The sequence below is a fragment of the Pseudomonas californiensis genome (genome assembly GCF_021147775.1).
Classification (GTDB): Bacteria; Pseudomonadota; Gammaproteobacteria; order Pseudomonadales; family Pseudomonadaceae; genus Aquipseudomonas; species Aquipseudomonas californiensis.
The window spans coordinates 1-55,955 of the sequence record NZ_JAGTPK010000025.1 but is presented as its reverse complement, the minus strand read 5'-3'; the positions used below and the strand labels follow the sequence as shown (position 1 = coordinate 55,955).

At 60.2% G+C, this 55,955-nt stretch carries 55 protein-coding genes, 1 pseudogene and 1 riboswitch (1 of these 57 running past the window's edge); of the genes and pseudogenes, 32 read left to right on the top strand and 24 right to left on the bottom strand.

All coding sequences use genetic code 11. The features are described from left to right. Positions 1-3,232, top strand: the 3' portion of a protein-coding gene (locus KDX37_RS21005) for an ATP-binding protein (protein WP_231654854.1). 176 nt of this gene lie to the left of the window's left edge; the window shows 3,232 of its 3,408 coding nt (coding positions 177-3,408); its start codon lies beyond the left edge, outside the window; its stop codon occupies positions 3,230-3,232. After that, a complete protein-coding gene (locus tag KDX37_RS21000) occupies positions 3,207-3,878 on the top strand; it encodes a response regulator (protein WP_231654845.1) in 672 nt (223 codons plus the stop codon). Before KDX37_RS21005 ends, KDX37_RS21000 begins: the two co-directional genes overlap by 26 nt. 15 nt (positions 3,879-3,893) lie before the next feature. Here the strand turns inward: KDX37_RS21000 and KDX37_RS20995 are convergent, their stop codons facing one another. Next, a complete protein-coding gene (locus KDX37_RS20995) occupies positions 3,894-4,682 on the bottom strand; it encodes a dienelactone hydrolase family protein (RefSeq protein WP_231654844.1) in 789 nt (262 codons plus the stop codon). A 175-nt stretch (positions 4,683-4,857) separates the two neighbouring features. Here KDX37_RS20995 and KDX37_RS20990 point away from each other — a divergent pair, with 175 nt between their 5' ends. The 3 genes from KDX37_RS20990 to KDX37_RS20980 are packed head-to-tail and all read left to right on the top strand — an operon-like array spanning position 4,858 to position 7,268. Beyond that, complete coding sequence (locus KDX37_RS20990) at positions 4,858-5,217, top strand: hypothetical protein (protein WP_231654842.1); 360 nt, start codon at positions 4,858-4,860, stop codon at positions 5,215-5,217. 27 nt (positions 5,218-5,244) lie between these two features. Continuing rightward, positions 5,245-5,922, top strand: a complete 678-nt coding sequence (locus tag KDX37_RS20985) for a response regulator transcription factor (protein ID WP_231654840.1) — start codon at positions 5,245-5,247, stop codon at positions 5,920-5,922. Next, complete coding sequence (locus KDX37_RS20980; protein ID WP_231654837.1) at positions 5,919-7,268, top strand: ATP-binding protein; 1,350 nt, start codon at positions 5,919-5,921, stop codon at positions 7,266-7,268. The genes KDX37_RS20985 and KDX37_RS20980 overlap by 4 nt, the downstream gene beginning before the upstream one ends. Positions 7,269-7,334: 66 nt before the next feature. Here KDX37_RS20980 and KDX37_RS20975 read toward each other — a convergent pair whose 3' ends face one another. From KDX37_RS20975 to KDX37_RS20945, 7 genes and pseudogenes are all read right to left on the bottom strand, one after another. Further along, a complete protein-coding gene (locus KDX37_RS20975) occupies positions 7,335-8,465 on the bottom strand; it encodes a M20 family metallopeptidase (protein ID WP_231654828.1) in 1,131 nt (376 codons plus the stop codon). Between the two features lie 13 nt (positions 8,466-8,478). After that, on the bottom strand, positions 8,479-9,234 hold the full coding sequence (locus KDX37_RS20970; protein WP_231654826.1) for a glutamine amidotransferase: 756 nt from the start codon (positions 9,232-9,234) through the stop codon (positions 8,479-8,481). Then, a pseudogene (locus KDX37_RS20965) lies at positions 9,231-10,345 on the bottom strand (phosphotriesterase family protein). Before KDX37_RS20965 ends, KDX37_RS20970 begins: the two are co-directional and overlap by 4 nt. Beyond that, positions 10,342-11,361 (bottom strand): ABC transporter permease, encoded by a 1,020-nt coding sequence (locus tag KDX37_RS20960; protein ID WP_231654816.1) that lies wholly within the window; start codon positions 11,359-11,361, stop codon positions 10,342-10,344. The pseudogene KDX37_RS20965 and the gene KDX37_RS20960 overlap by 4 nt, the downstream one beginning before the upstream one ends. Positions 11,362-11,375: 14 nt before the next feature. Further along, positions 11,376-12,152, bottom strand: coding sequence for an ATP-binding cassette domain-containing protein (locus tag KDX37_RS20955; RefSeq protein ID WP_231654814.1), 777 nt, complete (start codon positions 12,150-12,152; stop codon positions 11,376-11,378). 10 nt (positions 12,153-12,162) lie between these two features. After that, positions 12,163-13,107 carry a substrate-binding domain-containing protein gene (locus KDX37_RS20950; RefSeq protein WP_231654802.1) on the bottom strand — a complete coding sequence of 315 codons (945 nt, stop codon included), beginning with the start codon at positions 13,105-13,107 and terminating at the stop codon, positions 12,163-12,165. Between the two features lie 259 nt (positions 13,108-13,366). Continuing rightward, positions 13,367-14,380: a LacI family DNA-binding transcriptional regulator gene (locus tag KDX37_RS20945; protein ID WP_231654790.1), complete on the bottom strand. Its 1,014-nt coding sequence runs from the start codon at positions 14,378-14,380 to the stop codon at positions 13,367-13,369. 626 nt (positions 14,381-15,006) lie between these two features. Here KDX37_RS20945 and KDX37_RS20940 point away from each other — a divergent pair. Further along, positions 15,007-16,350: a dicarboxylate/amino acid:cation symporter gene (locus KDX37_RS20940; protein ID WP_231654788.1), complete on the top strand. Its 1,344-nt coding sequence runs from the start codon at positions 15,007-15,009 to the stop codon at positions 16,348-16,350. 88 nt (positions 16,351-16,438) lie between these two features. Here KDX37_RS20940 and KDX37_RS20935 read toward each other — a convergent pair whose 3' ends face one another. Next, positions 16,439-16,933 carry a SprT family zinc-dependent metalloprotease gene (locus tag KDX37_RS20935; RefSeq protein ID WP_231654786.1) on the bottom strand — a complete coding sequence of 165 codons (495 nt, stop codon included), beginning with the start codon at positions 16,931-16,933 and terminating at the stop codon, positions 16,439-16,441. A 153-nt stretch (positions 16,934-17,086) separates the two neighbouring features. Then, complete coding sequence (locus KDX37_RS20930) at positions 17,087-17,686, bottom strand: Yip1 family protein (protein WP_231654784.1); 600 nt, start codon at positions 17,684-17,686, stop codon at positions 17,087-17,089. Between the two features lie 253 nt (positions 17,687-17,939). Here KDX37_RS20930 and ttcA point away from each other — a divergent pair, with 253 nt between their 5' ends. Then, the gene (gene ttcA / locus KDX37_RS20925) at positions 17,940-18,764 is read left to right on the top strand and encodes a tRNA 2-thiocytidine(32) synthetase TtcA (protein WP_231654776.1); all 825 of its coding nucleotides are present in this window, start codon (positions 17,940-17,942) and stop codon (positions 18,762-18,764) included. 6 nt (positions 18,765-18,770) lie between these two features. Here ttcA and KDX37_RS20920 read toward each other — a convergent pair whose 3' ends face one another. The 3 genes from KDX37_RS20920 to arsC form a co-directional block, all read right to left on the bottom strand. After that, positions 18,771-19,442, bottom strand: coding sequence for a DNA-3-methyladenine glycosylase I (locus tag KDX37_RS20920; protein WP_231654774.1), 672 nt, complete (start codon positions 19,440-19,442; stop codon positions 18,771-18,773). Between the two features lie 176 nt (positions 19,443-19,618). Further along, the gene (gene wrbA / locus KDX37_RS20915) at positions 19,619-20,224 is read right to left on the bottom strand and encodes an NAD(P)H:quinone oxidoreductase (RefSeq protein ID WP_231654772.1); all 606 of its coding nucleotides are present in this window, start codon (positions 20,222-20,224) and stop codon (positions 19,619-19,621) included. Continuing rightward, positions 20,221-20,574 (bottom strand): arsenate reductase (glutaredoxin), encoded by a 354-nt coding sequence (gene arsC / locus KDX37_RS20910; protein ID WP_231654770.1) that lies wholly within the window; start codon positions 20,572-20,574, stop codon positions 20,221-20,223. The genes wrbA and arsC overlap by 4 nt, the downstream gene beginning before the upstream one ends. A gap of 132 nt (positions 20,575-20,706) precedes the next feature. Between arsC and KDX37_RS20905 the strand changes: the two genes are divergently transcribed. Continuing rightward, on the top strand, positions 20,707-21,174 hold the full coding sequence (locus tag KDX37_RS20905; protein WP_231654756.1) for a TlpA family protein disulfide reductase: 468 nt from the start codon (positions 20,707-20,709) through the stop codon (positions 21,172-21,174). A 77-nt stretch (positions 21,175-21,251) separates the two neighbouring features. Here the strand turns inward: KDX37_RS20905 and KDX37_RS20900 are convergent, their stop codons facing one another. The 4 genes from KDX37_RS20900 to KDX37_RS20885 are packed head-to-tail and all read right to left on the bottom strand — an operon-like array spanning position 21,252 to position 25,129. Then, the gene (locus KDX37_RS20900; protein ID WP_231654754.1) at positions 21,252-21,659 is read right to left on the bottom strand and encodes an META domain-containing protein; all 408 of its coding nucleotides are present in this window, start codon (positions 21,657-21,659) and stop codon (positions 21,252-21,254) included. Continuing rightward, complete coding sequence (locus KDX37_RS20895; protein WP_231654752.1) at positions 21,656-22,093, bottom strand: hypothetical protein; 438 nt, start codon at positions 22,091-22,093, stop codon at positions 21,656-21,658. The genes KDX37_RS20900 and KDX37_RS20895 overlap by 4 nt, the downstream gene beginning before the upstream one ends. 45 nt (positions 22,094-22,138) lie before the next feature. Beyond that, positions 22,139-22,321, bottom strand: a complete 183-nt coding sequence (locus KDX37_RS20890) for a hypothetical protein (RefSeq protein ID WP_231654750.1) — start codon at positions 22,319-22,321, stop codon at positions 22,139-22,141. Positions 22,322-22,375: 54 nt separating this feature from the next. Continuing rightward, complete coding sequence (locus KDX37_RS20885) at positions 22,376-25,129, bottom strand: response regulator (RefSeq protein ID WP_231654748.1); 2,754 nt, start codon at positions 25,127-25,129, stop codon at positions 22,376-22,378. A 303-nt stretch (positions 25,130-25,432) separates the two neighbouring features. Here KDX37_RS20885 and cysM point away from each other — a divergent pair, with 303 nt between their 5' ends. The 5 genes from cysM (at position 25,433) to KDX37_RS20860 (ending at position 31,579) form a co-directional block, all read left to right on the top strand. After that, the gene (gene cysM, locus KDX37_RS20880) at positions 25,433-26,335 is read left to right on the top strand and encodes a cysteine synthase CysM (protein ID WP_231654738.1); all 903 of its coding nucleotides are present in this window, start codon (positions 25,433-25,435) and stop codon (positions 26,333-26,335) included. Further along, positions 26,335-27,690 carry a 23S rRNA (uracil(1939)-C(5))-methyltransferase RlmD gene (gene rlmD, locus KDX37_RS20875; protein ID WP_231654736.1) on the top strand — a complete coding sequence of 452 codons (1,356 nt, stop codon included), beginning with the start codon at positions 26,335-26,337 and terminating at the stop codon, positions 27,688-27,690. The genes cysM and rlmD overlap by 1 nt, the downstream gene beginning before the upstream one ends. Positions 27,691-27,847: 157 nt before the next feature. After that, positions 27,848-30,091, top strand: a complete 2,244-nt coding sequence (gene relA, locus KDX37_RS20870; RefSeq protein WP_231654728.1) for a GTP diphosphokinase — start codon at positions 27,848-27,850, stop codon at positions 30,089-30,091. Between the two features lie 84 nt (positions 30,092-30,175). Then, complete coding sequence (mazG, locus tag KDX37_RS20865) at positions 30,176-31,009, top strand: nucleoside triphosphate pyrophosphohydrolase (protein ID WP_231654727.1); 834 nt, start codon at positions 30,176-30,178, stop codon at positions 31,007-31,009. A gap of 30 nt (positions 31,010-31,039) precedes the next feature. Continuing rightward, entirely contained in the window at positions 31,040-31,579 is a 540-nt protein-coding gene (locus tag KDX37_RS20860) for a DUF2058 domain-containing protein (protein ID WP_231654717.1), read from the top strand. 69 nt (positions 31,580-31,648) lie between these two features. On the opposite strand, the gene KDX37_RS20855 is transcribed toward KDX37_RS20860, so the two are convergent. From KDX37_RS20855 to purM, 4 genes are all read right to left on the bottom strand, one after another. Then, positions 31,649-31,828, bottom strand: coding sequence for a hypothetical protein (locus KDX37_RS20855; protein ID WP_231654715.1), 180 nt, complete (start codon positions 31,826-31,828; stop codon positions 31,649-31,651). A 328-nt stretch (positions 31,829-32,156) separates the two neighbouring features. Next, positions 32,157-32,870, bottom strand: coding sequence for a DUF3108 domain-containing protein (locus KDX37_RS20850; RefSeq protein ID WP_231654713.1), 714 nt, complete (start codon positions 32,868-32,870; stop codon positions 32,157-32,159). An 8-nt stretch (positions 32,871-32,878) separates the two neighbouring features. Continuing rightward, a complete protein-coding gene (gene purN / locus KDX37_RS20845) occupies positions 32,879-33,529 on the bottom strand; it encodes a phosphoribosylglycinamide formyltransferase (RefSeq protein WP_231654711.1) in 651 nt (216 codons plus the stop codon). Beyond that, positions 33,529-34,587, bottom strand: coding sequence for a phosphoribosylformylglycinamidine cyclo-ligase (gene purM / locus KDX37_RS20840; protein WP_231654709.1), 1,059 nt, complete (start codon positions 34,585-34,587; stop codon positions 33,529-33,531). Before purM ends, purN begins: the two co-directional genes overlap by 1 nt. Before the next feature lie 341 nt (positions 34,588-34,928). Between purM and KDX37_RS20835 the strand changes: the two genes are divergently transcribed. The 6 genes from KDX37_RS20835 (at position 34,929) to KDX37_RS20810 (ending at position 40,234) form a co-directional block, all read left to right on the top strand. Next, a complete protein-coding gene (locus KDX37_RS20835; protein ID WP_231654707.1) occupies positions 34,929-36,032 on the top strand; it encodes a DUF2066 domain-containing protein in 1,104 nt (367 codons plus the stop codon). A 37-nt stretch (positions 36,033-36,069) separates the two neighbouring features. Beyond that, positions 36,070-37,143 carry an AI-2E family transporter gene (locus tag KDX37_RS20830; protein ID WP_231654705.1) on the top strand — a complete coding sequence of 358 codons (1,074 nt, stop codon included), beginning with the start codon at positions 36,070-36,072 and terminating at the stop codon, positions 37,141-37,143. 191 nt (positions 37,144-37,334) lie between these two features. Continuing rightward, on the top strand, positions 37,335-38,039 hold the full coding sequence (gene hda / locus KDX37_RS20825) for a DnaA regulatory inactivator Hda (protein WP_231654939.1): 705 nt from the start codon (positions 37,335-37,337) through the stop codon (positions 38,037-38,039). Further along, positions 38,033-38,797: an NAD-dependent deacylase gene (locus KDX37_RS20820; protein ID WP_231654703.1), complete on the top strand. Its 765-nt coding sequence runs from the start codon at positions 38,033-38,035 to the stop codon at positions 38,795-38,797. The genes hda and KDX37_RS20820 overlap by 7 nt, the downstream gene beginning before the upstream one ends. Positions 38,798-38,872: 75 nt before the next feature. Further along, positions 38,873-39,595, top strand: a complete 723-nt coding sequence (locus KDX37_RS20815; protein ID WP_231654701.1) for a C40 family peptidase — start codon at positions 38,873-38,875, stop codon at positions 39,593-39,595. Positions 39,596-39,691: 96 nt separating this feature from the next. Continuing rightward, positions 39,692-40,234, top strand: a complete 543-nt coding sequence (locus tag KDX37_RS20810; protein ID WP_231654689.1) for a C40 family peptidase — start codon at positions 39,692-39,694, stop codon at positions 40,232-40,234. A 721-nt stretch (positions 40,235-40,955) separates the two neighbouring features. On the opposite strand, the gene KDX37_RS20805 is transcribed toward KDX37_RS20810, so the two are convergent. Next, positions 40,956-42,275: a PQQ-dependent sugar dehydrogenase gene (locus KDX37_RS20805; protein ID WP_231654688.1), complete on the bottom strand. Its 1,320-nt coding sequence runs from the start codon at positions 42,273-42,275 to the stop codon at positions 40,956-40,958. 168 nt (positions 42,276-42,443) lie between these two features. Next, positions 42,444-42,656: riboswitch (cobalamin riboswitch) on the top strand. Between the two features lie 92 nt (positions 42,657-42,748). Here KDX37_RS20805 and cobO point away from each other — a divergent pair. The 13 genes from cobO to KDX37_RS20745 all read left to right on the top strand — a co-directional run bounded on the left by cobO (position 42,749) and on the right by KDX37_RS20745 (position 53,590). Then, positions 42,749-43,360 (top strand): cob(I)yrinic acid a,c-diamide adenosyltransferase, encoded by a 612-nt coding sequence (gene cobO, locus KDX37_RS20800; protein WP_231654687.1) that lies wholly within the window; start codon positions 42,749-42,751, stop codon positions 43,358-43,360. Positions 43,361-43,370: 10 nt separating this feature from the next. After that, the gene (locus KDX37_RS20795; protein WP_231654686.1) at positions 43,371-44,666 is read left to right on the top strand and encodes a cobyrinate a,c-diamide synthase; all 1,296 of its coding nucleotides are present in this window, start codon (positions 43,371-43,373) and stop codon (positions 44,664-44,666) included. Further along, entirely contained in the window at positions 44,663-45,313 is a 651-nt protein-coding gene (bluB, locus tag KDX37_RS20790) for a 5,6-dimethylbenzimidazole synthase (protein WP_231654684.1), read from the top strand. The genes KDX37_RS20795 and bluB overlap by 4 nt, the downstream gene beginning before the upstream one ends. Then, entirely contained in the window at positions 45,310-46,218 is a 909-nt protein-coding gene (gene cbiB / locus KDX37_RS20785) for an adenosylcobinamide-phosphate synthase CbiB (RefSeq protein ID WP_231654676.1), read from the top strand. The genes bluB and cbiB overlap by 4 nt, the downstream gene beginning before the upstream one ends. After that, positions 46,211-47,224, top strand: coding sequence for a threonine-phosphate decarboxylase CobD (gene cobD, locus KDX37_RS20780; RefSeq protein WP_231654667.1), 1,014 nt, complete (start codon positions 46,211-46,213; stop codon positions 47,222-47,224). Before cbiB ends, cobD begins: the two co-directional genes overlap by 8 nt. Further along, positions 47,212-48,672, top strand: coding sequence for a cobyric acid synthase (locus KDX37_RS20775; protein WP_231654651.1), 1,461 nt, complete (start codon positions 47,212-47,214; stop codon positions 48,670-48,672). The genes cobD and KDX37_RS20775 overlap by 13 nt, the downstream gene beginning before the upstream one ends. After that, complete coding sequence (cobU, locus tag KDX37_RS20770) at positions 48,673-49,194, top strand: bifunctional adenosylcobinamide kinase/adenosylcobinamide-phosphate guanylyltransferase (protein ID WP_231654649.1); 522 nt, start codon at positions 48,673-48,675, stop codon at positions 49,192-49,194. Then, complete coding sequence (gene cobT, locus KDX37_RS20765) at positions 49,191-50,243, top strand: nicotinate-nucleotide--dimethylbenzimidazole phosphoribosyltransferase (RefSeq protein ID WP_231654647.1); 1,053 nt, start codon at positions 49,191-49,193, stop codon at positions 50,241-50,243. Before cobU ends, cobT begins: the two co-directional genes overlap by 4 nt. Continuing rightward, positions 50,240-50,812 carry an alpha-ribazole phosphatase family protein gene (gene cobC, locus KDX37_RS20760; RefSeq protein ID WP_231654646.1) on the top strand — a complete coding sequence of 191 codons (573 nt, stop codon included), beginning with the start codon at positions 50,240-50,242 and terminating at the stop codon, positions 50,810-50,812. Before cobT ends, cobC begins: the two co-directional genes overlap by 4 nt. 1 nt (position 50,813) lies before the next feature. Then, a complete protein-coding gene (locus KDX37_RS20755; RefSeq protein ID WP_231654639.1) occupies positions 50,814-51,545 on the top strand; it encodes an adenosylcobinamide-GDP ribazoletransferase in 732 nt (243 codons plus the stop codon). Between the two features lie 104 nt (positions 51,546-51,649). After that, on the top strand, positions 51,650-52,858 hold the full coding sequence (locus tag KDX37_RS20750) for an MFS transporter (protein ID WP_231654637.1): 1,209 nt from the start codon (positions 51,650-51,652) through the stop codon (positions 52,856-52,858). Next, complete coding sequence (locus KDX37_RS29450; protein ID WP_264759336.1) at positions 52,855-52,977, top strand: hypothetical protein; 123 nt, start codon at positions 52,855-52,857, stop codon at positions 52,975-52,977. Before KDX37_RS20750 ends, KDX37_RS29450 begins: the two co-directional genes overlap by 4 nt. A 61-nt stretch (positions 52,978-53,038) precedes the next feature. Then, positions 53,039-53,590, top strand: coding sequence for a glutathione peroxidase (locus tag KDX37_RS20745; RefSeq protein WP_231654630.1), 552 nt, complete (start codon positions 53,039-53,041; stop codon positions 53,588-53,590). A gap of 110 nt (positions 53,591-53,700) precedes the next feature. Here KDX37_RS20745 and KDX37_RS20740 read toward each other — a convergent pair whose 3' ends face one another. Together KDX37_RS20740 and KDX37_RS20735 are read right to left on the bottom strand one after the other, a co-directional pair. Beyond that, positions 53,701-54,975 (bottom strand): OmpP1/FadL family transporter, encoded by a 1,275-nt coding sequence (locus KDX37_RS20740; RefSeq protein WP_231654937.1) that lies wholly within the window; start codon positions 54,973-54,975, stop codon positions 53,701-53,703. A 160-nt stretch (positions 54,976-55,135) separates the two neighbouring features. Continuing rightward, entirely contained in the window at positions 55,136-55,615 is a 480-nt protein-coding gene (locus KDX37_RS20735) for a hypothetical protein (protein WP_231654628.1), read from the bottom strand. Positions 55,616-55,955 lie beyond the last annotated feature (340 nt).

The window sequence follows — 55,955 nt, the reverse complement described above, 5'->3', positions numbered from 1 at the left end:
GGCAATCGGTGGCGCGCTGGTAATGAGCTACGGCTTCACCAACACCTTGTGGGCAATCATTGCCATGGCGGTGGTGATCTTTTTCACCGGCCTGCCCATCAGCTATTACGCCGCCCGCTATGGCGTGGACATGGACCTGCTTACCCGGGGCGCGGGCTTCGGCTACATCGGCTCGACCATCACATCGTTGATCTACGCCAGCTTCACCTTCCTGTTCTTTGCGCTTGAAGCAGCGATCATGGCGCTGGCGCTGGAGCTGTACTTCCACATTCCGCTGGCCTTGGCGTACGTGATCTGCTCGATCATCGTGATCCCGCTGGTGGCCTACGGCATAACCCTGATCAGCCGGTTGCAGATGTGGTCGCAGCCTCTCTGGCTGACTTTGCTGTTTGTGCCTTACGTCTTCGTCATCTGGAAAAACCCCGGCGCGCTGTCAGACCTCACCACCTTTGCGGGCCGTGAAGGCGAGGGCGGGACCTTTGACCTGTTGCTGTTCGGCGCCGCGTTCAGCGTGGCCCTGTCGCTGGTGACACAGATCGGCGAGCAGGTCGATTACCTGCGCTTTCTGCCGGAAAAGACCCGCCGCAACCGTAAACGCTGGTGGGCGGCGTTGCTGATGGCCGGGCCGGGCTGGGTGATTCCCGGTGGTATCAAGATCATGGCGGGCGCCTTTCTGGCGTTCCTGGCCCTGCAACATCAGGTGCCCATCGAGCGCGCCGCAGAGCCGACGCAGATGTACCTGATCGCTTTCCAGTACGTATTTCTATCACCGGAGTGGGCGCTGGCGGCCATGGTGCTGTTCGTGATCATTTCGCAGATCAAGATCAACATGACCAACGCTTATGCAGGCTCGCTGGCCTGGTCGAACTTCTTTGCGCGGGTCACGCACAGCCATCCGGGTCGGGTGATCTGGCTGGTGTTCAACGTTGCCATCGCGCTGGTGTTGATGGAACTGGGGGTGTTCGACGCCATCGAGGAAGTACTCGGGCTCTATGCCAACGTTGCCATTGCCTGGATTGGCGCACTGGTCGCAGACCTGGTGATCAACAAGCCGCTGGGTCTGTCGCCCAAGCACATCGAGTTCAAACGGGCGCACCTGTACGACATCAATCCGGTGGGCGTTGGCGCGATGTTCATTGCGTCGCTGCTGTCGATCTGCGCCCATTTCGGCGCGCTGGGCGAACTGGCCAAGGCTGCGCCGCCGCTGATTTCACTGACCACCGCGCTGATTGCCGCGCCCCTGATCGCCTGGCTGACCCAAGGCCGTTATTACCTGGCGCGCAACAGCGATAGCGGGCTTTTATTTCCGCTGGGCCAGCAACACACCACCCTGAAATGCGGGGTGTGCAGCAATGCGTTCGAGACCCCGGACATGGCCTGGTGCCCCGCCTACGGTTCGCCCATCTGTTCACTGTGCTGTTCGCTGGACGCGCGATGCGGGGACCAATGCAAAACCCGCTCGCGGCTGTCGATGCAGTTCGAGGACCTGATGGGACGACTGTTGCCGCGCCTGCCACGCCACTACCTGCACACGCGCCTGGCGCAATACCTCGGACTGTTGACGGTGCTGGTGCTGACCCTTTCCGGCGCGCTGGCGATGGTCTATAGCCAGGTGTCTCATGGCTTGGTCGAGCAGTCGGCCCAGGTGCATCACACCTTGATGCTCGCCTTTCTCAAGGCGTTTCTGACCTTCTGTGTACTCGCCAGCGTGCTGGCGTGGTGGGTGGTGCTGACCCGTGAAAGCCGACGAGTGGCGCAGGAAGAGTCGGAGCGCCAGACCGCGCTGCTGATGCAGGAAATCGAGGCTCACCACAAAACGGATCAGGCCTTGCAGCAGGCCAAGGAGGCGTCGGAAGCTGCCAATGCAGCGAAGAGCCGTTACGTCACCGGGTTGTCGCACGAGCTGCGCACACCGCTGAACAGCATCCTCGGCTTCACCCAGATTCTGCAACGTGATGCGAACATGCCGGCCAAACATCTGGACTCGCTGGCGACCATCATGCGCAGCAGCTCTCATCTGTTGTCGCTGATCGATGGCCTGCTCGACGTGGCCAAGATCGAGGCGGGCAAACTGCGCCTGGAGCCGTCGGAGATTCTGTTTCAGGAATTCATCAGCGACCTGCAGAAAATGTTCGTCAGCATCGCCCAGGAAAAAGGCCTGCAGTTTCGCCTGGACCTGGTCGGCCGGATGCCGGAGGTGGTGCGCGGCGACGAGAAACGCGTGCGTCAGATCCTGATCAACCTGCTCGGCAACGCGATCAACTTCACTGACAGCGGCGAGGTATGCCTGAGGGTCAGTTATCGCCATGAAACCGCGATCTTCGACATTATCGACATCGGCATCGGTATCGCACCGGAACAGATAGAACGGATTTTTCAGCCCTTCGAGCGGGGCGGTCTGGTGCGTCAGGACAACGGCGTCGGTCTGGGTTTGACCATTACCCGGATGCTCACGGCGTTGATGGGCGGCGCGTTGTCGGTCACCAGCCAGCCGGGTGAGGGCACGCGGTTTCAGGTGCGGCTGTTTTTGTCCGAGGTCCGCGTGCCCAAGGCGATCATTGACGTCAACCATGATGTGATCGGATACGACGGCGACAGGCGCCTGGTGCTGGTGGTGGACGACCATATCGAGCACCGCAAGGTCATCAGTGGCATGCTGATGCCGCTGGGCTTTGACGTGGCGCAGGCGGCCAACGGGCAGGAGGCGGTGCGTCAGGTGTCGTTGCTGCACCCGGACCTGATTCTGATGGACCTGTCCATGCCCGATATGGACGGCTGGGCCGCCAGCCGCATGATCCGCCACAACACCTCGTCGCAGGTGCCAATCATCGTGCTGTCGGCCAATGCCAACGCGTTCGCCGACGACAAGGAGCGCAGCCTGAACGTATGCAATGACTACCTGGCCAAGCCCATTCACCTGCAGGAGTTGCTCAACCGTATTCAGCACCATCTGCAACTGACCTGGCAGCGTCGTTTGCGCACGCCACCGCCCGTGGCCAAAACGGCCCCGGCAGTGTTGCCGTCACGCCTGGACCTGGAAGAGCTGTATGAGTTGTGTGGCCTGGGCTATGTGCGCGGCATCCAGCAGAAGCTCGACGCCATCGAGCGCGAGAGCGCTGACAGTGCAGGGTTCGTGGCAGACCTGCGCACGCTGGCGTCGGCTTTTCGCCTGGACGAACTCAACCTTCAATTGAAAGAGGCGCTCAATGGACGCTATGACCCGAGCCGCTGAGAACGGGGTAATCCTGATTGTCGACGATGTGCCCGACAACCTGGCGATGCTCTCCGATGCGCTGGACGAAGCCGGCTACATGGTACTGGTGGCGCTGGACGGTGAAAGTGCCTTGAACCGCATTCGACGGCGGCGTCCCGACCTGATCCTGCTCGACGCCATGATGCCGGGTCTGAACGGCTTCGACACCTGTCGGCAGATCAAGGCGCAACCCGATACCGCAAGCATTCCGGTGCTGTTCATGACCGCGCTGACCGACAGCGAGCACGTAGTGCAGGGCTTCGATGCGGGCGCCATCGACTATGTCACCAAGCCTATTCAGTGCGCTGAAGTGCTGGCGCGGGTCGCTTCACACCTGCGCACCGCCCGCATTCTTCAGTCGGCACGCAGTGCCTCGCAGCCGGTGAGCTTCGACGACAAACCGGCCTACGGCAAACTGTCCAGCCGCTTTCATCTGACTGAGCGGGAAATCGAAGTGCTGCGCTGGGTGTCGTGCGGCAAGACCAACAAGGACATCGCCGACATCCTGCAGATGAGCCCGCGCACGGTGAATAAACACCTGGAGCACATCTACATCAAGCTGGGTGTCGAGACCCGCACCGCCGCCACCTCAGTGGCGCTGGCAGCGATGACGGAGCGGGCCTGATTTGGCGGAGGTCTGTCAGCCGAAGATCTTCTTCAGAAACACCTGCATGTCCGACCACGAGCTCTGATCAGCGGCCTTGTCGTAACCGATGTCCGGGCCGCCGTGTTCGCCATGGCTCAGACGGTCGGCGTCAGGGTTGGTGAAGCCGTGTTTGGCGCCCTCGATGCTGACGAATTTGTAGTCAGCTTTGGCGTCGTCCATTTCCTTCTTGAACGCAGCCACGTTTTCCGGGGTGACCATGCTGTCTTTGGCGCCATGCTCGACCAGCATCGGTACCTTGATGCCCGGTTTGGCAGGGCTGGCGGTGGCCAGTGCGCCGTGGAAGCTCACCACGCCCAGCAGCGGTTCGTCACGGCGCGCTGCGTCCAGGACGATCTTGCCGCCAAAGCAATAGCCGATGGCGGCGATTTTCTCGGGGTTGGTCTGTGGCTGCTTTTTCAGCTGCTCAAGGCCTGCATCGAAACGCTGGTTGGCGGCATCGCTGTCTTTCAAAGCTGCCTGCATGAACGCCATGGCGTCCTTGGGATGCTCGGTGTTCTTGCCTTCGCCGTACATGTCGATCGCCATGGCGCTGTAACCCAGGGCGGCCAGGTCACGGGCGCGGCGCTTGGCGTAATCGTTCAGGCCCCACCATTCATGCACCACCAGAATACCGGGACGCGGACCTTTGATGGCGTCGTCGTACGCGTAGTAGCCCACCAGTTTGGTGCCGTCGGCACTTTTGTAGTCGACCTGCTCGGTCTTGATCGCCGCCTGGGCCAGGCCAGTGAGGCCCATCATGATCATTGCCATCCACACACGCATGTTCAGCTCCTTATAAATGGGTGCCGCAGTGAGCGCCAACCATAGCCGATTCTGCGCCGAGTGGCGTCGGTGATTGTTCAGGACCGGTTCATGGCGTGTTCAGTCAGGGTTCAGGCCGGCACGCATACTGTTGACACGTACCTTGACGGCGTCCCCGAACGCAAAAGGAGTCCTTATGTTGAGCCTCAACAAGTTTTTTCTGGCGTTGGCTTTTCTGGGTGGTAGTGCAGCGGCGCAAGCGAGTGACGGCAGGCTTGAGCCGGCCCGTATCGAGTTTGGTAAAACCAGCGAACGGCTCGATGAGGCCAACGGCTGGAGCCACGGCCTGGGTCAGCATGACCGCTTGAGTGTGACAACGGGGACGCTTTACTCGCCAGCGGTTTACGGCAGTGTGACGGCCAAGCACAATGGCATGCCCGTCAGTTCCGAGATCCTGCTTGGCAGCTATGATGTCAGGCAGCACGCACCTGTCGATGCCCGGCTGTTGAGTAACGACGCGACCATCGCGACGATGTCATTTCATTCTATGTCTTGAGGCTGGGACTGTATTGGGGAGAGCTGCATGAAGTTGCTGGTGGTTGAAGATGAAGCACTGTTGCGACATCACTTGCGGACACGTCTGACCGAGGCGGGGCATGTGGTGGAATCGGTGGCGAACGCCGAAGAAGCGCTGTATCAGGCGGGACAGTTCAACCACGATCTGGCGGTGATCGATCTTGGCCTGCCGGGTATGGGCGGGCTGGATCTGATCCGCCAGTTGCGCACCCTGGGCAAGGCGTTCCCGATCCTGATCCTGACCGCGCGCGGCAATTGGCAGGACAAGGTCGAAGGGCTGGCTGCCGGGGCTGACGACTATGTGGTCAAGCCGTTCCAGTTCGAGGAGCTGGAGGCGCGACTCAATGCGTTGCTGCGGCGCTCCAGCGGCTTCATCCAGTCGACCATCACGGCAGGCCCATTGCTGCTGGACCTCAACCGCAAGCAGGCGGCACTGTCCGAGCAGCCGCTCGCGCTCACGGCCTATGAATACCGGATTCTGGAATACCTCATGCTCCATCACCAGCAGGTGGTGCCCAAGGAGCGTTTGATGGAGCAGTTGTACCCGGATGACGACGAGCGCGATCCGAACGTGATCGAAGTGCTGGTCGGCCGTCTGCGCCGCAAGCTGGACAGCAATGTGACGTTCAAACCGATCGAAACCGTACGCGGCATGGGCTATCTGTTCACTGAGCGCTGTACGTGATTCGTTCGCTGCGCCTGCGCCTGATGCTGGGCGCTGCAACCCTTGCTGTGATCTTCATGCTGCTGATGCTGCCTGCATTGCAAGGCGCCTTCAGCCTGGCGTTGCGTGGCGCCATCGAACAGCGTCTGGCCTCTGATGTTACAACGATGATTTCAGCGGCGCGGGTCGAGGACGAGCATCTGCTGATGCCGTCGCTGCTGCCGGGCGAGCAGTTCAATCTGCCGGGCAACCGCCTGCTGGGCTACATCTATAACCGTCAGGGACGGATGGTCTGGCGCTCCCTGGCCACTGAAGACAAGGACATCGACTACCACCCGAGCTACGACGGGCAGGGCAGTCAGTTCACCAAGATCAAGGACGTCAACGGCGAAGAATACTTTGTCTACGATGTCGAGATCCGCTTGCTGGGCGGGCGCAACGCAGCGTTCAGCATAGTCGCCGTGCAGCCCGTGCGCGGTTATCAGGAGACCGTCAATGGCCTGCGGCAGAAGCTTTACGTGGGCTTTGGCGCGGCCTTGCTGGTGCTGCTGGGTCTGTTGTGGATGGGCTTGACCTGGGGATTACGTGCGTTGCGTGGCCTCAGTCAGGAGCTGGATCAGGTTGAAACCGGCGCGCGGGACAGTCTCAGCGAAGAATACCCCAGCGAACTGTTGCGTCTGACCGACTCGCTCAACCGGCTGCTGCGCAGTGAGCGTGAACAGCGCATCCGCTATCGCGACTCGCTGGATGACCTTGCGCATAGTCTGAAAACCCCTCTGGCCGTATTGCAGGGCGTCAGTGAGAACATCGCCAAACGCCCGGAAGACCTCGAACAGGCGCGGGTGCTGCAGTCGCAGATCGAACGCATGAGTCAGCAGATCGGCTACCAGTTGCAGCGCGCCAGCCTGCGCAAAAGCGGACTGGTGCGTCATCATGTGATGCTGCGCCCAGTGGTCGAGAGCCTGTGCAATACGCTGGAAAAGGTTTATCGCGACAAGCGGGTCAAGGTTACGCTGGACTTGCCGCAGCAGTGTCAGGTGCCGATGGAGGAGGGCGCGTTGCTGGAGATGCTCGGCAATCTGCTGGAAAACGCCTACCGGCTTTGCCTGAGCGAAGTGCGCGTCACGTTCAGCCAGACCCCGACTGGCGACGAGCTGTGCGTTGAAGATGACGGCCCCGGCGTGCCGGAAAGCCAGCGCGCCCGGATTCTCGAACGCGGTGAACGTCTTGACCGGCAAAATCCGGGGCAGGGCATTGGGCTGGCGGTGGTCAAGGACATCATCGAAAGCTACAGCGCCAGCCTGACGCTGGGGGATTCGCCACTGGGTGGCGCGGCGTTCAGGATTCATTTTCTGGCGCAAGGCTGATCATCCGCGTGCGTTCAGCCTCAAATAGAAAGGCGTCCTTCGGGACGCCTTTCTATCAATAACAGCTCACGCCGGTCTCCCGGACCAGTCCTCTATCAAGGTGGCGTACAGATCGACGCACTCGTGAAGTTTCTGCACTTCGCAATATTCATCGACTTTGTGCGCCATGCTCGGCTCTCCGGGGCCTAGCATCAGCGTCGGTGGGTAACCCGTGGCGGGCAGCAGCACCGCTGCATCGGTAAAGTAAGGCACTGTCTGCGCCTGCAACGGCGCTTTGTGCAACGCCTGGCAGCGCGCAAAGACCTGCTGTACCCAAGGGTCGTCGAGGTCGGCGCAGACGCCAGGCAAGTCAATCAACGTGCTCAGTTGGGCCTCGCTACCCAAGTGCTCGGCCAGCCGTCCGCGAATGTCCTCGTGGTTCAGATTGGGCGCGGTGCGCAGGTCAAGGGTGAACTCCGCGTAGTCCGGAACTGAGTTGATATTCAGGCCACCACTGATGGTGCCGACGTTCAGCGTCGGTTTGCGCATCAGTGGATGCGCAGGCCCGACCTCGAATGTCTGTGCACGGTCAATATTGCGGGCGGCCATGTAAATGGCGTTCACGCCTTTCTCCGGCATGGCCCCATGGGCAGTTCGGCCATGGCTGGCACAGCGCAGCCAGAGCGCACCCTTGTGTCCGAGCACCGGGTAGTTGGCGGTCGGTTCACCGACCAGCAGTGCGCCCAGTTCACCCAACAAGTGAGGCGCGTCCTTGCACATTGCCTTGGCACCGTCACAGCCGGTTTCTTCGCCGCCGGTCAGCAGCAGGCGCACGCCAGGACCGCGCTGGATGGCAGCGCGGCTGCGCTGGCAGGCGACGATGAATGCGGCGATGCCGGCTTTCATGTCACTGGCGCCGCGACCGTACAGCCGACCGTCGACGATGTCACCGGCAAACGGCGAGTAACGCCAGCTGGCATTGCCCAGCGGCACGGTGTCAAGGTGCCCGGTAAAGCCCAGCGGCTTGCCGGGGCCGTCACCGTCCAGCCAGGCCACAAGGTTGAAACGGCGCTCGCCAAAACGCTGCAATTCGCAGTTGAAGCCATGGTTGGTCAGTTGTTCTGCCAGGAACGCGGCACACGCTTCCTCGTCACCTGGCGGGTTAAGTGTCTGGAACGCCAGCAAGGCGCGTGTCAGGGCAATCGGGTCATCAAGCATGTGGGTTGCTCCCTCAGGCACGGCGTGTCAGCCAGTCCAGGCTATTGATCCAGAATTGGCGATAGCCTTCCCAGTCCAGAAACGCTTCGGGCAACCAGTGTTCGGAAAGGTCGCTGGTCCAGGCCAGGCTGCGCCCGGCACCGACTTCGCGGGCCGCGAGCAGTGGGTGATGAGTGCCCTCAACGGTCGCGAGCAACTGTGCCTCCGGGTGCAGCTCCACTTCGTTATAGCCAAGCAGATAAGGCCATTCGCCGCTCAAGCCGTTCAGAATAGGGTGCTCGCCCGTGAGCTGCGGCAGGAAACCTTCCGGCACTTCAACGCGATCGTCGTAGGGCAGACAGCGCACCGGCAACACTTCTTCCACGGCAGTCCCACGGTAGCGCGCGCCGCCGTTGATGCCCTGAAAACTGAAATAGCCGCCTACCATCATCAGCGCGCCGCCTTTCAACACGTACTCACGCAGGGCTTTGAGGCGGTTGGGCGTGCGTCGACCGCACAGCCAGGTGTCGGGATGCAACAGCAGGGTGTTGGCACCGATGTCGGAAAGGATGACCGCGTCGTACTGTTGCAAGGCTTCAACGGTGGCCGGGAAATCAGTCTGCGCCTGGTCGGCGCACATTTGTGTGATCTGGTAGTCGCTGTCGGCCATGACCGAGAGCAGGCGCCGAGCGCCGTTGTGCGCCGTGACACTGTCGAACTGGTCGAAGCCTTTGATGTGGGTCGATGTGCTGACCCAGGATTCTCCAGCCAGCAATACGGACTTTTTCATGGTGGTGTATTCCTTTGCAGTGAAATTGGACTTAGAAACCGCGCTGAAACACCCGGCGCGGGTTGTTGATCAGGAGGGTTTCCAGTTGCTCGCCGGTGACGCCGTGACGGCGCAGGCGCGGGACGAAATGCTTCAGCAAGTAGCCGTAACCATGTCCGCCGTAGCGAGTCAGCATGGTTTTCAGAAAAACGTCCTGAGAGATCAGCACGCGTGAACCGAACCCGCGCTCCAGCAGCGCGGCGATGGCTCGGGCGTTTTCTTCATCGCTGGGTGACTGGGCGTGCTCGTCGGCGAAGTAGTAGCTCATGCCGATCATGTCGTATTCGAGAAAGGCACCCCGGGCCGCCAGCGCATGCTGGTACGCCGGGTCACTGTGGCTTGGGTTCATGTGGCACAGCACGGTGTGCTGCAGGTCGGCGCCTTCTGCTTCGATGATGTCCAGCACCCGGTGGCCCAGGCGTTCCCATCCCGGCAAGTGAATCGACAGGGGCACGCTGGTGGCGGCGCTGGCGCGGGCGGCTGCGCGCAGGGATTTTTCTTCATCCGCTGTGAACGCCGCAGAAACGCCAATCTCGCCGATCAGGCCGGCAATCACTTCAGGTTTTTCTTCGCCGCCGCCCACGTCGTGGATGATCTGCGCCGCCAGCTCTTCGACCGATTGCTCACGCACGTATTTGGGGTGCGAAGGCTCAAGGTAGAAGCCTGCGCCCATGATGATGTTCAGGCCGGTAGTACGGGCGATGCGCTGCAACGCTTTCGGGTCCCGACCGATGCCCAGGTTGGTCGGGTCGACAACGGTTTCACCGCCCAGGGCACGGTATTTTGACAGCTCTTCGCAGGCCAGCTCGACATCGAACAGCTGGCAGTTGTCACGACTGACCAACGGGTTCATGTACAACTCGCCGAGCAGTTCGATGCTGACTGGCCGCTCGGCCAGGTGGCGCTCACCGCAGCAACTGGGCGGCACCCATTTGCCTGAAGCGTCGAGCAGAATATGTTCGTGCATCAGGGTGACGCCCAATTGATCGACTGGTATCGGCCCCAGCACACTCATGGCGTGGCCGCTGTCGACGCCGATGGGCAAGGGTGATGGATGGCGAAACAGGCTCATGCGCCAGCCCTCCCGAGTGGACGACCGGTGCGCAGGATGCGCGTGTTGAGCCAGATCGCCAGCAGCACGATCAGGCCCGTGGCAATTTGTGTGTAGAACGGCGAGATGTGCGCGAGGATCAGGCCGTTCTTGATGGCGGCCATGGTCAGCACGCCGAGCAAGGTACCGACAATCGTGCCGAAGCCGCCAAACAGACTGGTGCTGCCCAGGACTACTGCGGCGATGACTTCCAGTTCAAAGCCTTCACCCTGATTGGACGAACCGCTGCCCAGTCGCGCAGTGACGATCATGCCGGCAAGCGCGGCAGCCATGCCGCTGAGCATGTACACCCGCAGCAGCACACCGCGATGATTGACCCCGGCGCGGCGCACACTTTCAGCGTTCGCACCGATACCGGTGAGGTAGCGTCCGAAGCGCATTTTGCCCAGCATCAGTGCACCGCCCAGCGCCACCAGCAACGCCAGCCAGGCTGCCAGCGGCACGCCCAGAAACCAGCCGCGACCGAGGGCCAGGAACAGTGTTTCCTCGCGCGGCACCGGGATTGAATAGCCCTGAGTCAGCAGCATGGCCAGACCGCGAATGATCGTCAGGGTGGCGAGGGTGACGATAAACGCCGGGATCCCCGCGTACGCAATGAAGTAGCCATTCATGGCTCCTATGAGCGCGCCGACCAGCAGCCCGCCGAGCAGCACCATGGGCCATGGCAGATGCCAGACATTGAGTGCCATCGCGGCCAGTGCACCCACCAGCGCCAGCGTCGAGCCCACGGACAGGTCGATACCGCCGGTGGTCACGACCAGCGTCATGGCTACGGCGACGATCAGCAGCGGGGCGTTCTGGCGGATCACATTGAGCAGGTTGGCGCTGCTCAGGAAGTTATCGGTGACCACGGTAAACAGCACGAAACACAGGGCGAAAAACAGACCGATGCTGACCACGCCGGGGTAATCGTGCATCAGACGCTTGAGCGGCGATTGATGCAGGATGCGTTGACGCGTGAGGTCGAGAGTGTTCATGGGTTCATTTCCTCTCAGGCACAAGCGGAGCGGGCGGTGAATTTGTGCCCGACGATAAGTTCGACGACCTCATTGAGGTTGGTGTCTGCAATCCGTCGTTCTGCCAGGTTGGTGCCGTCATACATCACCATCAGACGGTCGCAGACGAGGAACAGGTCCTGCAGCCGGTGGGTGATCAGGATCACGCTCACGCCCTGGCGGCTGATGGTGCGAATCAACTCCAGCACCGCCTCGACTTCTGCCACTGCGAGGGCTGCGGTGGGTTCATCCATGATCAGCACTTTGGGACCGAACGCCGCTGCACGGGCAATCGCGACCGCCTGACGCTGACCGCCAGACAGGTGGCGCACCTGCGAGCGGGTATCCGGAATCGTGATGCCCAGCGCTTCGAGAATCTGCCGCGCCTCCAGATGCATGCGTTTTTCGTCGAGCAATGGCACGCCCAACACGCGGCGCATGGGCTCGCGACCCATGAACAGGTTGCCCGCCACATCAACGGTGTCACACAGCGACAGGTCCTGATAAACCATCTGGATATGGCAGCGTTGGGCATCGGCAGGGCCACTGAAGCTGACTTCCTCACCATCGATAGCGATGCTGCCGCTGGTAGGCAGCTCTGCCCCGGAAAGAATCTTGGTCAGGGTCGACTTGCCGGCGCCGTTGTCACCCACAAGCCCCAATACCTCACCGGGTTGCAGCAGCAGATCAACCCCGCGCAACGAGGCGATTGAACCGTAGTGCTTGGTGATGGCAGTCATCTTTACCCGAGGCACTGTGCCAGGCGTATGCATAGTGAGCCCCTTATTTGAATTCGGCGCGATAAGCGTCGAGATTGGCTTTGGTCACCAGGGTGATCGGGATGCTCTGCTCGCGTGCCACGGTTTTTCCGGCCAGCAGCGCCAATGCCGACTCCACGGCTGTCTTGCCCATGCCCTGAGTGTTCTGCTGCACTACCACGGCGACCGAGCCGTCATCCAGCCCTTGCACCGCTTGGGAAGACAGGTCCCAGCCGAAGATCCGAACCCGTTCACCGGCACCTTGCGACACGCTCGCGGCCACCGAGCCGATCAAGGCGGGCTCGCCGGTGGCGTAGATGATTTGCAGCTCTGGGTTGGCGGTCAGCAGGTTTTCAGCAGCGGCCTGAGCGGTGTCCTGCACGTTGTTGCCGTCGACGGTATTGACGATCTTCGCCTGGCTTGCGGTTTTCGCCAGCCCCTCACGGAACCCGTCCAGACGCAGATTCTGCACATAAGAGCCGAGGGCGCCGACCACGCCAACACTGGCTTTGCCTGCAAGTTCGCGGTTGATGTATTCGCCGGTGTACTGACCGATCTGGCGCGCTGCTTCGCGGTTGTCGACCCCGACCTGCACGGCGTTATCGCCGTTGATCACGGCATCGATGGCCACCACAGGTATGCCTGCCTGCTTGGCGGCCGTGACGGCGGGCTTGATGCCGTTGACGTCAATGGCGCACACCAGAATCGCGTCGAATTTGTCCTGGATGTAAGCCTCGATGGCGTCGTTCTGGGCGGACGGGTTGTCGTTGGCGTTGAACACCACCAGCTCCGCTCCGGCGGCCTTTGCTGCGGCTTGAGCACCCTGGGTGATCTGGGTGAAATACAGCGCTTGCTGATTGACCTGGACCAACGCCAGGCGTTTGCCATTCTGCGCCTGGGTGATGGGTGAGAACGCCAGAGCCAGGACAATGCCCAGGGTCAGGGTGAGACGCGTGCTTGAGCGCAGCATTGCCATCCTCCTCGTCCGTTTTTCTGATTCAGAAAACGGATCGGTAAACCGGTTTACTAAAGGGTTTCAAAAAAGGGCAAACAGTATTTGCCCTCAGTTTTCGCAAAATGTTTATAGCAGAATGTGTGCCAGACGCAGCGATATCCGTGAAAGCCCAAGCGGGCCTTGGCCTGCGGTCATTTCCGGCAGAACAAGGCCGATCGGCGTTCCAGTGACGGTGCACCGCATCAAGGCGCGGGTGTTACCTGATGCCCCAGGATCAATCGCGTCGCGTAGCTACTGTTCCCCGGCAAATCAGCTCCACCGGTACACGCTCCACGTCGGTACCATTGTCGCCGCCGGTCATCCGTTGCAACAGTAAAGCCACGCCACGGCGGCCCAGTTCCCGTGATGACTGCCTGATGGTGCACAACGGCGGGGTCAGCAGGCTGGCGTACACGGCGTCATCGAACCCCACCAGTGACATGCCGCCCGGCACGCTGATGTTGTGTTCACGCAACGTATCCAATACGCCAAGCGCGATAAAATCACTGGCGGCGAAAATGGCGTGCGGTGGATCAGGCAGGGCGAGCAGTTGCGCCGTTGCGATGCGGCCGTAGTCCCGACTGTAATCCCCGAAGCACAGGTACTCGGGCGTTTCTGCGATGTCGGCCAGGGCCAATGCCTCGCGGTAACCGGCATAGCGCTCGCGCACACTCATCAACGCAGGTGGCCCGGACACATGGGCAATGCGCCGATGGCCGTGGCGGATCAGATAATCCGTCGCCATGCGCCCACCCTGATGGTTGTCTGCAAACACTTTAGGTTGAGAGGTGCCGGGCACATCTTCATCCAGCAGGATGATATTGCGATAGCTGGCCAACTGATCGGCCAGCGTGCCGTCGTCCGGACGGTTGCTGACCAGCAGCAGGCCGTCGACGCTGCGCGAGTCCAGCCAGCGAACGAAGGTGCTTTCGCGCGCCAGCAGATTGCGCGTCACGCACAGCACCAGGTTGTAACCGTTGGCGGAGGCTTCTTCTTCAGCGGCATCTGCCAACTCTGCAAAAAACGGGTTGGCGATGTCGGGCAACACCAAACCAATGGTTTCACTGCCGCCCTTGCTCAAGCGTCGCGCCAGACTGTTGCCACGGTAGTCCAGATCCTTGAGTGCCTTGTCGATCCGTTGGGCAGTTTCGGCGGGCAGGCTGATGCTGTTATTCAGATAGCGCGACACCGCAGCCTTGGAAAGGCCGGCACGGTTGGCAACATCCTGGAGCGTTATGGGTTTGGTCATTGGTGGCCGAAAATGAAGCTCTGGAGAACAAGGGATGGGATCGTGCGCGAGCAGCTGAGTTGGCGAACGCTTTGTGCCTGCTTCACGAAGTTGGTGTCCGCGCGTTGCGCTGAGCAGACCTCTTTTACTGTGCGCAGATTGGCGGGTCGCTCTGCATAAATGAACGCGGGCAGGTTTTGAATCAGTGGGTGCTGTCGGGCATGGCGGTAAACAATCCTTATCGACCGAGGCATGTGCTGGCAGTGTTGCAAATATTTGCGGAGGTTGCGAGCAGCGGGGTAGTGCTCTGTGTCCGAAATGGTTTTATAAGAAGTCTCGCAGCCGCGCTGAGCTTGCATGTCTGCTCACAAGGCGGATACCCGCCACTGTCACCTCGTTTTTCGTTGAATACGGCGGAAAACCGCCACCCGATCAGGCCGGTTGGGTCTACTGTTACCCGTACGGGCCTTGTAGACCGTGGCATTGATATCGCTTTGCCTCCATGGCACGCCTATTGCTAAAACACCGGTAGATGTCTGCCTTGAGCAGCTCGACAAAACAAATCCCTCCAATGCAGGAGGGTTAGCGCTTTATAGGCTCGCGTGCATCCGGTGAAGATGCCGACGAAGCCCTTGAGGATAACTGCAATGACGACTCGTCAGCCCATCTACAAATCCCTCTATTTCCAGGTCATCGTAGCGATTGTTATCGGTATCCTGATCGGCCACTTTTATCCTGAAACCGGCAAGGCTCTGAAGCCGCTGGGTGATGGGTTCATCAAGCTGATCAAGATGGTCATCGCCCCGATCATTTTCTGCACCGTTGTCAGCGGTATCGCCGGCATGCAGAACATGAAATCGGTCGGCAAGACTGGTGGCTATGCGCTGCTGTACTTTGAAATTGTTTCGACCATCGCCCTGCTGATTGGTTTGATCGTGGTCAACGTTGTTCAGCCGGGTGCCGGCATGAACATCGACGTCAGCACGCTCGATGCTTCCAAGATCGCGGCTTACGTCACGGCCGGTAAAGACCAGAGCATCGTCGGCTTTATCCTTAACGTGATCCCGAACACCATCGTCGGCGCGTTTGCCAACGGCGATATCCTGCAGGTCCTGATGTTCTCGGTGATCTTCGGCTTCGCCCTGCATCGCCTGGGTGCCTACGGCAAGCCGGTTCTGGACTTCATCGATCGCTTCGCTCACGTGATGTTCAACATCATCAACATGATCATGAAGCTGGCGCCAGTCGGTGCGTTCGGTGCCATGGCCTTCACCATCGGTGCCTACGGCGTAAGCTCGCTGGTGCAGTTGGGTCAGTTGATGATCTGCTTCTACATCACCTGCGTGCTGTTCGTGGTGCTGGTGCTGGGCGCAATCTGCCGCGCTCACGGTTTCAGCGTCTTCAAGCTGGTTCGCTACATCCGTGAAGAGCTGTTGATCGTGCTGGGTACTTCCTCATCCGAGTCCGCTCTGCCACGCATGCTGATCAAGATGGAGCGTCTGGGTGCCCAGAAGTCTGTTGTAGGTCTGGTAATCCCGACTGGCTACTCGTTCAACCTGGACGGTACCTCGATCTACCTGACCATGGCGGCCGTGTTCATCGCTCAGGCGACCAACACCCACATGGACATCACTCACCAGATCACGTTGCTGCTGGTGCTGCTGCTGTCGTCCAAGGGTGCTGCTGGCGTAACCGGTAGCGGCTTCATCGTTCTGGCTGCGACCCTGTCGGCTGTAGGCCATCTGCCGGTTGCCGGTCTGGCGCTGATTCTGGGTATCGACCGCTTCATGTCCGAAGCCCGCGCCCTGACCAACCTGGTCGGTAACGCTGTTGCAACGGTTGTGGTTGCCAAGTGGGTTGGCGAGCTGGACACCGACAAACTGCAATCGGAACTGGCTTCCGGCGGTAGCGCGATCATTGAAACCCGTCCTGAAGACGACCTCGGTGTCGCTGAAGGCCCGGCTCCAGTGAACGCTGGCAAAACTGTCTGATAAACATCAGGCCATGAAAAAACCCATCTTCGGATGGGTTTTTTTATGCCTGCGTTTCGTCACAGCGCTCCGGATCAGCTCAGGTGGGCTATTCGGTGCGCGTCTCGCCGCTGAACACCAGGGTCTGGCGGCAGCGTCGGCACAGGTAACGGCGCCCCTTGTTGACCAGACTGTGACGTTGCGCGGTAAAGGGGAAGTCGCTGTCGGCGCACGGGCAGCGGTAGATATAGCGGGTCACGCTGCGGCGTTTGACGTCATAGGTGTGGCAGCGGTTGGGCGGCAGCTCGTACACGCCGCGCATGATCAACTGCCATTCTTCACCGTGTGGCTGGATGCTGCCGCCGAACAGTTGGTGGGCAACCAGGTGCGCGACTTCGTGCGGCACAGTCTGGCGAAGGAAGTCTTCGGCGTTTTCGCGATACAGCTGAGGGTTGAAGCGCAGCAGGTTTTCATGCAGATGCGCGACGCCAGCCTTCTGACCGCGCAGCTTGAAGCTGACAACCGGGCGTTTGAAGGTGCGTTTGAAAAAGGCTTCGGCTTGTTGGTAACAGGTTTCGACGCGGGAATTGAGTTGCTCGGGCATGCTGTGTGGCTCTCCAGTGAGCGCAGTATGCCGTAATGTGAGGGCTGGCTGAAAATGCCATCTGCCAGATGGTCGTCCTGGTAGCGCGGCCATAGCGATCACGCGCTGACGTGTCTGTGACGGCGGACCTGGAGCAAGCCCGCCTGGATTCAATCACTGAACGAATTGCGGCCCGATGCCAATTCCCCACAGCACCACCGTGAAGGCCATGATCGTCACCAGTACGACCAGCCCTACCGCAAGTACGGAGCTTGAGAACATGAAGCTTTCGTCGTTGGCGGTGTTCATGAATGTCGGCAGTCCCACGTACAGCAGGTAGACGGTGTAGCTGATGGCGGCAGCGCCGACCAGCATTCCCACCCACAGATGCGGATAAAGGGCTGCAAGCCCGCCAAAGAATAGTGGCGTGGCGGTGTAGGTGGCAAACGCGATGCACTGCGCAAGGGAAGGGGTAGCGTCGTAAGTGCGTGCCATCCAGTGAATGAAACTGCCCATCACCGCCACGCCGCCGAGCATCGACAGATATGACATCAGCGCCATCCAGACGGCACTGCCATGCGTGAGCATGACCGGTGGACGCTCGCCGATGGTCCAGCCGATCTGCGTCATGCCGATATAGGCAGACACCACAGGTATCGCGGCCAGGATCAAGGTGTGGGTGAGGTACATGTGGCCAATGGTTTCTTCCTCGCCACGGATCTGTTTCCACTCCCGATCGGGGTGCGTGAACAGTCCCCAGACGTGATGGATCATGTGCTTACTCCTCATCGTGTGGATGCCGCTCGCCGTTCAAGCTTTGTGATCCCTGTGCAGCGGCCTCTACAAGCATTATAGAGGCGTAGCCGGCCGCAAACGCTCAGGCTTAGAGCGTTTGGTAATTTGAGTATCTCTGTTAATAGCGCTCAGGACTGTCGGTCCGCAGTCACTTGCGATGTTTTATCCGGCCACGGTTTTGCGTAAAATGGCCGCCTTTTATCACTGTCACGCCATCGGATACCTTCAGTACATGGGCACCCTTTCAGTCAATCAGAACAAACTGCAGAAACGCCTGCGTCGGCTGGCCGGCGAAGCGGTGGCCGACTTCAACATGATTGAGGACGGTGACAAGGTCATGGTCTGCCTGTCCGGTGGCAAGGACAGCTACACCATGCTCGACGTGCTGATGCACTTCCAGAAAGTCGCGCCCATCAAGTTCGACATAGTGGCGGTGAATATGGACCAGAAGCAGCCCGGCTTTCCCGAGCATGTGCTGCCTGCGTACCTTGAAGAGCTGGGCGTCGAGTACCACATCGTCGAAAAAGACACCTACTCGGTGGTCAAGGAGCTGATTCCGGAGGGCAAAACCACCTGTTCGCTGTGTTCACGCTTGCGGCGTGGCACTTTGTATACCTTTGCCGACGAGATCGGGGCGACCAAAATGGCCCTAGGGCATCATCGCGACGATATCGTCGAGACGTTCTTTCTCAACATGTTCTTCAACGGTTCGCTGAAGGCCATGCCGCCCAAGCTGCGCGCCGACGACGGCCGTAACGTGGTGATCCGTCCGTTGGCTTACTGTCACGAGAAGGACATCCAGGCCTATTCGGATTTCAAGAATTTTCCGATCATCCCGTGCAACCTGTGCGGCTCGCAGGAAAACCTCCAGCGTCAGGTGGTCAAGGACATGCTGGTGGACTGGGAGCGCAAGACGCCGGGGCGCACCGAAAGCATCTTCCGAGCCTTGCAGAACGTGCAGCCCTCGCAATTGGCCGACCGCAACCTGTTTGACTTCACCAACCTGCGCATCGACGAAACCGCTGCCTCGCGGTTCGTCAATGTGGTCAATCTCTGACCCGGATCAGTGGTTGACCGTGAAGGCCAGCATGGCTGAAAGCTGGCACATCGGCCGGCCGCTTTCAGCCTGCCACTGATTGAACACGTCCTGAACGATGGCTTGATCGCGCTTGCTGGTCGGCACCTTGTCGACGATGTCCTGAGCGTTGAGTGCGGCTACCACGTCCCAGGTCGGGATGAACGTGTCTTTACCGACCATGCGCAGAAAGCGCGGCGAGGACAGCCCGCCCATCTGGTTGCCGTGCTTGGCCAGGTACTGCCACAGCCCGGTGATGTTATCGACCGGCCACTGCGCAATGAACTGGCCGAAACTGCCGTGTTCCTGTTCGATGTCGAGAATCAACTGGGCGTTGCGCGGTACGCTTTTGAGCTTGCCCAAATGCCGAATGATCCGGGCATCCTGCATCAGGCGTTCCAGGTGGTCGGCGCCCATGAGCACGACCTTTTCAGGATCGAAGCGAAAAAACACTTCCTCGAACGCTGGCCATTTCGAGTCCACCAGGCTGTGCTTGAGGCCAGCGCGGAAGACCCTTAATGCCATGGTCGACAGGTAACGGTCGGCACTGATGGCTTGCAATTGCCTGGGAGTTTTGGGGGTTGGCAGATGGGCTTCCAGAGCTTTGGCAGAGCCGAAACGATTCAGGCAATACTCATTCAGCCATTTGTAGTCTTGCATCGGTTCTCCAAAGAAAGATAAAGCAGGTCCAGGGCTCAGACCTTCGCAGGCTCGGCAAGTTTGCAGCGTGTTTCTGAGACATGCAGCACTGGGAGTGCGCCGCTTGCTCACGAAGGCTGTTTGCCACAATACCTTGAAGCCAGCCTTTCCCTGGCTGGCGGGGTGTGTGGGGCGACTCAGTTGTGTGGGGTGTCGAGTTGCAGCGCGGTCTTCGCCAAACGCTGGCCCAGTGCGCGGCACAGGTCGGTTTCATGGCGATCCAGCGGCCGCTTGCCGTCAGCCCCGGCGTGGTGGCTGGCGCCGTAGGGCGTACCGCCGCCCGTGGTTTCCAGCAAGGCAGACTCGCTGTAAGGCAGGCCCATGACCAGCATGCCGTGGTGCAGCAATGGCAGCAGCATGGACATCAACGTGGTTTCCTGGCCGCCGTGCAGACTCGCGGTGGAGGTGAACACGCTGGCTGGTTTACCGACCAGCGCGCCGGTCAGCCACAGGTTGCTGGTGCCGTCCAGAAAGTACTTCAGCGGCGCGGCCATGTTGCCGAAGCGCGTCGGGCTGCCCAGCGCAAGGCCCGAGCAGTGCTTGAGGTCATCAAGGCTTGCGTACAGCGCGCCGTTTTCCGGAATGCTCGGCGCAGTCGCCTCGCAGTCGGCAGAAATGGCCGGGACAGTGCGCAGTCGCGCCTCCATGCCGCCCAACTCGATGCCGCGCGCAATCTGGCGGGCCATTTCGCTGGTGGAGCCGTTGCGGCTGTAATACAGAACCAGAATGTAGGGTGTGCTCACGGCAATATCTCCAGAACGTTCTCGGGTGGACGACCGATAGCGGCCTTGTCGCCAGCGACCAGAATCGGTCGTTCGATGAGTTTCGGATGCGCGGCCATCGCAGCGATCAACTGGTCATCGCTCAGGCCTGTGTCTGCGAGATTCAGTTGTTTGTAATCGTCTTCGCCAATGCGCAGCAACTGACGGGCACTGATACCCAACTTGCCAAGCAGGTCACGCAATTGTGCAGCGTCGGGGGGCGTTTCCAGATAGAGCACGATGTCGGGCGTCAGGCCGCGGGCCTGAAGCAGTTCCAGCGCGCCGCGTGATTTGGTGCAGCGCGGGTTGTGATACAGCGTCAGATCGGTCATTTGCAGGTCGCATCTTGTAGGGAGTGGCGCGTATTCTACCCACGCGACGGCACTGTTCGACATATAGAGCGGTCAATAGTCGCAGTACACGTCATAAGTAACCGGTCGACCGGGTCGAGGAAGGAAGCACAGATGGTGAGGCGATTGGCAGCAGCAGTGGCACTTTTGGGCAGCTTGCTGCTCGGCGGATGCGGTGCAGATCTGGGCGCCGACCAGAATGGCCAGAAGGTGGCGAGCGATCGCATCGATGGGCACTGGCTGGTAGTCAATTACTGGGCCGAATGGTGCGGCCCGTGCCGTACCGAAATACCCGAATTCAATGCCTTGTCCGAGCAATTGAAGGATCGCAAGGTCACCGTGCTGGGGGTCAATTTCGACAATCTGCAGGGCGACGAACTGAAGAACGCTGCCAATGCGCTGGGGATCAAGTTCACCGTGCTGGCGCAGGACCCTGCTGAGCGTTACAACCTGCCGCCTTCCGAAGCGTTGCCGGTGACGTACATCATCGACGACAAGGGCAAGGTACGTGAACAACTGCTAGGCGAGCAGTCGGCGGCCATTGTGACCCAGAAGATCAAGGCATTGCGCGGAGAGGGTTGATTCCGATCAGGCCCTGGCCCGGTTTGCCCTGATATCCGATGACGGAGTCGAGATGGAACAGACCGGGCTGGCGCTGATCAGCTGTCTTCAAGCCAGAACCGCAACGGCTTGCCTTCAAGTGGCCACAGGCGCAATTGGTCGATGGGCGAAATGTCCCAGCGTTGCACGGTGGACAGCGCTTTGATAAAGCGTTGTTCCTGTTCCATCAACGCTGGTGCGCACATCTTGCGGGTCTTGCCCACGGCGCCGAAGCTGATGGTGTGATTGTTCAGCGTGTAGGGCGCGAACCAGTGATTGCACCCGGCGTTGCCGTAAGCGCGACCATCGGCCCCCAGGGTCATCGTCAGACGGCTGTTGTCCATGAGTGGACGTTCGCCGATCCATTCCAGTACGTAGCTTTTGTCCTGACGGATGGGCAGTGGGTCGGCTGTGCAGCCAGCCAGCAAAGCGCCACCGATCAGGCTCAAGAGCGCCAGTCGTTTCATACCGCTTTCCCCTGGCACTTCTTGCAGAGGTGCTTTTCGCCTTCGGTTTTCCAACCCAGCTCCGCAATGCGCGCGGTGGCTGCGGGTTTCTGCGCCTTCACGCCCAGCTTGCTCTCGACCATGAACTCGAAGTTCAGCTCGGCAGCGCAACTGTCGCAATGGACTTGCCACTGGTGGATCGCTAGCTCGTCGAAAACAGGGCCGTTGGCCACCGCCACCCATTGACCGGGCGGATTGATCAAATGGCGAACTTTCTCCACGACCAAACGCATATAAAGGCTCTTGCTGCCCTTGATGGTCACCAGCAACTGATCGTTATTGTGAATGGAGCCGCCGTTACCAGTGACCTGATAGCGGCCAGGCGCCATCGTTTTGCACTCGGTCAAGGTGTGCTGCGGGTTGAGCATGCTGTAGCGAAAATCGTGTTCGACCATGGGTCCTCCAAAATTGCGCGCATCCTATCACGCAGTGACGCGAGGTTAACCCTCTACCCGATTCTGCGGCGTGCCAGCCGACCAGACGACACTGCTGCCGAAAGTTGTCTGCGCGATGCCGCCGGGTGCTCCTTTGGTCAATGCCGCCATCACCACATCAGGAAAAGTCAGCAGCCGCGCCAATATTTCGTCCTGCAAGGGCAGGCTCTGGCGGTGGTCGTGCTTCACATTGCGAGTCGGCCGGGCGGCGTTCTGTTTGCTGACGAGGGCCTGCGGGCTTTATCACGCCGTCACACGCGCCTCGGCGGCGAGACGAGTGATGGCTTTGTCCAGATCATCCAGCGCGTCATCAGTGTGCGGCGCATCCTGTTTAAGCAGGGTTTCGGCACGCTGACAGGCAGCTCGCAGTTGTGGAACGCCACAGTAACGCGTCGCGCCATGCAGGCGGTGGATGCGTTCGATCAGGCTCTGCGTGTCCTCATTGGCCCGCCCGACTCGAATCGCCTCACGGTCGGCATCCAGCGAGGCCAGCAACATGGCCAGCATGTCTGCCGCCAGATCCGCCTTGCCTGCCGCCAGTCGCAGCCCTTCCTCGTGATCCAGCACCAGAGGCCCGACGTTCGCGTGGAAGGTTTCGGCCTGACGTTCTGGCGCCGGGTTGCGCAGTGCCAGCCCGGTCCACTTGAGTACCACTTGCGCCAGCTGCCGCTCGCTGATCGGTTTGGTCAGGTAATCGTCCATGCCGCTTTGCAGCAGTGAGCGTTTTTCATTGGCCATGGCGTGTGCGGTCAGTGCCACGATAGGCAGTGACGTCTGGTTGCGTTCCGCCTCCCAGGCGCGAATCGCTTCAGTGGCCTGGCGTCCGTCCATGCCCGGCATTTGCACGTCCATCAGCACCAGGTCGAAGGCTTCTTGCTGCACTGCGCTCAGCGCTGCGTAACCGCCATCGACCGCCATCACGTCAGCGCCCATATCTTCAAGCAGGGTCTGGACCAGCAGCAGGTTGGCAGGGTTGTCGTCCACGCACAGCACGCGCGGTGCCCGGCTCGAGAGTGGCAGGCTGACGTCGTTGCGAACGGCCTTGGGTGCGATCAGCTCGGTCAGTGCCTTTTGCAGCTTGCGGTTGCAGGCAGGTTTGGCCTGCAACTGGGTATAGACGTCATGCACTGACAGCTGGAACAGCGCGTGTTCGGTGGTAGGGCACAGCACCATCACTTTGCAGTCGAGGTTTTCCAGGTCCCAGATGTGCTGGCGCAACCGTTCCGGCGAGATTTCCAGTGCGGTGACGCCCAGCACAGCGAGGTCGATTGAAAGCGGTGTCTGGTGAGCAGCGGTGACGCCATTGAGCAGGCTTTCAAGATTATTGAACACCAGCGTCTGCAAACCGCAGTCTTCCAGTTGGTGCTCCAGCGCCTGACGCGCCAGGTCGTGGTGTTCGAGCACGGCGGCGCGCAGGCCGTTCAACGGCAAGTTGGCCGTTTCTTCCTTGTCTTCACGGGCCTTGGGCAGGCTCAGGCTGATCCAGAACTCCGAACCTTCGCCTGGCGTACTGTCGACACCGATTTCGCCACCCATCTGTTCGATGAGGCGCTTGGAAATCACCAGGCCCAGGCCGGTGCCACCCGGTTGGCGAGAGATCGAATTGTCGGCCTGGCTGAACGCCTGGAACAGCGCGCGCACGTCCTGGCTCGACAGACCAATGCCGGTGTCCTGCACGCTGATGCGCAGTTGCGCGTGTTCCTCGGTTTCGTCTTCGAGCATGGCACGGGCGACGATGGTGCCCTCACGGGTAAACTTGATGGCGTTGCTGACCAGATTGGTCAGGATCTGACGCAGGCGCAGTGGGTCACCCGACAGGGCCAACGGCGTATCCCGGTAGACCAGGCTGACCAGTTCCAGCTGTTTGGCGTGGGCTGCCGGGGCGAGGATGGTCAGGGTGTCCTGCAACAAGTCACGCAGGTTGAAGGGTACGTTGTCCAGCACCAGCTTGCCGGCCTCGATTTTCGAGAAATCGAGAATCTCGTTAATGATGCTTAACAAGTTGTCGGCGGATTTTTCGATGGTGCCCAGGTAATCGTACTGGCGCGGCGTCAGCTCGCTTTTTTGCAGCAAGTGGGTGAAGCCGAGGATGCCGTTCAGCGGGGTGCGGATTTCGTGGCTCATGTTGGCCAGAAATTCGGATTTGATCCGGCTGGCCTCAAGGGCCTCCTTGCGCGCCAGATCAAGTTCGATGTTCTGAATCTCGATGGTTTCCAGGTTCTGCCTGACGTCTTCAGTTGCCTGATCGACGCTCATTTGCAGCTCTTCCTGCGCATTCTGCAGGGTTGCGGCCATGCGGTTGATGCCGGACGCCAGTTCATCCAGCTCGCGACTGCCCAGCGGTGGCAGGCGAGTGGCCAGGTTACCGTCCTTGAGTTGCGCGACGGCCTGCTTGATCTGGCTCAGCGGGCCGTTGATGGTGCGGCTCATGCGCACCGCTAGAATCGCGGTCAGGGCCAGACCGCTGGCGATCAGCAACAGGCTGGCAAACAGGCTTCGATAGCCGCGCAACAGCGTGCCGCTGTGGGAAATCTCAAGCTCGACCCAGCCCAGCAGCGTATCGGCTTCGGCGGGGATGATAGGGCTGGTGAGATGCCGTTGGTGGCCGAAGACCGGCAGCAGATAACGGGTAGCGTCATTGCCCGAGACATTGAGCAACTGTGTGGCGTTGCCGATCGGCGTCGGGCTGATCATGGTCGGGCCCGCGTGCGCCAGCTCGCTTCGGTCGACATCGAGGAACGACACTGCGCGCACATCTGCCTGCTCAAGTGTTTGCGTGGCGATGCGGCTCAGTAGAATTCGGTCCTTGCGGCCCAGCGCATTGGCAGACAAGGGCGCAAGCTCCTGCGCGATCATCTCGCCGCGTTGCAGCAGCTGGGTTTGCAGCTCATAAAGCTGCATCCAGGTGAAATAGCCACCCAGCACCGCAGCCATCAATGTGGCGGGCAGGATGGTCAACAGCAACACGCGGCCTTTTATACCCAGCTTGTTCAGCACGCCTTTTCTCCAGCAACCGGTATCCGTCCGTCGATATCAGGCACGTTCTGCCATCCTGTATCGGCACAAGCTGTCGAGTTTAGCCATTTACCGGCAGCCTGGGCAGTTTACTGCGCTGCCCCGGCAATCAGGTGGGGAAGAGCTGCGCGGGCGACCCTGGTGCGCACCGAACGGACGGGCAGCAGCATGTTATGAAACTGTCGCTTATTCTTTTTAGCTATATGTCGCGCACTTTGCGTGATATGGGCTTTGGGCGTTTGCCGTTATGATAGGCGCCCCCGCAGTCTGGATTGCGAATACGCCATGACCCAGCAGTACCAAACCATTGCCGATCTCATCGGCAACACCCCGCTGGTGCGTCTGCAACGCCTAGCGGGTGACACCAGCAATACTCTCTTGTTGAAGCTTGAAGGTAATAACCCGGCTGGCTCGGTAAAAGATCGCCCGGCGATGTCGATGATCGTGCGCGCCGAATTGCGCGGCCAGATCCAGCCCGGCGATACCCTGATTGAGGCGACCTCCGGCAATACCGGCATCGCCCTGGCCATGGCCGCCGCGATCAAAGGCTACCGCATGATCCTGATCATGCCGGACAACTCCAGCACCGAGCGCAAGGTGGCGATGACCGCCTATGGCGCCGAACTGATTCTCGTCACCCGTGAAGAAGGCATGGAAGGCGCGCGGGATCTGGCTGAGCGCATGCAGGCCGAAGGCCGCGGCAAAGTGCTCGATCAGTTCGCCAACGGCGACAACCCCGAAGCGCACTACACCTCTACCGGACCGGAACTCTGGCGGCAGACAGGCGGGACCATTACCCACTTCGTCAGCTCGATGGGCACTACTGGCACCATCATGGGCACTTCGCGCTATTTGAAAGAGCAGAATCCGAACGTGCAGATCGTCGGTCTGCAGCCGATGGAAGGGGCGTCGATCCCCGGTATTCGTCGTTGGCCGCATGAGTACCTGCCGAAGATTTATCAGGCTGATCGCGTTGATCGCATCATCGACATGGGCCAGACCGAAGCTGAAGACACCATGCGCCGGCTGGCCCGTGAAGAGGGCGTCTTCTGCGGCGTGTCGTCGGGCGGTTCGGTGGCGGGGATGTTGCGTCTTTCCCGTGAAGTCGAAAACGCCGTGATTGTGGGCATCATCTGTGACCGAGGCGACCGTTACCTGTCGACCGGCGTTTACGATGCGCCCAACTGATGGCCAAGCATGAAAGGGGCCTGCGCTTCCAGCCAGCGGGCGGCGTCAAGACCGTGCAGGTGCCGGTGGGTAAAAAGCAGCTCCTGACCATCGAACGTCTGTGCGATGACGGACGTGGGTTGGCGTTTGTCGACGGTCGAACCTGGTTTGTCGCTGGCAGTCTTGCAGGTGAAGAGGTCGAAGCCCGGGTGCTCAGTGCCCGAGGCAAGGTCGTCGAAGCGCGCACCGAGCGTGTGCTCAAGGCCAGCGATCTGCGCCGCGAGCCTGCGTGCAAACATTTCGGCCGTTGTGGTGGCTGCAGTGTTCAGCATGTGCCCCATGAGGAACAGCTTGCCCTCAAACAGCGCATGCTCGCCGAGCAGTTGCTGCGTGTCGCGAATGTGGTGCCGGACGAGTGGGCTGCGCCGTTGAGCGGGCATGAACTGGCCTATCGCAGACGTGCACGAGTGGCTGTTCGCTGGGACGCCAAGGCCAAACGGCTGGACGTGGGCTTCCGTGCGGCGGCCAGCCAGGACATCGTCAGCATCGACGAATGCCCGGTACTGGTACAAGCCTTGCAACCAATCATGAATGAACTGCCCGGGATGCTGAAAAGTTTCAGCAAGCCGCAGGCGCTTGGGCATGTCGAGCTGTTCAGTGGTACGTCCACGGCATTGTTGCTGCGCCACACCGCACCATTGGCCGAAGCGGATCTGGCGCTGCTGCAGGCATTCTGCAGCAGACATGGCGCGCAACTCTGGTTGCACGGTGAAGGCGATCCGCACCCCTTTGACCCCGAGCATACGTTGGGTTACCGGCTCGAGCCCTGGAACCTGCAACTGGCCTGGCGTCCAGGAGATTTCATCCAAGTCAACGCGGCGGTCAACACCGCGATGATCGAGCAGGCCTTGAACTGGCTCGCTCCTGAAGCTGACGAGCGGGTCATGGACCTGTTCTGCGGGCTTGGCAATTTCGCCTTGCCATTGGCAAAGCGCGCCAGGGACGTAGTGGCGGTAGAGGGTGTTGCGACCATGGTCGAACGTGCGGCTGCCAACGCAATGAGTAATGATCTGCCCAATGTGCAGTTTTTTCAGGCAGATCTTTCCCAGCCATTGACGCAAGCGAGTTGGGCGGTGGAGGGGGTTTCTGCGGTACTCTTGGACCCACCGCGTGACGGTGCATTTGAAGTGGTTCGCCAGATCAGGAAATCAGGCGCCCGACGGTTGCTTTATGTTTCATGCAACCCGGCAACTTTGGCTCGCGACACGGTCGAATTGGTCAATCAGGGCTACCGATTAAAACGTGCCGGAATCCTCGATATGTTTCCACAGACGGCGCATGTCGAGGCGATGGCTTTATTTGAAATGAGTAAGTGAGCAGCGGTTCATTGGATCGAATCTGGTGCTGACAGGGAATCTCATTTAATCCGACTGGCCCGCGAATGCCGGTCCTTGCTTGCCCGGCAAGTGGCATTCGCTCAGAAGGCTGGCGACTGATGGCGCTATTCATCGCGCCGTAGGGAAGGTAAGCAGCATGGTACAGGTGAGAGCGCACCAGCCGATAAACACAGACGGCAGTATCAATCTCGACGCATGGCTTGATCATATTGTCAGCGTTGACCTGGTCCTGGACCGGGAAGTCATGAAGCAGGCCTGTGAGTTCGCCCGGCAAGCCGAGCGCAACGACAAGGAACTGAAGAATCACTGGGCAGACGGCACCTCGAGTTTCCAGACCGGTCTGGAAATCGCAGAGATCCTCGCTGACCTCAAGCTGGATCAGGATTCCCTGGTCGCGGCGGTCATTTACCGCGGTGTGCGCGAAGGCGTGATCCCGTTGCAGGACGTCGAACAACGCTTCGGCGCGACGGTTGCCAAGCTGATTGACGGTGTGCTGCGCATGGCCGCCATCAGCGCCAGCCTGAGCCCTCGCCAGTCACTGGTGCTGGGCAGTCAGGCGCAAGTCGAAAACCTGCGCAAGATGCTGGTGGCAATGGTCGACGACGTCCGCGTAGCGCTGATCAAGCTGGCCGAAAGGACGTGTGCGATACGTGCGGTGAAAAACGCCGACGACGAGAAGCGCAACCGGGTGGCACGTGAAGTCTTCGACATCTACGCGCCGCTGGCCCATCGCCTGGGTATCGGTCACATCAAGTGGGAGCTGGAAGACCTGTCTTTCCGCTACCTCGAGCCTGATCAGTACAAGCAGATCGCCAAGTTGCTGCATGAGCGTCGGCTAGACCGCGAGCGGTTCATCAGCGACGTCATGTCCCAGCTCGACAACGAGTTGCAGGCCACTGGCGTCAAGGCCGACATCAGTGGGCGTGCCAAACACATCTATTCCATCTGGCGCAAAATGCAGCGCAAGGGTCTGGCGTTCAGCCAGATCTACGACGTGCGTGCGGTTCGGGTCCTTGTGCCGGAAATGCGCGACTGCTACACCGCGCTGGGTATCGTGCATACGTTGTGGCGGCATATTCCCAAAGAGTTCGACGACTACATCGCCAACCCCAAGGAGAACGGCTACCGCTCGCTGCACACGGCTGTTATCGGGCCTGAAGGCAAGGTACTCGAAGTCCAGATTCGTACCCACGCAATGCACGAAGAGGCCGAACTGGGCGTTTGTGCGCACTGGCGTTACAAGGGCACCGACGTCAAATCGGGGTCCAACCATTATGAAGAGAAAATTTCCTGGCTGCGTCAGGTGCTGGAATGGCACGAAGAGCTGGGCGACATCGGCGGTCTGGCGGAACAGTTGCGGGTCGATATCGAGCCGGATCGTGTTTACGTCTTTACCCCGGACGGCCATGCCATTGACTTGCCCAAGGGCGCCACACCGCTGGACTTCGCGTATCGGGTGCACACCGAGATCGGCCACAATTGCCGGGGCGCGAAGATCAACGGCCGTATCGTTCCGCTCAATTACAGCCTGCAGACCGGTGAACAGGTCGAGATCATCACCAGCAAGCACGGCACGCCAAGCCGCGACTGGCTGAACTCGAACCTGGGTTACATCACCACCTCGCGGGCGCGGGCCAAGATCGTTCACTGGTTCAAATTGCAGGCACGCGACCAGAACGTCGCAGCCGGTAAATCCCTGCTGGAACGTGAACTGGCGCGCCTTGCACTGCCGCAGGTCGACTTCGACAAGCTGGCAGAAAAGGCCAACCACAAGACCGACGACGACATGTTCGCAGCGTTGGGCGCCGGCGACTTGCGCCTGGCGCAACTGGTCAATCTGGCTCAGCAGCAGGTCGAACCGGACCGCATGAACGAGCAGCTGGAGCTGATCCCGCGCAAAGCCACCGGTTACAAGCCGGGCAAGCGCGGGGATATTCAGATCCAGGGCGTGGGCAATCTGATGACGCAAATGGCCGGCTGCTGCCAGCCTCTGCCGGGTGATGCGATTGTCGGTTACATCACCCAGGGGCGCGGCGTGAGCATTCACCGTCAGGATTGCGCCTCGGTGCTGCAATTGGGCGGTCGCGAACCCGAGCGCATCATTCAGGTCAGTTGGGGGCCGGTGCCGGTGCTCACCTATCCGGTGGACATCATCATTCGCGCCTACGACCGTTCCGGTTTGCTGCGTGACGTGACCCAGGTGCTGCTCAACGAACGGATCAACGTGCTGGCAGTCAACACGCGCTCGAACAAGGAAGACAACACGGCGCTGATGTCGCTGACCATCGAGATCCCCGGTCTGGATGCGCTGGGCCGGTTGCTGGGGCGTATCTCGCAACTGCCGAACATCATCGAGACCCGACGCAACCGTACGCCTTGAGGCGTTGAGCGCACGCCGCAAGCAGGCCCGGTCCTGCTTGCGGCGTGTTGCGTATAGCTGAACAGTGCCACTTACGGGAGTCCCATGCATAACGTTCAAGACCTGCTCTATCTCATGTCCCGGCTGCGGGACCCGCAGCACGGTTGCCCGTGGGATCTGAAGCAGACCTACGCCAGCATCGTGCCGCACACGCTTGAAGAAGCGTATGAGGTCGCCGATGCTATCGAGCAGGGCGACCTGGACCATCTTCAGGGCGAACTGGGCGACCTGCTGTTTCAAGTGGTGTTCTACGCGCAGTTGGCCAAGGAAGAAGGGCGCTTCGAGTTTGACGGGGTGGTCGACGGTATTACCCGCAAGCTGCTGCGTCGTCATCCGCACGTCTTTCCGACCGGTGAGCTTTACGCGTCGCCTGAAACTCCACGCTTGAACGACGACGAGGTCAATCGGCGCTGGGACGAGATCAAGGCCGAGGAGCGTGCTGAAAAAGCCAGCGCCCCTGAACAGTTGTCGCTGCTGGACGACGTGCCGGTCGCGCTGCCTGCATTGAGCCGTGCGACCAAGTTGCAGAAGCGTGCGTCTCAGGTCGGCTTTGACTGGCCGGCAGCGCTGCCTGTCGTCGACAAGGTGCGCGAGGAGCTCGATGAAGTGCTTGAAGCCATGGTTGATAATGACGCAGACGGTATCGCTGAAGAGATCGGCGATTTGCTGTTCTGTGTGGTGAATCTGGCACGACATCTTAAAGTTGACCCTGAAACTGCGTTACGCTCGGCCAACAGCAAGTTCGACAGACGCTTCCGATTTATTGAACAGGCTTTGCGCCACAGCCAGCGTCCTATCGAGGCGTGTACCCTCGAAGAAATGGACGCTCTGTGGGGCGAGGCCAAACGTCAGGAAAAGAGCACGCCCGGCTGCGGCTGAGTGTGCGGTAACGGCATAAGTGAGTACAGAATGAGCCTTTCCCTTCGCGATCAGTTGCTCAAGGCAGGTCTGGTCAATCAAAAGCAGGCCAAGCAGGTCGGCAAAGACAAGCAGAAAGAGCAGCGCCTGGTACACAAGGGGCAGGCCCAGGTCGACGACTCTCAGAAGCGTGCGGCTCAGGAAGCCATGGCCGAGAAGGCCAAGCGTGATCAGGAGCTCAACCGCCAGCAGCAGGAGAAGGTCGAGCAGAAGGCCCGTACCGCTCAGATCAAGCAGTTGATCGAGGTGTCTCGCCTGCCCAAGCTGACCACCGAGGATTACTACAACTTCGTCGACGACAAGAAGGTCAAGCGGATCTCGGTCAACACACTGGTACGTAACAAGCTCAGTAGCGGCTCGCTGGCTATCGTGCACCACGGTGGCGGTTACGAGATCATTCCGCGCGAGGCTGCGTTGAAGATTCAGGAGCGCGACCCGCGCCGTATCGTGTTGCTCAACACGCCAACCGAAGCGCCGGATGCGGACGATCCTTACGCGGCGTATCAGGTGCCTGACGACCTGATGTGGTAAGCGTCGAAGTCATCAAAGACAAAACCCGCTGATAGCGGGTTTTGTCTTTTTACAATTCTGAAAATACGTTCAATGGCTGACCTGGTTTTCCAGCGCTTCCAGCTCATCCTTGTAACGATAGGCCTCGGATTCAATGTGGAACATCCCGACCAGTTGATCCTGTTGATGCACGTCCCAGATCTGGATGCCATCGGCAATGGCTTCGTGAGAGAGGTGGGCGTCGTCGCGTTCAGTAACTCTGACAGTCATAGTAGTTAGCTCCTGACTTTGATGGCCTGCATGGTTAGGCCTCTGGATACTGCGGCGATGTGTCGCAGGCCTCTTTTATAGAATTTGTTAGTGAGCTACGTAAATAGGTAAATAGGCGTCGGCGGGTCGTAAAAAATGCTGTGTAACCGCAACGCCTTGTATGACGCGGGTTTCAGCGATGTGACGGCAAAATGAAGGATTCTTCATGTGCCTTCATGGGCGGGTTTCAGAGGGGGCGAGGCTCTATCCTGCGGTTCTTGTCTGATATGACGCAGGCAATAAAAAGCCCTGCTGAAAGCAGGGCTCGGTGTTGCAGGTGTTCGGTCAATCAGCTGCCCTGGACAGCCTTGCCGTTGACGGTGCCGTCCTGCAGCATGATGGTGTACTCCTTGCCGTCAGTCTCGACCTGTTGCAGACGGACCAGCAGGTAATCCCAGTCCTTGGCAAACCACAGCACAGTCGTGCGCTTGCTTTGCGTCGGGTCGCGCACGCGCTCGACCTTGATGGCGTCGATCTGGCCAGCCTTGGTGTCGACCTTCTCGGAGCCCAGTACGCGGAAGTCATAGGTATCGACTTCGTCACCGTCGACCACCTGGTAGCTCATGCTTTTCTTGCCCGCCGCAACGTCGTGTTGCAGGGCCAACTGATACGTGGACTTGTCGACGATGCCACGGTTGAGTGGCAGCTTGATCGCGTCACCACGATCGGTGCCGGTCACGAACTTGGTGTTCCAGTCGAACACCAGGTCTACCTTCTTGGATTTGCCCAGGCCGCTGCGCTCAAAGCTGTAGGTCTGTGGCAGCAGTACGTCCTTGTCGACCTTCAGGGTGCTGACTTCGGTCAGGCTGGCGATCATCATCGAGGCTTTGAAATTCAGGGTCCAGGTGCCGTTCGGACCGGCTTGCAGGCTGCGTTCTGCCGTACCGCTCATGGGCAGTTGTTTCCAGTCGGCGGTGTAGCTGGCGGAGAATGGTTGAAGGTCTGCGGCCTGCGCGACAGGCAGAGCAAGCAGAGCGAAAGCGAAGAGCAAAGCGCGACGCATAATATCTCCTAGTTTCGAATCAAGTGGCCGCTGGCCGGGAGTAACTGACCATCCAGTAACGCGCCTTCTTCACCCAGGCTGAGTCGGCCTTCGGCAAACCAGCGTACGGCCAGTGGGTAAATACGGTGTTCCTGAACGTGAACCCGCTGCGCAAGCGCGGCGGGCGTGTCGTGCAACTGTACCGAAATAACAGCCTGTACGACCAGTGGGCCGCCGTCGAGTTCCTCGGTGACGAAGTGCACGCTGCAGCCATGTTGCGCATCACCGGCTTCCAGCACCCGTTGATGGGTGTGCAAACCCTTGTACTGCGGCAGGAGGGAAGGGTGAATGTTGAGCAGTCGACCCTGGTAGTGGCGAACGAAGTGGGCGCTGAGGATTCGCATGAATCCGGCCAGCACCACCAGCTTGGGCTGGAAGGTGTCGATCAGCTCGATCAGTGCGGCGTCAAAGGCCTCGCGACCTTCGTACGCCTTGTGATCCAGCACGCAGGCTTCAATGCCTGCGTCTCTGGCGCGTTGCAGCCCGAACGCGTCGTCGCGATTGGAGATGACGGCGCGGATACGGACGGGGCTGGCCCCGTCCTTGAAGCTGTCGATCATGGCTTGCAGGTTGCCACCGGTGCCGGAAAGCAGCACCACGACGTCGCAGGCGGCGGACATCAATGCGCCTTGAGGTTTTTCAGCTCGACCTGGGCTGCACCTTCAGCGGCGGTTGCGATCTGACCGATCACCCAGGGTTGCTCACCTGCGTCACGCAGCACTTTCAGGGCTGCCTCAACGTGTTCCTGAGCGACACAGATGACCATGCCCACGCCGCAGTTCAGAACACGGTGCATTTCGTTTTCTTCAACGTTGCCTTGCTGCTGCAACCAGTCGAACACGGCAGGGCGCTGCCAGCTCGCAACGTCGACCACTGCCTGTGCGCCTTCTGGCAGCACGCGCGGGATGTTGTCCAGCAGACCGCCGCCGGTGATGTGGGCCATGGCCTTCACCGCGCCGGTTTCCTTGATGAGCTTGAGCAATGGCTTGACGTAGATGCGGGTCGGGGCCATCAGCAGCTCGGTCAACGGCTTGCCTTCCAGCTGGATGTTTTCGATTTCGGCGCCAGCCACTTCGATGATCTTGCGGATCAGCGAGTAACCGTTGGAGTGCGGGCCGGACGATGGCAGGGCCAGCAGCGCGTCACCGGCAGCGACCTTGGAGCCGTCGATGATCTCGGCCTTTTCCACAACACCCACGCAGAAGCCGGCCAGGTCGTAGTCTTCGCCTTCGTACATGCCTGGCATTTCAGCGGTTTCGCCGCCCACCAGCGAGCAGCCTGCCAGTTCGCAGCCTGCGCCGATGCCGGTCACAACCTGGGTGGCGGTGTCGACGTTCAGCTTGCCGGTGGCGTAGTAATCGAGGAAGAACAGCGGCTCGGCACCACAGACCACCAGATCGTTGACGCACATGGCAACCAGGTCGATGCCGATGCTGTCGTGCTTGTTCAGGTTCAGTGCCAGACGCAGCTTGGTGCCCACGCCGTCGGTGCCGGACACCAGAACCGGTTGCTTGTAACCAGCCGGGATTTCGCAGAGGGCGCCGAAGCCACCCAGGCCGCCCATGACTTCCGGACGCTTGGTGCGCTTGGCCACGCTCTTGATGCGTTCGACCAATGCTTCACCGGCGTCGATGTCTACACCGGCGTCTTTATAGCTCAGGGAGGGTTGCTTGCTCATAGAAAATCCAGGCCTTTAGGGGGGATTCGGGGGTATCGACCGCTGCGGTGGGGGCCGTTCAGGAAAGCGCTGTCACACTCTGCCATGTCGGGCCGTCGCGATTGCCGGTCTGCGAAGGCGCGCGATTTTATCAGGCTTGCCCCCGCGGGGCCATCCTTGCGCCGACGGTAGGAGGGTGTTGCAGCAAATAAACTGGTGTCCTTGCCGTGAGCACGTTCTGCACCAAACGGGTTAAGGTGTATTTCAGGTGGAGATTGAATGAATAATGGCAGACTGATGTCCTAGCCTCTTCTCACCTCCTGAAATTGTCTCGTTTTCAATTTTCCGTTCGGGAACTGTCCATGCGTTTTTCCAGAATTCTGTTAGTCGGCTGTCTTTCTCTGTTCAGCCTGCCAGGCCTCGCCGAAACGGTGAGCAACCTTTATCAAGTGCGCGAGCCGGTCAGCGGTCAGTCGCCCGATGAGCGCACCCGCGCCACTCAGGCTGCGCTCGAGACGCTGGTGCTGCGCCTGACTGGCGATGCCAAGGCTGCCCAGGGTTCTGCGCTCGCTTCTTTGCGCAAGGATCCGCAGCAAGTCATCAGTCAATATGGCTATGAAGCCGGGCCGCCGGAATCCCTGCTGGTGGATTTTGACCCTGCAACCACTGACCGCGCCCTGCGTCAGGCTGGCTTGCCCATTTGGGGCAGCAATCGTCCGTCTATCCTCGGGTGGTGGCTGAACGATTCGGTCGAGGGTGCCAATCTGGTGGGTGATGGGCAGGCGGCCGCTGAGCCCCTGCGTCGTGCCGCGCAGCATCGCGGCTTGCCTTTGCGCCTGCCGCTGGCTGATCTGAGTGAGCAGAGTATCGGTAATGCCCAGACCCTTGAAGGCACCGATGCGACGCCATTGAAAGAAGCGTCCGAGCGTTACGGCGCGGATGCGATCCTCGCTGTGCACGCTCGCGAAGAAGCCGGGCAATGGCAGGGCAAATGGCGCCTGTGGCTGGGCGACCAGCGTGAGCAGGGCACTGCCACTGGCACTACCTCAGAGACGCTGGCCGATGCCGTGCTGTTGTCGGTCAGCCAGAAACTGGCGCCGCGCTTCGTGGCCAAGCCTGGCGCGTCTACCGGCCTGCTGGTTCAGGTGCAGGGCATGACTTTTGAACGGTATGCGCAACTGTTGCAGTTACTCGATCCGTTCGGCGTGCGTCTGAGTTCTGTCGACGGTGATCGAGTGGTCTTTGAAGTGAGTGGAAACGCCGATCAGCTTCGCTCGCAGATGTCGCTGGCCAAGTTGCAGGAAGTGCCTGCCAGCGAAGTAACGGCCGCCGCGCCATCCGGGTCGTCCGCGCCAACTGTTGCAACGACCCCGGTCGATGCGGCGGCGCCGGTATCGGCCCCGGTTGCAGCGCCTGCTCCAACGATTGTTCCAGTTGCTGCACCACAGCTGTATTTCCGCTGGTAACCCGGCAAACGTTTTCCCATTGGGTCGAGAGCTATAAATGACTGATACGCGGCGTTGGTTCTGGATCGGCGGGCTGGCCCTGCTGGTCGCATTCGTGGTCTTGCTGCACACGATTCTCACCCCTTTTCTGGTGGCGTTGCTGCTGGCGTACATGGGCGATCCGCTTGTGGATCGCCTGGAGCGGGCAGGTTTGTCCAGGACCTTGAGCGTCGTGGCAGTGTTTGGTTTGTTCACCCTGGTGCTGATGACCCTGCTGCTGGTTCTGGTGCCGATGCTGGCCAAGCAGCTGTATCGCTTGTATGAGCTGGCGCCGCAGATTCTTGACTGGATACAGCACACGGCACTGCCTTGGGCGCAGGCCAAATTCGGTCTGGCTGACGGGTTCTGGAAGTTCGACAAGGTCAAGGCGGCCATTTCCGAGCACATGGGGCAGGCGGGCGACATCGTCACAATCGTACTGTCTCAGGCCACTGCTTCCAGTCTGGCCCTGATCGGCTGGTTGACCAACCTGGTCCTGATCCCGGTGGTGTGCTTCTATCTGCTGCGCGACTGGGACCTGATGATGGGCAAAGTCCGCGGCCTGCTGCCGCGTCAGCGCGAAGGTCAAATCGTGAAGCTCGCCGGCGAGTGTCACGAAGTGCTCGGCGCGTTCATCCGCGGCCAGTTGCTGGTCATGGTCGGCCTGGGTGTCATTTATGCTGCGGGTCTGATGCTGGTGGGACTTGAACTGGGCCTGTTGATCGGCGTTATCGCCGGTCTGGCAGCCATCGTGCCTTATATGGGGTTTGTGATTGGCATCGGTGCGGCATTGATTGCCGGACTGTTCCAGTTCGGTGGTGACTTGTATCCGATGCTGGGGATTGTGGCCGTGTTCATGATCGGTCAGGCCCTTGAGGGTATGGTGCTCACACCGTTGCTGGTGGGTGACCGTATCGGTCTGCATCCGGTGGCCGTGATTTTCGCGATTCTGGCGGGTGGTGAGTTGTTCGGCTTTACCGGGATCCTGCTGGCGCTGCCGGTGGCAGCGGTGATCATGGTGCTGGTGCGCCACATGCATGATGTCTACAAGGATTCGGAGATCTACGCAGGCGCTGAAGATCCGGATCTATAGGCGCGCATCACCCGTACAAGTGGCGCAGGGACTGCGCCTGACGCACCGCACATCTGCCAGCTTCAGGGCTCGTGACGCAAGCCTTTGATTTTGCTTGAGGTCTGTCGCATTGTGCGACCAGCGTCACGGGTATAAACTTTGCGCTCTTTACACAGAGGCCCTTGACGGTTCGCATGAACCGTTCAGTCAGCATGAAACCGATTCAGCTGCCCCTGAGTGTGCGTCTGCGTGATGACGCCACTTTCGTCAATTACTATCCAGGCGCCAACGCCGCTGCACTCGGCTATGTCGAGCGGCTGTGCGAAGCCGACGCCGGGTGGACCGAAAGCCTCATCTATCTATGGGGCAAGGACGGGGTAGGGCGCACCCATTTGTTACAGGCCGCGTGTCTGCGCTTCGAGCAGATGGGGGAGCCTGCTGTTTATCTGCCATTGGCAGAACTCCTCGATGAAGGCATCGAACTGTTTGACCATCTCGAACAGTACGAGCTGGTTTGCCTGGACGACTTGCAGGCCGTGGCGGGCAAGCCGGAATGGGAAGAAGCGCTGTTCCATCTGTTCAATCGTCTGCGTGACAGCGGGCGTCGCCTGTTGATTGCTGCGTCCAAGTCGCCACGCGAGCTGCCGATCAAGCTGCCTGACCTCAAATCCCGCCTGACCATGGCGCTGGTGTTTCAGATGCGTGCGCTGTCCGACGAAGACAAGCTGCGAGCGCTGCAGTTGCGTGCGTCTCGACGCGGTCTGCACCTGACCGACGATGTGGGCCATTTCATCCTCACCCGTGGTACTCGCAGCATGAGTGCGCTGTTCGAGCTGCTGGAACGTCTGGATCAGGCCTCGCTCCAGGAAAAGCGCAAGCTGACCATCCCCTTCCTGAAAGAGACCCTCGGGTGGTAGATCCGGCTCTGCTGAGGCAAACGGCGGCGGCATTGCGCCATGCACAGCGGATTCTGGTAATCACCGGTGCCGGACTTTCAGCTGATTCGGGTTTGCCGACCTACCGTGGCGTAGGCGGTCTCTATAACGGCAAGACTGAAGACGGCCTGCCTATCGAGGTCGCGCTGTCAGGGCCGATGTTGCGTCGCGATCCTGCGCTGTGCTGGCGGTACATTGCCGAGCTGGGCAAGGCGTGTCTGGGAGGTCAACCCAACGTCGCCCATTACGCCATTGCCCAGTTGCAGCGAATCAAACCGGAGTGCTGGGTGTTGACCCAGAATGTCGACGGCTATCACCGTGCCGCTGGCAGCCCACCAGAGCGACTGATTGAAATTCACGGTCAACTCTCGCCGTTGTTCTGCCAATCGTGTGGTGCGACGGATCCGGGTCTCAGCGAGCACTTGCAGCGCCCATTACCGCCGCTTTGCCAGATGTGTAGTGGCGTTTTGCGACCGCCCGTCGTTCTTTTTCAAGAAATGCTCCCTGAAAAAGCCCTCGAAACACTGTATGAACAACTGGCTACAGGCTATGACGCAGTCTTGAGCATTGGCACCACCGCCAGCTTTCCATACATCCATGAGCCCGTACTGCGCACGCGGGTTTCCGGGGGGTTCACGGCTGAAATCAACCCGCAGCCGACCGACCACAGCGCTCAAATGGACGTCTTTTTGCAATGTCGAGCGGCACATGTCATGGAGGAACTCATAAGTCACATGTAGTTCGATTGAATTTGCAAATCACTTTGATAGCGGGCATAGTCTCGCCTTCTTAACAGTTCAGCCACGGTCGTGCCCATGCAAGTTGCTCGCTTCGCACCCCTCGTGCCACTCGCACTCGTTACGTTCCTGTTCGGTTGCTCGGCCAATATGCCGGTTTCACAGCAAAAACAGGTCCAGCCAACACCCCGTTATCAAAACTCGATTACCGCTCAATCCGCAGCTCACCGCGCCGACGCGGCAACCTTGCAGGACGAGTTGGCCACCGAAGAAGAGTTGGTTCAGTTCTCCGATAACAAATCCTACAAATTGCCGGTTCTGGCCGACAGTATCCTTGAGCGTGGCAAGGCCCTGATCGGTACACGTTACCGTTTTGGCGGCACTTCGACCTCTTCGGGTTTCGATTGCAGTGGTTTCATCGGTTATCTGTTTCGCGAAGAAGCTGGCATGACATTGCCACGCTCAACACGTGAAATGATCAACGTTGATGCGCCTCTGGTTTCACGCAACAACCTCAAGCCGGGCGATCTGCTGTTTTTCAGCACTCGTGGCCGTGGTCGCGTAAGCCATGCGGCTATCTACGTCGGTAATGAGCAGTTCATCCATTCCAGCAGCCGCCGTAGCGGTGGCGTGCGTATCGACAGCCTTGACGACGCTTACTGGAACAAAACCTTCATCGAGGCCAAGCGTGCCTTGGCGATGGCGCCAGGTGCAGTAGCTTCCAAGGCTCCAGTGGCAACGCAGACCACTGCGATGACATCGACTACGCTAGAATCAACTGCAGCAAAACGACGTAAATAGCTGTAAATAGTAGAAAGCACAGACAGGCCTATGGCCTGTTTTTGCATTTAGGCTTCCCGGCAGCTCACGCCGCACTCAGATCAGGTTGTTGTGGTTATGTCGATTGCGTTGCGCCTGATGGTCATTTCTCTTGCTGCGTTGCTCGGCGCATGTGCCAGCCCGCCGCCGCCGCAACAGCCCCGGATCGTTCAGCGTCCGGTGGTTACTGCGCCCCCGCAGATTCTTTCTCCGGCTGCCGAAGACGTACTGTTTCGTGCGCTTGGTCTCGTCGGTACGCCTTATCGCTGGGGCGGGAACACGCCCGACTCGGGTTTTGATTGCAGTGGCCTGATAGGCTACGTATATCGCGATGCTGCCGGTATATCGCTGCCCCGGTCCACTCGCGAAATGATCGTTATGGGCGCGCCGAATATTCGTCGCGAGCAACTACAGTCCGGTGATCTGGTGTTCTTCGCCACCTCGGGCGGTTCGCAGGTCTCTCATGCAGGAATCTACGTTGGAGAAGGGCGCTTCGTGCATGCGCCAGCTACCGGCGGTACCGTCAAGCTGGACAGCCTCGACAAGCCTTACTGGCAGAAAGCCTACCTCAACGCCAAGCGCGTGATCCAACCGGCCAACCTGGCGCAGATTCGTCCCTGATTGCTTTGCCTGAAGGCTAAAGCCTTCGCGAGCAAACGAAAAGCCGTCCTGTGGGAGTGAGCCGGGCGGCGCTCCGTTTGCTCACGAAGCGGGCGGTAGGCCCACTGAACATCCCGGCTCGGCCTGAAAATCCAAACCCGGATCAGAATCAAAAAAGCCAAGTCACAGCCTACCCAAAAAAAACAGCGCCTTTCTCCCCCGATAGTCGCTACACCACAGAGCGCGACGCAAGGTGCAGGCTGAGTTCTGGCGCTGATCCGGGGGGGGCAATCGGCAGGGATGCCGATTGAGCTGCACCGGGCCATGGATGGCCCGTTGCAGCGACCGCCGGATCAGTGTCAGGGCGAAGGAATCCGCCGCAGGCGGACCCAACCGGAGCCTGGGGCTTTGCCCACTTTGGCCCCATCAAAATGGGTCGCCGAGGGGCGAAAAGGTGACCCGAGTCGAACACGCAGGTCACTGAACCCACAGTCCAAGACGTTCAAGCCATCGAAGTTTTGAACAACTCACGCTCTGGCGTCGGCGGGTAATCTGATCGTGATGCGGTATCTTCAAATCAGTCTTCGGGGCGGTATATTCACTGAGCATCCCCGCTCGGCCTGAAATTCAAACCCTGATCAGTGTCAGTCCAAAACGTCCAACGACGCAGGTGTTCCTCACAGGCGGTATGAGTCGTGGGAGCTCGTGGCCTGAAGTCCACGCCTCCCACCTGCACATCAGGTTACTTGGTCGACGTCACACGCCAGATCTTGTTGCCGACATCATCAGCCACCAACAGCCCGCCACGATGATCATTGACCACGCCTACTGGCCGCCCCATGGCTTTTTCGTCGCTGTTCAGGAACCCGGTCAGCACATCGACCGGCGCGCCGTTTGGCTTGCCGTTGCTGAAGGGCACGAACACCACTTTATAGCCACTGTGCGGTTTGCGGTTCCAGGAGCCATGCTGACCAATAAACAGGCCTTCGTTGAACGGTGCCGCCAGGGTTTTGCCGTCGGCAAACACCAGGCCCAGCGAGGCGGTGTGCGGGCCTACCGCGTAGTCGGGTGAGATGGCCTTGGCAACCAGCTCCCGGTTCTGGGGTTTGACACGCTCGTCCACATGCTGGCCATAGTAGCTATAAGGCCAGCCATAAAAACCGCCGTCCTGCACTGAAGTCACGTAGTCCGGCACCAGATCGCTGCCGATCTCGTCACGCTCGTTGACCGCCGTCCACAGCTTGCCAGTTTTCGGTACCCAGTCCATGCCATTGGGATTGCGCAGGCCTGAGGCGAAGATTCGGTGGTTACCCGTGGCCGCATCCACTTCCCAGATAGCAGCACGACCTTCTTCCTGGTCCATGCCGTTTTCGCCCACGTTGCTGTTCGAACCGACGGTCACGTACAGCTTGCTGCCATCCTTGCTGGCGATGACGTTTTTGGTCCAGTGGTGGTTCAGCGTGCCGCCCGGCAGGTCGACGACTTTGGTGGCCTGGGCGCTGATGGATGTCTGCCCCGATTCGTATGGGAAGCTGATCAGCCGGTCGGTGTCAGCGACGTACAACTTGTTGCCCACCAGCGTCATGCCGAACGGCGAGTTCAGATTTTGCAGAAAGACCGTGCGGGTCTCTGCGACGCCGTCATTGTTGGTGTCGCGCAGCAGGGTGATGCGGTTGGCGCTCGGTACGCCAGCCCCGGCGCGGCCCATGACTTTTTCCATGACCCAGCCACGAATACCCTTGGAGTCGTCAGGTTTGGCGGGCGAGTTGGTCTCTGCGACCAGCACATCACCGTTGGGCAATACGTAGAGCCAGCGTGGGTGATCCAGATGTTCGGCGAACGCTACGACCTGGGTGCCGGGTGCAGCCACCGGTTTGGCGTCTTTCTCCCAGCCCACGGCGGGTGCAATATTGACGGTCGGAATCAGCGTCTTGTTGGGCTCTGGCAGCTTCGGCGAAGGGCCTGTGCCGTCCGAAACCTGCAACGTCGAAGACTCGCCGCAGGCAGCGAGGCCGCCAGCGAGCAGAAGCAGCACAACGTACTGTGGCCTGAGTTTGAACATGATGAATCTCCGTTGACGGGGCGTGGTCCAGTAACAGATAGAGACACCCCGAACCCCGAGGTTCAATAGTGCGCCGGTATCAGTCGGAATAAGGCGTCTCGCAGAGCCGCATGAAGACTGCACATTCGGGCTGCGGTGCTGATTGACGCTCCCAGCCCAACCCTCTACCCTTCGCGGTTTGCTTCAGGTGCTCTGCAATCTTCGATTGGCAGGGTGAAACAGGGAAGCCGGTGTGGATCCCCGATCCAATCCCGGCGCTGCCCCCGCAACGGTAAATGAGTCAAGGCTGTGCCTGACGCCACTGTGTTTCGACATGGGAAGGCGCGCAGCCGGGGCAACCCGCTCATGAGCCCGGAGACCGGCCTGAATCAGTCAATGGCATCACGGAGGGTGATGCTCTGCGCAGGGCGTTGCCGTGCTGTTCAGTGCTGTCCTTCCGTCTGCTTTCGCGTGCCCTCAAGCGGAGAGCTGAGATGAACGAATCCCCCGAACGCGACGAACGCCATCTGGCGCGCATGCAGCGCAAAAAAGCGGTGATGGACGAGCGTATTGCCAGTTCACCCAACGAGTGCGGGCTTTTGCTGGTGCTGACCGGCAACGGCAAAGGCAAAAGCAGCTCGGCATTCGGCATGCTCGCGCGCGCTATGGGCCATGACATGAAATGCGGTGTGGTGCAGTTCATCAAGGGTCGCAACAGCACCGGCGAAGAAATGTTTTTTCGCCGTTTCCCCGAGCAGGTGCGCTATCACGTGATGGGCGAGGGCTTTACCTGGGAAACCCAGGACCGTCAGCGTGACATCGCTGCTGCTGAAGCCGCCTGGGCTGTTTCCCTCGAAATGCTGCGCGATCCGTCTATCGGGCTGGTGGTGCTTGATGAACTGAACATCGCTCTCAAGCACGGCTACCTTGATCTGGAACAGGTATTGATCGGCTTGCAATCGCGTCCGCCAGAACAGCACGTGGTTGTGACAGGACGTGGCGCCAAGCCCGAACTGATTGATCTTGCCGATACCGTTTCCGACATTGGCGTTATCAAGCACGCGTTTCAGGCCGGTATCCGTGCCCAGAAAGGTATCGAACTGTGAGTGATCGTTCATGAGACCGCCACGTCATTGCCCGGCAGTATTGATTGCGGCACCCGCATCAGGACAGGGCAAGACCACTGTTACCGCTGCTCTGGCACGCCTGTACCGCAACCAGGGGCGCAAGGTCCGCGTATTCAAATGCGGGCCCGACTTTCTCGATCCGATGATTCTGGAGCGAGCCAGTGGTGCGCCGGTTTATCAGCTGGATATGTGGATGGTGGGTGCCGATGAAAGCCGGCGCCTGTTATGGGAAGCGGCGCTTGAAGCGGACCTGATCCTGATCGAAGGCGTAATGGGGCTGTTCGACGGCACGCCTTCCAGCGCCGACCTGGCGCGGCATTTCGGGGTGCCGGTACTCGGCGTGATCGACGGCACCGCCATGGCCCAGACGTTCGGTGCGCTGGCGTTGGGGTTGGCCCGCTATCAGCCGGACATGCCGTTCGCTGGTGTGCTGGCCAATCGTGTTGGCACTGTGCGCCATGCACAATTGCTTGAAAACAGCCTGACCGAAGGCTTGCGCTGGTACGGTGCACTGTCGCGGGAAACCGGCATAGAACTGCCCAGCCGCCATCTTGGACTGGTCCAGGCCAGCGAACTCAACGATCTGGACGTGCGTCTGGACATGGCGGCCGCTGCCCTGGCCAGCACCTGTGAAGTGGCACTGCCACCCGCAGTAACCTTCACCGCGCCCGATCCGATTGTCGCCGAGCCATTGCTTGAAGGTGTGCGCATTGCGATTGCGCGCGATGAAGCCTTTGCCTTTGTCTATGGCGCCAGTCTTGACCTGCTGAGGGCCATGGGCGCGCAACTGACCTTCTTTTCGCCGATTCATGATCGCGAAATTCCGGAAGCCGACAGCCTCTATCTGCCGGGTGGATACCCGGAACTTCATCATGTCGAGCTGGCTGCCAATGTGTCGATGAGCGCTTCGATTCGCGCTCACCATGCAGCCGGCAAGCCGATTTTGGCCGAGTGTGGCGGGATGCTGTATCTGCTGGATGCCTTGACAGATGTTGAGGGCGTGCGCGCTGAGTTGGTGGGTTTGTTGTCCGGTGAAGCTGTGATGCAAAAGCGTCTGGCGGCGCTGGCCTTGCAAACCGTCGTGTTACCCGAAGGCGAGTTGCGTGGGCACACGTATCACCACTCGCTGACCAGCACCGAACTTCAGCCAATTGCACGAGGCATCAGCCCTAACGGCGGGCGCGGCGCAGAGGCTGTTTATCGCGACGGTCGTCTGACCGCCTCCTACGTGCATTTTTATTTCCCTTCCTGTCCGCAGGCCATCGCGGGCCTGTTCAGACCATGAGTGAGCAGGCATTCAGCCCCCAAGAGCGGGCTGCGGTATATCGCGCCATCGCTGAGCGCCGCGACATGCGGCATTTCACTGGCGGTGTCGTGGCGCCCGAGCTGCTGGCCCGTCTGCTGGAGGCCGCGCATCAGGCGCCCAGCGTGGGGCTGATGCAACCCTGGCGTTTCATCCGGATAAGCGATCCGGTGTTGCGCGCGCAAATGCAGGCGCAGGTCGAAGAAGAACGTATCCGTACAGCGCGGGCGCTGGGCGAACGGACCGATGAGTTCATGAAACTCAAGGTCGAAGGTATCAATGACTGCGCCGAGGTATTGGTCGCGGCGCTGATGGAAGGGCGTGAGCAGCATATTTTCGGCAGACGCACCTTGCCGGAAATGGACATGGCGTCGTTGTCTTGCGCCATTCAAAACCTCTGGCTGGCGGCGCGCGCCGAAGGACTGGGAATGGGCTGGGTGTCGCTGTTCGACCCTCACGCGCTGGCCGATCTGCTGAGCATGCCGGAAGGGGCCAAGCCGCTGGCGATTCTGTGCCTTGGCCCGGTGGAGGCGTTTTACCCGGTACCGATGCTGGTGATGGAAGGCTGGGCGCAGGAGCGTCCGCTGAGTGAACTGGTCTATGAAAATCAATGGGGAGTGAGTCAATGAGTGTGGCGCTGTTGAGCGTTGCCGGCGTAGCGCTGGATGCGCTGCTCGGTGAGCCGAAACGCTTTCATCCGCTGGTGGCGTTCGGGCGCTTTGCCGACCGTATAGAACAGCGCTTCAACAGTGGCGGGCGGGGCTGGCGCAGTCACGGCGTCACGGCCTGGTTCATCGCCGTAATCCCGCTGACGCTGATGGCCACCGTGTTGAGCTGGCTTCCTTATATAGGCTGGCTGTTTGAAATTCTGGCTTTGTATTGTGCGTTGGGCATGCGCAGTCTGGGCGAGCACGTCCAGCCAGTGGCGCAGGCCCTGTGCAGCGATGATCTGGACGAGGCCCGGCAGCGGGTGGGTTATCTGGTCAGTCGGCAGACCAGCGACCTGGATGCGACTGAAGTTGCCCGCGCTGCCACCGAGTCGGTCCTTGAGAACGGCAGCGATGCGGTGTTTGCTGCGCTGTTCTGGTTTGTTGTAGCGGGTGCGCCCGGCGTGGTGTTGTACCGCTTGAGCAATACGCTGGACGCCATGTGGGGCTACCGCAACGAGCGTTTCGAGCGCTTCGGCTGGGCGGCGGCGAAGATCGACGATCTGCTCAATTACATTCCGGCGCGGCTGGTGGCGCTGACCTACGCGCTGTTGGGCAAGACCCGACTGGCGCTGCGTTGCTGGCGTACTCAGGGTCCGACCTGGGACAGCCCCAACGCCGGTCCAGTGATGGCAGCGGGTGCTGGCGCACTGGGGGTCGAGCTGGGCGGCGCGGCGATCTATCACGGCGAGCTGCACCAGCGTCCACCGCTGGGCGAGGGTGCGCCCGCTGATGCCGATGCCATTGATCGCGGCTGGCAACTGGTGCAACGCGGTGTCTGGCTGTGGTTGCTGGTGCTCTGCGTCGGGGCTGAATTCTATGCTTGAGCACGGTGGGCGGTTGCGTGCAGCAGCGCATCATTACGGGATAGATCAGGCAGACTGGCTGGACTTGTCCACCGGCATTGCGCCGTGGCCTTGGCCCATCCCGGAGATTCCTGTGCAGGCCTGGGCGCGTCTGCCGGAAACCGATGACGGTCTGGAAGCAGCGGCATGTACATACTATGGCGTGCCACATTTGCTGCCAGTATGCGGCTCACAGGCGGCGATCCAGGCACTGCCTCGGGTGCGCAGGGCAGGTCGGGTGGGTGTGTTGTCGCCGTGCTACGCCGAACACGCGCACGCCTGGCGCCAGAGCGGTTTTGTAGTCCGTGAAGTCGTGGCTAATGAGGTCGAATACTTCCTCGACAGTCTTGATGTGCTGGTCGTGGTCAACCCCAACAACCCGACGGGCCTGCACCTCGGCGCCGATAAGCTGCTGGAGTGGCACGCGCGTCTGGCTGAGCGCGGTGGCTGGCTGGTGGTTGACGAGGCGTTCATGGATAACACGCCGGGCATGAGCCTGGCCGCCGAAACGTGGCGCATTGGTCTGGTCGTGCTGCGCTCGTTCGGCAAGTTCTTCGGGTTGGCCGGGGTGCGACTGGGCTTTGTTCTGGCCGAGCCCGGGTTGCTCAAGCGACTCGCGCAGGAGATCGGTCCGTGGTCAGTCAGCGGGCCGACCCGGATCCTCGGCCAGGCGTGTCTTGTTGACCGTGAAGGCCACGCGCTTCAACGGCTGCGCAGTGAGCAAGCCAGTGAGCGACTGGTGGCATTGCTCAGCGAGTATGGCCTGACGCCGCAAGGCGGTTGCGCACTGTTCCAATGGCTGATCACCCCCGAGGCACGCGCCCTTTATGAGTTCTGTGCCCGACGCGGCGTGTTGCTGCGGCTGTTTGCGGGCGATACGCCCGAGTCCGGCAGCCTGCGCTTCGGTCTGCCGCGTGATGAGGCCGACTGGTTGCGTCTGCACAACGTTCTGCTTGAATACCGCAAGGAATTTCCATGGCCACGCTGATGGTACAAGGCACCACTTCCGACGCTGGCAAAAGTACGCTGGTGACCGCGCTGTGCCGCTGGTTGACCCGTCAGGGCATCAAGGTGGTGCCGTTCAAACCGCAAAATATGGCGCTCAACAGTGCCGTGACGGCGGATGGCGGTGAGATCGGCCGCGCGCAGGCGGTACAGGCTCAGGCCTGCTACCTTGAGCCGCACACCGACATGAACCCGGTGCTGCTCAAACCCAACAGTGACACCGGCGCGCAAGTCATCATTCATGGACGCGCAGTCACCACCATGAATGCCGTGGCCTACCATGGTTACAAAGAGATCGCCATGCAGGCGGTGCTGGAGTCGCATCGGCGGCTGGGTCAGGCCTACCCAGTCATCATGGTCGAAGGTGCAGGCTCGCCCGCCGAGATCAACCTGCGCGCCAACGACATTGCCAACATGGGCTTCGCCGAGGCCGTCGATTGCCCGGTGCTACTGATCGCCGATATCAATCGTGGCGGCGTCTTCGCACATCTGGTCGGCACGCTTGAGCTGCTTTCACCCAGTGAGCAGGCGCGGGTCAAGGGCTTCATTATCAACCGTTTTCGCGGTGACATCGCCCTGTTGCAACCTGGCCTGGACTGGCTGGAAGCGCGCACGGGCAAGCCGGTGGTCGGCGTGCTGCCCTATGTCATGGACCTGCACCTTGAAGCCGAAGACGGTCTGGACCAGCGCCAGACTGACAAGGTGGAGCGAGTTCTCAACGTCGTGGTACCTGTGCTGCCGCGTATCAGCAATCACACCGACTTCGACCCATTGCGCCTGCACCCGCAGGTCAATCTGCAATTCATCGGCCCGGGTCAGGCGATACCGCCTGCGGACCTGATCATCCTGCCCGGCTCGAAAAGCGTGCGCAGCGACCTGACGTATTTGCGTGCCAATGGCTGGGATGTGGCCATCGAAAGGCATCTGCGTTATGGCGGCAAGCTGATGGGTATTTGTGGCGGTCTGCAGATGCTCGGTCAGCAACTGCATGACCCACTGGGCCTGGAGGGGGCGGCGGGTTCAAGTCCCGGTTTCGGGCTGCTGGAAATGAGCACCGTGCTGGAGTCCGAGAAGCAACTGCGCAATGTGCGCGGGCACCTTACGCTTGAGGATGCCGAGGTCAGCGGTTACGAGATCCATGCCGGTGTCACCACCGGTATGGCACTTGAGCAGGCGGCGGTGCGTTTGAGTGATGGGCGTTGCGATGGTGCGCAGAGCGCCGACGGACAGATCCTTGGCACCTATCTGCACGGCCTGTTCGAGTCGCCTGCCGCATGCAGCGCACTGTTGCGCTGGGCTGGCTTGCAGGACGTGCAGGACGTCGACTATCACGCCCTGCGTGAACGCGACATCGAGCGACTGGCGGATCTGGTGGAAAAGCATCTGGACGGCAAACTGTTGCGTGAGCTGTGTGGCCTGGAGGCTGACTGAATGCTGCAATTGATCTTGGGCGGTGCTCGCTCGGGCAAAAGCCGCCTGGCTGAGAAGCTGGCTGCAGAGTCTTCACTCAGCGTGTTGTATATCGCCACCAGCCAACCGCTGGATGGCGAAATGAATCAGCGCGTGGCGAGCCATCGTGCGCGCCGGCCTGATCATTGGGGGCTGGTTGAAGAGCCTGTCGAGCTTGCAAGAACGCTGCGCGAAAACGCAGCGCCAGACCGCTGCCTGCTGGTGGATTGCCTGACATTGTGGCTGACCAATCTGCTGATGCTCGACGATCCGCAGCGCCTGGAGCACGAGCGTCAAGCGCTGCTCGACTGTTTGGCCGGGCTGCCCGGCGAGGTCATTTTTGTCAGCAACGAAACCGGGCTTGGCGTTGTGCCAATGGGTGAGCTGACCCGCCGCTACGTCGACGAAGCCGGTCTGCTGCACCAAGCCTTGGCCGAACGCTGTCAGCGAGTGGTGCTGACGGTTGCCGGCCTGCCCCTGACTTTGAAAGGAACCGCCCTATGAGTAATTCCTGGTGGCTCAAGCCCGCTCAGGCTATCAACGTGCCGGTGCGCGAAGCCGCGCTGGCCCGTCAACAGCAGCTGACCAAGCCGGCCGGATCGCTGGCGCAGCTGGAAAAACTCGCGGTGCAGCTCGCCGGTCTGCAGGGCCGTGAGCGCCCGGCAGTCAATCAGTTGTGGATCGCGATCTTTGCCGGTGATCACGGGGTCGTGGCTGAGGGGGTTTCTGCGTATCCGCAGGAAGTCACCGGCCAGATGTTGCACAACTTCGTCAACGGCGGCGCAGCCATCAGCGTATTGGCGCGTCAGCTTTCTGCGCAGTTGGACGTGGTGGACCTGGGGACGGTGTCGACCATGGACTTGCCTGGCGTGCACCATCTGCGAATCGGCGCAGGCACTGCCAATTTCGCCAAGGGCCCGGCCATGACTGCCGAGCAAGGGTTGGTTGCCTTGCAGGCTGGACGCGACAGTGTGTTGCGTGCCAAGGCCGTCGGCACCGAGTTGTTTATCGGTGGCGAGATGGGAATTGGTAATACCACGGCTGCCAGTGCCGTTGCCTGTTCGGTTCTCGAGTGCGCCGCACCATTGCTGGTGGGGCCTGGTACGGGTCTGAACGCCGAAGGTATCGCGCACAAGACGCAGGTGATCGAGCGCGCCCTTGCACTGCACATAGAGCAGGCGGGCGACCCGCTGCAAAGCCTGTTCTGCCTCGGTGGTTTCGAGATCGCCGCGCTGGCCGGGGCTTATCTGGCCTGTGCGCAGGAAGGCATTGTGGCGCTTGTAGACGGTTTCATCTGCAGCGTCGCCGCGTTGGTGGCGGTGCGGCTCAATCCATCGTGCCGCGATTGGTTGCTGTTCGGCCATCGCGGGGCCGAGCCGGGTCATCGTCACCTGCTCGAAGCCCTGCAGGCTGAGCCGTTGCTGGACCTTGGCTTACGACTTGGCGAGGGCAGCGGTGCCGCGCTGGCTGTGCCGCTGGTGCGCCTCGCCTGTGAACTGCACAACGGGATGGCAACGTTTGCCGAAGCTGCCGTGGCGGATCGTCCCGCATGACCTTGCACCTGGACCTTCTGCGCCACGGTGAAACCGAACTCGGTGGCGGTATGCGCGGCAGTCTGGACGATGCGTTGACATTGCTCGGTTGGCAACAGATGCGCCTGGCGGTGGCCGAGGCAGGTCCCTGGGACCGCATTGTCAGCTCGCCGCTGCAGCGTTGTGCCCGGTTTGCCGAAGAGTTGGCGCAACAATTGTCGTTGCCTATGCAGCTCGAACCTGGTCTGCAGGAACTGCATTTCGGCGACTGGGAAGGCAAGAGTGCTGCGCAGTTGATGGAAACCGACGAGAAAGGCCTTGGCCTGTTCTGGAACGATCCTTATACCTTTACTCCACCAAACGGCGAGCCTGTCGAGGTCTTTTCACGCCGCGTTCTTGATGCGGTGCAACGGCTGCACCAGTCATATGCGGGCGAGCGAGTGCTGCTGGTCAGTCATGGTGGGGTGATGCGACTTTTGCTGGCGCAGGCGCGTGGTTTGCCGCGTGAGCAGTTGTTGCAGGTCACCGTCGGTCATGGCGCGCTGTTGTCGATCAGGGTTGCAGCGAACTGCATGTTGGCGGAGGCCTGACATGTTGCCGTTCTGGATCGCCTTGCAATTTCTCAGCAGCTTCCCGGTCCGTTTGGCAGGCATGCCTCGGCCTGAAGAGCTCGGACGCTCATTACTGTTCTACCCACTGGTAGGCGTGCTGTTTGGCGCGGTATTGATGGCGCTGAATGCGTTGCTCAGTGGCGCACCGTTGATGCCGCATGCGTCGCTGCTGCTGGGCGCCTGGGTGCTGTTGAGCGGCGGCCTGCATCTGGATGGTCTGGCCGACAGCGCAGACGCGTGGCTGGGTGGCTTTGGTGATCGCGAGCGCACCCTGACCATCATGAAAGACCCGCGCAGCGGCCCGATTGCGGTGGTGGTGCTGGTTATAGTGTTGCTCATCAAGTTCACGGCGATCCTTGCGCTGATCGAACGTCATGACGGTATCGGCCTGCTACTGGCGCCGCTGATCGGGCGCAGTGCGATGCTCGGTCTTTTTCTGGGTACGCCCTACGTGCGCGCAGGCGGTCTGGGGCAGGCGCTGGCCGACCACTTACCACGACCGGCAGGCCGTCAGGTGCTGTTTGTCAGTATGGTGGCATGCCTGCTGCTGGCAGGCTGGGCCGGACTGACAGCAGTCTTTGCTTCAGTGCTCGGTTTTTTCTGGCTGCGACACGTCATGGTACGGCGATTGGGTGGTACCACCGGCGATACTGCGGGTGCACTGCTGGAATTGCTTGAAGTCGTGGCATTACTGGCATTAGTGCTGTTTTGAGCGAGTGTCGCGTGCAATTGACAAGGCTGTCAGCCAAGGCGTAATTTTGCCGCTTGTAATTTGCGGGCATATCCACGCATTTTCACTCAGGGAGCACAATAATAATGACATCGGTCTGGCGTACCAGTGGCTGGATACTGCTGGGGAGTGCGTTGATTCTGGCATTGTCCCTGGGCACGCGGCATGGATTCGGTCTGTTTCTGGCACCCATGAGCGCCGATTTCGGATGGGGTCGTGAAGTGTTCGCCTTCGCCATCGCCTTGCAGAACCTGATGTGGGGCCTTGCGCAGCCATTTGCTGGCGCCATGGCGGACCGCTTTGGTGCGGCAAAGGTTGTCTTCGTTGGTGGTGTGCTGTACGCCGTGGGCTTGCTGTGCATGAGCATGGCTGACTCTCCGTTGAGCCTGTCATTGAGCGCCGGTCTGCTGATCGGCATCGGCCTCTCGGGCACTTCTTTCTCGGTCATTCTCGGTGTTGTGGGTCGTGCCTTGCCTGCTGAAAAACGCAGCATGGGCATGGGTATCGCCAGTGCCGCAGGCTCCTTCGGCCAATTCGCCATGCTGCCCGGCACGCTGGGCCTGATCGGCTGGCTGGGCTGGTCAGGCGCGTTGCTGGTGCTGGGCGTCATGGTGGCGCTGATCCTGCCCCTGGTGGGCATGCTCAAGGACAAACCGACTGTTTCTGTGGGTGTTCAGCAGACGCTGGGTGAGGCATTGCGCGAGGCCTGCACGCACTCGGGGTTCTGGCTGTTGGCGTTGGGCTTCTTTGTCTGCGGTTTTCAGGTGGTGTTCATCGGTGTGCATCTGCCGGCTTATCTGGTGGATCAGCATCTGCCAGCCAAGGTCGGCACCACGGTGCTGGCGCTTATCGGTCTGTTCAATATCTTCGGCACCTACACAGCCGGCTGGCTGGGCGGGCGCATGTCCAAGCCGCGTCTGCTCACGTGGCTCTACCTGCTGCGTGCAGTGGTGATCGCGCTGTTCCTGTGGGTTCCGTTGAGCCAGACCACTGCCTACTTGTTCGGCGTGGCGATGGGGCTGCTGTGGTTGTCCACCGTCCCGCTGACCAACGGTACCGTCGCGACGCTGTTCGGGGTGCGCAATCTATCGATGCTTGGGGGTATCGTGTTCCTGTTTCACCAGTTGGGTGCATTCCTCGGCGGCTGGCTGGGTGGGCTTGTGTATGACCACACCGGGAGTTATGACTTGATCTGGCAAGTATCGATACTGCTCAGTCTGTTGGCTGCAGCCCTCAACTGGCCCGTGCGCGAACGTCCGGTGGCGAGGCTGCAGGCGCAAGGTGGTCTGGCGTGAGTAAACGCCTGCCGTTGCTGGTGGCGCTCTGCCTGGGCGCTGTCGTGCTGATGCTGGTCTGGTGGGCGTGGCAGCATGTTGGCCTGGGGGCGCTGCAACTGGGCATGGGCGCGTGCTAGGCAGAACGGCTTGCACGGAGTAGCGTGTCGGACGACAACACTGCCTTTCAGGGACGCCTCGATGAACACTCGCTTTCTTTCAATCCCTCTGCTGTTGCTGGCCATGAGTGGCGCGGCGCTGGCTGCCGATTGTCCGCCATTGCTGCAGGGCGAGCTGCCCAAGTTGCGTGCCAAGGAAAATATCGACCTGTGCAAGCGTTTCGCCGGCAAACCGTTGGTGGTGGTCAACACCGCCAGCTTCTGTGGTTTCGCGCCTCAGTTCAAAGGACTGGAGGAGCTGAGCCAGCGTTACAAGGGGCAGGGCCTGGAGGTACTGGGCGTTCCGTCAAACGACTTCAAGCAGGAAGCCAAGGACGGTGAAGAGACCGCGAAGGTGTGTTATGTCAATTATGGTGTGACGTTCACCATGACCGAGCCCCAGGCCGTGCGCGGTGATGACGCGACCCATCTGTTCAAGGTATTGGCCGAGCAAAGCAGTGCGCCGCGCTGGAACTTTTACAAGTATGTGGTAGATCGGCAGGGTAATGTCGTCGCCAACTTTTCTAGCATGACCAAGCCGGATGATCCCGAGTTGATCGCTGCCATCGAAAAGGCAATTGCCTCCAGGCCATAACGCTTTCAGTGGCTATTTTTCAAGCCATGCTCTGCATGCCAGAAGGCACATGAAAAAGCCCGCGACCCCTTGAGGGGTCGCGGGCTTTTTTTCAGCCGGTCTGTCGCAAATCAGAAGCGATAGGTGACCGAGGTACCCACGCCGTGGGCGGTGTTGCGATAGTCCGCGCTGTAAGAGCCCTTGGTGGCGCTGGTATCGCGGATCTTGGCTTCATCTTCACGCAGGTAGGAGTACGCCACATCGATGGTCAGATCGTCTGTAGGGCTCCAGCCGGCACCGAAGCTGATGATCTTGCGATCGCCAGTCGGAATGCGCGGAGAGCGGTTGGTGTTGTTGGCGGGCGACTGGTCCACCGAGAAGCCGGTGCGCAGTGTCCATTCCTTGTTGACCTTGTACGAAGCACCAATGGCGTGTGCCCAGGTGTCGTGCCAGTTCTGGTCTTCGGTGATTTTGCCGATAGCGCCGGTTGAACCACCGAGCAGAGCCGGAACGCCGTCGTTGTTGACGGTGATGTCTTCCAGGCGGCTCCAACGGGTCCAGGTACTGCCCGCGTAGACGGTCCAGTTTTCATCAATCTGATGGGTGACGGAGAAGTCCACCGACTCAGGCGTGGAGATATCCAGAGAGGCATCATACTTCTGGCCGCCAAACGGACCAAAACCCGAGCCTTCGACCTTGGTCTTGCCTTCAAGTTTGTAATCGACCTTGGAGTGGTAGGTCAGGCCCAGGCGCGTGCTGTCGGTAGCCTGTACCAGAACGCCGACATTGAAGCCCAGCGCAGTGTCGTCGCCTTCGATCTTGACCTTGCCATCGTTGCGGCCTGGTGTTGCGGCGTTCAACGTGGAGGAGGTCAGTTCACCATTGATATGGTTGATGGTCGGACCGAAACCGATGGAAACCTTGTCGTTGAACGCGTAGCTGACGGTCGGCTGGAAGGTCACAACCTGTACGTGGCTCTTGTCACCCCAGTAACGGCCAGCGAAGCCGCTTTCATAATCGGTCACCAGACCAAACGGGACATAGACGCCCAGACCGAATGCCCAGTGATCATCGATGGGTTTGACGTAGTAGCCCATCGGGACGCCAACTACGGGAACCATGTCACCGTCGTTGCTGCCACCGAAGGTGCCACGGCCGTTGTCGATGTTGGTTTTTGCGATCACGGCAGCGGCGCCAGCGCTGACTTCTTCACGCTTGAGGCGGGACATGCCGGCAGGGTTGCCGAAGACGGTGCTTGCATCATCGGCTGACGAGGAGCGACCGGCGAACCCGGTGCCCATGCCGCTGATACTTTGTTCGTTGAGTGCGAAGCCGGCAGCAAACAATTGGGAGGAGGCGAGGCCGATTGCCAGACCGAGCGTTGTCCTGTTCATTACTTTTGTCATTATTTTCATTATTAGAACTCCTAGGTGATCACCGGTCGGAAATTACCAACATTTTCGATGGCGCGCTATAGGCTGTATGGCCCGAGATAGAGCTATTCTTGTAGGACAATCCGTATATTGAGAGGCGATTTTTCCCTTTCTTGAAGTTCCGATGTGTCACTCATGCGCGCAAATACAGCGGAGCGACACTGGCGTTCCAGCAAGCGACAAAATCTCTGATTCGTCCCTGAGGTTGAAAAACTGTTCGCCATATTCTCGCCATTGCGATTGGATCGGTTTCTTCGGGCAAAGAAACGCGCTCAGCCTCAATCATCATCCAGGCGATGGCGGTGGCGTAACGCAGATTCACGGTGAGTTCCAGGTGTGGACCGCTAAGAAACGCATGTTGGCTGGCGAGCCCTCTGACCCTGCTGGCGAGCTCTGGGTCCAGTGCCAGGTATTCATCCCATAGTTGCCGATGTCGCAACTCCGGGATGCGGTACAGACCATGACCGCGGCGGCTGTCGAGTTCTGCGCCCAGGGCAGACTGACAAGCGGCGATGCCCAACAGTAATGATTCAGCGCAGGGGCTGCGGCAATCCAGATAGACAAGGGTCGGGCGAATGACGTGACGGCACAATTCTATGGCTGCAATACCCATGATACGGTCTGCTCGCGATAAGTGACCGAAAGGCTCGGGCGCGGATGGCGTCATGTGAGGCGGGAGGGCCTTCGGGGGCGATCTCGGGTCGCCTGACTTGAAGTGTAGTATCAGATTTACAGTGTAACGGCCTGTTTATAAAACATTTGCGACGACAGGTAACCGCGCACCGGTGGACGACTTATAAGGGGCTTTCACGGGTCGCCTTTATGGAAGGCAATAAAAAGCCCCGCTCGTTGGGCGTAATGCTGTTCACTTAAGCGGAGCAGCCTTACGGTCCACTGGGTACCGGGTTTTAGAAATCTTCACCGTCCTTGGCCTTCCCGGCCTTGGGCGGTAA

Bases quoted from the DNA above. Each gene is read 5' to 3' on its own strand.
- KDX37_RS20740 (WP_231654937.1), bottom strand. From the start codon at position 54,975: ATGACAAAAGTAATGAACAGGACAACGCTCGGTCTGGCAATCGGCCTC.
- KDX37_RS20955 (WP_231654814.1), bottom strand. From the start codon at position 12,152: ATGCATACGCCTGGCACAGTGCCTCGGGTAAAGATGACTGCCATCACC.
- KDX37_RS20775 (WP_231654651.1), top strand. From the start codon at position 47,212: ATGGCCACGCTGATGGTACAAGGCACCACTTCCGACGCTGGCAAAAGT.
- KDX37_RS20895 (WP_231654752.1), bottom strand. From the start codon at position 22,093: ATGGTCGAACACGATTTTCGCTACAGCATGCTCAACCCGCAGCACACC.
- KDX37_RS20930 (WP_231654784.1), bottom strand. From the start codon at position 17,686: ATGATCCATCACGTCTGGGGACTGTTCACGCACCCCGATCGGGAGTGG.
- ttcA (WP_231654776.1), top strand. From the start codon at position 17,940: ATGGGCACCCTTTCAGTCAATCAGAACAAACTGCAGAAACGCCTGCGT.
- KDX37_RS20850 (WP_231654713.1), bottom strand. From the start codon at position 32,870: ATGCGTCGCGCTTTGCTCTTCGCTTTCGCTCTGCTTGCTCTGCCTGTC.
- KDX37_RS20935 (WP_231654786.1), bottom strand. From the start codon at position 16,933: ATGCCCGAGCAACTCAATTCCCGCGTCGAAACCTGTTACCAACAAGCC.
- KDX37_RS20860 (WP_231654717.1), top strand. From the start codon at position 31,040: ATGAGCCTTTCCCTTCGCGATCAGTTGCTCAAGGCAGGTCTGGTCAAT.
- KDX37_RS20945 (WP_231654790.1), bottom strand. From the start codon at position 14,380: ATGACCAAACCCATAACGCTCCAGGATGTTGCCAACCGTGCCGGCCTT.
- hda (WP_231654939.1), top strand. From the start codon at position 37,335: ATGAAACCGATTCAGCTGCCCCTGAGTGTGCGTCTGCGTGATGACGCC.
- KDX37_RS20985 (WP_231654840.1), top strand. From the start codon at position 5,245: ATGAAGTTGCTGGTGGTTGAAGATGAAGCACTGTTGCGACATCACTTG.
- KDX37_RS20975 (WP_231654828.1), bottom strand. From the start codon at position 8,465: ATGCTTGATGACCCGATTGCCCTGACACGCGCCTTGCTGGCGTTCCAG.
- KDX37_RS20970 (WP_231654826.1), bottom strand. From the start codon at position 9,234: ATGAAAAAGTCCGTATTGCTGGCTGGAGAATCCTGGGTCAGCACATCG.
- bluB (WP_231654684.1), top strand. From the start codon at position 44,663: ATGAGTGAGCAGGCATTCAGCCCCCAAGAGCGGGCTGCGGTATATCGC.
- KDX37_RS20810 (WP_231654689.1), top strand. From the start codon at position 39,692: ATGTCGATTGCGTTGCGCCTGATGGTCATTTCTCTTGCTGCGTTGCTC.
- KDX37_RS20920 (WP_231654774.1), bottom strand. From the start codon at position 19,442: ATGCAAGACTACAAATGGCTGAATGAGTATTGCCTGAATCGTTTCGGC.
- KDX37_RS20855 (WP_231654715.1), bottom strand. From the start codon at position 31,828: ATGACTGTCAGAGTTACTGAACGCGACGACGCCCACCTCTCTCACGAA.
- KDX37_RS20745 (WP_231654630.1), top strand. From the start codon at position 53,039: ATGAACACTCGCTTTCTTTCAATCCCTCTGCTGTTGCTGGCCATGAGT.
- rlmD (WP_231654736.1), top strand. From the start codon at position 26,335: ATGGCCAAGCATGAAAGGGGCCTGCGCTTCCAGCCAGCGGGCGGCGTC.
- KDX37_RS20805 (WP_231654688.1), bottom strand. From the start codon at position 42,275: ATGTTCAAACTCAGGCCACAGTACGTTGTGCTGCTTCTGCTCGCTGGC.
- cobU (WP_231654649.1), top strand. From the start codon at position 48,673: ATGCTGCAATTGATCTTGGGCGGTGCTCGCTCGGGCAAAAGCCGCCTG.
- KDX37_RS20735 (WP_231654628.1), bottom strand. From the start codon at position 55,615: ATGGGTATTGCAGCCATAGAATTGTGCCGTCACGTCATTCGCCCGACC.
- cobD (WP_231654667.1), top strand. From the start codon at position 46,211: ATGCTTGAGCACGGTGGGCGGTTGCGTGCAGCAGCGCATCATTACGGG.
- KDX37_RS20815 (WP_231654701.1), top strand. From the start codon at position 38,873: ATGCAAGTTGCTCGCTTCGCACCCCTCGTGCCACTCGCACTCGTTACG.
- cobO (WP_231654687.1), top strand. From the start codon at position 42,749: ATGAACGAATCCCCCGAACGCGACGAACGCCATCTGGCGCGCATGCAG.
- arsC (WP_231654770.1), bottom strand. From the start codon at position 20,574: ATGACCGATCTGACGCTGTATCACAACCCGCGCTGCACCAAATCACGC.
- KDX37_RS20830 (WP_231654705.1), top strand. From the start codon at position 36,070: ATGACTGATACGCGGCGTTGGTTCTGGATCGGCGGGCTGGCCCTGCTG.
- purN (WP_231654711.1), bottom strand. From the start codon at position 33,529: ATGTCCGCCGCCTGCGACGTCGTGGTGCTGCTTTCCGGCACCGGTGGC.
- purM (WP_231654709.1), bottom strand. From the start codon at position 34,587: ATGAGCAAGCAACCCTCCCTGAGCTATAAAGACGCCGGTGTAGACATC.
- cobT (WP_231654647.1), top strand. From the start codon at position 49,191: ATGAGTAATTCCTGGTGGCTCAAGCCCGCTCAGGCTATCAACGTGCCG.
- relA (WP_231654728.1), top strand. From the start codon at position 27,848: ATGGTACAGGTGAGAGCGCACCAGCCGATAAACACAGACGGCAGTATC.
- KDX37_RS20900 (WP_231654754.1), bottom strand. From the start codon at position 21,659: ATGAAACGACTGGCGCTCTTGAGCCTGATCGGTGGCGCTTTGCTGGCT.
- cbiB (WP_231654676.1), top strand. From the start codon at position 45,310: ATGAGTGTGGCGCTGTTGAGCGTTGCCGGCGTAGCGCTGGATGCGCTG.
- KDX37_RS21000 (WP_231654845.1), top strand. From the start codon at position 3,207: ATGGACGCTATGACCCGAGCCGCTGAGAACGGGGTAATCCTGATTGTC.
- mazG (WP_231654727.1), top strand. From the start codon at position 30,176: ATGCATAACGTTCAAGACCTGCTCTATCTCATGTCCCGGCTGCGGGAC.
- KDX37_RS20835 (WP_231654707.1), top strand. From the start codon at position 34,929: ATGCGTTTTTCCAGAATTCTGTTAGTCGGCTGTCTTTCTCTGTTCAGC.
- KDX37_RS20960 (WP_231654816.1), bottom strand. From the start codon at position 11,361: ATGAACACTCTCGACCTCACGCGTCAACGCATCCTGCATCAATCGCCG.
- KDX37_RS20755 (WP_231654639.1), top strand. From the start codon at position 50,814: ATGTTGCCGTTCTGGATCGCCTTGCAATTTCTCAGCAGCTTCCCGGTC.
- KDX37_RS20995 (WP_231654844.1), bottom strand. From the start codon at position 4,682: ATGCGTGTGTGGATGGCAATGATCATGATGGGCCTCACTGGCCTGGCC.
- KDX37_RS20795 (WP_231654686.1), top strand. From the start codon at position 43,371: ATGAGACCGCCACGTCATTGCCCGGCAGTATTGATTGCGGCACCCGCA.
- KDX37_RS20990 (WP_231654842.1), top strand. From the start codon at position 4,858: ATGTTGAGCCTCAACAAGTTTTTTCTGGCGTTGGCTTTTCTGGGTGGT.
- cobC (WP_231654646.1), top strand. From the start codon at position 50,240: ATGACCTTGCACCTGGACCTTCTGCGCCACGGTGAAACCGAACTCGGT.
- cysM (WP_231654738.1), top strand. From the start codon at position 25,433: ATGACCCAGCAGTACCAAACCATTGCCGATCTCATCGGCAACACCCCG.
- KDX37_RS20905 (WP_231654756.1), top strand. From the start codon at position 20,707: ATGGTGAGGCGATTGGCAGCAGCAGTGGCACTTTTGGGCAGCTTGCTG.
- KDX37_RS20750 (WP_231654637.1), top strand. From the start codon at position 51,650: ATGACATCGGTCTGGCGTACCAGTGGCTGGATACTGCTGGGGAGTGCG.
- KDX37_RS20940 (WP_231654788.1), top strand. From the start codon at position 15,007: ATGACGACTCGTCAGCCCATCTACAAATCCCTCTATTTCCAGGTCATC.
- KDX37_RS20950 (WP_231654802.1), bottom strand. From the start codon at position 13,107: ATGCTGCGCTCAAGCACGCGTCTCACCCTGACCCTGGGCATTGTCCTG.